General features: G+C 45.3%; 40 protein-coding genes and 1 pseudogene (1 of these 41 running past the window's edge). 15 read left to right on the top strand and 26 right to left on the bottom strand.

Annotated features, from left to right (window positions below; all coding sequences use genetic code 11):
* Positions 1–81, top strand: partial view of an acyltransferase family protein gene (locus ACJMM9_RS03620; RefSeq protein WP_405323939.1) — the end only. 981 nt of this gene lie to the left of the window's left edge; the window shows 81 of its 1,062 coding nt (coding positions 982–1,062); its start codon lies beyond the left edge, outside the window; it ends in the stop codon at positions 79–81.
* 6 nt (positions 82–87) lie between these two features.
* On the opposite strand, the gene ACJMM9_RS03615 is transcribed toward ACJMM9_RS03620, so the two are convergent.
* Entirely contained in the window at positions 88–912 is an 825-nt protein-coding gene (locus tag ACJMM9_RS03615) for a hypothetical protein (RefSeq protein WP_405323937.1), read from the bottom strand.
* Between the two features lie 94 nt (positions 913–1,006).
* On the opposite strand from ACJMM9_RS03615, the gene ACJMM9_RS03610 reads away from it, so the two are divergent.
* From ACJMM9_RS03610 to ACJMM9_RS03590, 5 genes are all read left to right on the top strand, one after another.
* Positions 1,007–1,750: a hypothetical protein gene (locus ACJMM9_RS03610; RefSeq protein WP_405323935.1), complete on the top strand. Its 744-nt coding sequence runs from the start codon at positions 1,007–1,009 to the stop codon at positions 1,748–1,750.
* 18 nt (positions 1,751–1,768) lie between these two features.
* Positions 1,769–2,035, top strand: a complete 267-nt coding sequence (locus ACJMM9_RS03605; protein WP_405323933.1) for a hypothetical protein — start codon at positions 1,769–1,771, stop codon at positions 2,033–2,035.
* Positions 2,022–2,342 (top strand): TfoX/Sxy family protein, encoded by a 321-nt coding sequence (locus ACJMM9_RS03600; protein ID WP_405323931.1) that lies wholly within the window; start codon positions 2,022–2,024, stop codon positions 2,340–2,342. Before ACJMM9_RS03605 ends, ACJMM9_RS03600 begins: the two co-directional genes overlap by 14 nt.
* Positions 2,343–2,636: 294 nt before the next feature.
* Positions 2,637–3,620: a MoxR family ATPase gene (locus ACJMM9_RS03595; RefSeq protein ID WP_088630132.1), complete on the top strand. Its 984-nt coding sequence runs from the start codon at positions 2,637–2,639 to the stop codon at positions 3,618–3,620.
* 6 nt (positions 3,621–3,626) lie between these two features.
* The gene (locus ACJMM9_RS03590; protein ID WP_405323929.1) at positions 3,627–3,887 is read left to right on the top strand and encodes a hypothetical protein; all 261 of its coding nucleotides are present in this window, start codon (positions 3,627–3,629) and stop codon (positions 3,885–3,887) included.
* Positions 3,888–4,144: 257 nt separating this feature from the next.
* Here the strand turns inward: ACJMM9_RS03590 and ACJMM9_RS03585 are convergent, their stop codons facing one another.
* A complete protein-coding gene (locus ACJMM9_RS03585) occupies positions 4,145–6,421 on the bottom strand; it encodes a histidine phosphatase family protein (RefSeq protein ID WP_405323927.1) in 2,277 nt (758 codons plus the stop codon).
* A gap of 235 nt (positions 6,422–6,656) precedes the next feature.
* Between ACJMM9_RS03585 and ACJMM9_RS03580 the strand changes: the two genes are divergently transcribed.
* A complete protein-coding gene (locus tag ACJMM9_RS03580) occupies positions 6,657–6,815 on the top strand; it encodes a hypothetical protein (protein WP_405323925.1) in 159 nt (52 codons plus the stop codon).
* A 108-nt stretch (positions 6,816–6,923) separates the two neighbouring features.
* Positions 6,924–8,864, top strand: coding sequence for a putative bifunctional diguanylate cyclase/phosphodiesterase (locus ACJMM9_RS03575; RefSeq protein ID WP_405323923.1), 1,941 nt, complete (start codon positions 6,924–6,926; stop codon positions 8,862–8,864).
* A gap of 134 nt (positions 8,865–8,998) precedes the next feature.
* On the opposite strand, the gene pgi is transcribed toward ACJMM9_RS03575, so the two are convergent.
* Positions 8,999–10,663 carry a glucose-6-phosphate isomerase gene (gene pgi, locus ACJMM9_RS03570; RefSeq protein WP_173465318.1) on the bottom strand — a complete coding sequence of 555 codons (1,665 nt, stop codon included), beginning with the start codon at positions 10,661–10,663 and terminating at the stop codon, positions 8,999–9,001.
* Positions 10,664–10,856: 193 nt separating this feature from the next.
* Between pgi and ACJMM9_RS03565 the strand changes: the two genes are divergently transcribed.
* Genes ACJMM9_RS03565 through ACJMM9_RS03550 form a run of 4 tightly spaced genes read left to right on the top strand, consistent with a single transcriptional unit; the run spans position 10,857 to position 15,322 of the window.
* Positions 10,857–11,555: an SIMPL domain-containing protein gene (locus tag ACJMM9_RS03565; RefSeq protein ID WP_088641006.1), complete on the top strand. Its 699-nt coding sequence runs from the start codon at positions 10,857–10,859 to the stop codon at positions 11,553–11,555.
* Between the two features lies 1 nt (position 11,556).
* Positions 11,557–12,126, top strand: a complete 570-nt coding sequence (locus ACJMM9_RS03560) for an HD domain-containing protein (protein ID WP_405323921.1) — start codon at positions 11,557–11,559, stop codon at positions 12,124–12,126.
* Positions 12,126–13,235: a GTP pyrophosphokinase family protein gene (locus ACJMM9_RS03555; protein ID WP_405323919.1), complete on the top strand. Its 1,110-nt coding sequence runs from the start codon at positions 12,126–12,128 to the stop codon at positions 13,233–13,235. Before ACJMM9_RS03560 ends, ACJMM9_RS03555 begins: the two co-directional genes overlap by 1 nt.
* 17 nt (positions 13,236–13,252) lie before the next feature.
* Positions 13,253–15,322 carry a GTP-binding protein gene (locus tag ACJMM9_RS03550; protein WP_405323917.1) on the top strand — a complete coding sequence of 690 codons (2,070 nt, stop codon included), beginning with the start codon at positions 13,253–13,255 and terminating at the stop codon, positions 15,320–15,322.
* 135 nt (positions 15,323–15,457) lie between these two features.
* Here ACJMM9_RS03550 and ACJMM9_RS03545 read toward each other — a convergent pair whose 3' ends face one another.
* The 8 genes from ACJMM9_RS03545 to ACJMM9_RS03510 form a co-directional block, all read right to left on the bottom strand.
* Entirely contained in the window at positions 15,458–16,363 is a 906-nt protein-coding gene (locus ACJMM9_RS03545) for a DUF58 domain-containing protein (protein ID WP_014545921.1), read from the bottom strand.
* 129 nt (positions 16,364–16,492) lie between these two features.
* A complete protein-coding gene (locus ACJMM9_RS03540) occupies positions 16,493–18,517 on the bottom strand; it encodes a TonB-dependent receptor (RefSeq protein ID WP_405323915.1) in 2,025 nt (674 codons plus the stop codon).
* Entirely contained in the window at positions 18,456–19,007 is a 552-nt protein-coding gene (locus tag ACJMM9_RS03535; RefSeq protein WP_405323913.1) for a hypothetical protein, read from the bottom strand. The genes ACJMM9_RS03540 and ACJMM9_RS03535 overlap by 62 nt, the downstream gene beginning before the upstream one ends.
* Before the next feature lie 25 nt (positions 19,008–19,032).
* Positions 19,033–19,344, bottom strand: a complete 312-nt coding sequence (locus ACJMM9_RS03530; RefSeq protein ID WP_405323911.1) for a hypothetical protein — start codon at positions 19,342–19,344, stop codon at positions 19,033–19,035.
* Between the two features lie 180 nt (positions 19,345–19,524).
* A complete protein-coding gene (locus ACJMM9_RS03525; protein ID WP_405323909.1) occupies positions 19,525–20,379 on the bottom strand; it encodes a metal ABC transporter permease in 855 nt (284 codons plus the stop codon).
* 64 nt (positions 20,380–20,443) lie between these two features.
* Positions 20,444–21,082, bottom strand: a complete 639-nt coding sequence (locus ACJMM9_RS03520; RefSeq protein WP_405323907.1) for a metal ABC transporter ATP-binding protein — start codon at positions 21,080–21,082, stop codon at positions 20,444–20,446.
* Between the two features lies 1 nt (position 21,083).
* Positions 21,084–22,172, bottom strand: coding sequence for a metal ABC transporter substrate-binding protein (locus ACJMM9_RS03515; RefSeq protein WP_405323905.1), 1,089 nt, complete (start codon positions 22,170–22,172; stop codon positions 21,084–21,086).
* Between the two features lie 656 nt (positions 22,173–22,828).
* Positions 22,829–23,206 carry an Hsp20/alpha crystallin family protein gene (locus ACJMM9_RS03510; RefSeq protein WP_405323903.1) on the bottom strand — a complete coding sequence of 126 codons (378 nt, stop codon included), beginning with the start codon at positions 23,204–23,206 and terminating at the stop codon, positions 22,829–22,831.
* Positions 23,207–23,586: 380 nt separating this feature from the next.
* Between ACJMM9_RS03510 and ACJMM9_RS03505 the strand changes: the two genes are divergently transcribed.
* Both ACJMM9_RS03505 and ACJMM9_RS03500 read left to right on the top strand, forming a co-directional pair.
* Positions 23,587–24,165, top strand: a complete 579-nt coding sequence (locus tag ACJMM9_RS03505; RefSeq protein WP_405323901.1) for a hypothetical protein — start codon at positions 23,587–23,589, stop codon at positions 24,163–24,165.
* Positions 24,166–25,026, top strand: coding sequence for a nucleotidyl transferase AbiEii/AbiGii toxin family protein (locus ACJMM9_RS03500; protein WP_405323899.1), 861 nt, complete (start codon positions 24,166–24,168; stop codon positions 25,024–25,026).
* A gap of 156 nt (positions 25,027–25,182) precedes the next feature.
* Here the strand turns inward: ACJMM9_RS03500 and ACJMM9_RS03495 are convergent.
* The 15 genes and pseudogenes from ACJMM9_RS03495 to ACJMM9_RS03425 all read right to left on the bottom strand — a co-directional run.
* Positions 25,183–25,794: pseudogene (locus tag ACJMM9_RS03495) on the bottom strand (BRO family protein); the annotation flags it as partial.
* Positions 25,795–25,959: 165 nt separating this feature from the next.
* Complete coding sequence (locus ACJMM9_RS03490; protein ID WP_405324022.1) at positions 25,960–27,879, bottom strand: hypothetical protein; 1,920 nt, start codon at positions 27,877–27,879, stop codon at positions 25,960–25,962.
* Between the two features lie 31 nt (positions 27,880–27,910).
* The gene (locus ACJMM9_RS03485; RefSeq protein ID WP_405323897.1) at positions 27,911–31,756 is read right to left on the bottom strand and encodes an NACHT domain-containing protein; all 3,846 of its coding nucleotides are present in this window, start codon (positions 31,754–31,756) and stop codon (positions 27,911–27,913) included.
* On the bottom strand, positions 31,753–32,535 hold the full coding sequence (locus tag ACJMM9_RS03480) for a hypothetical protein (RefSeq protein ID WP_405323895.1): 783 nt from the start codon (positions 32,533–32,535) through the stop codon (positions 31,753–31,755). The genes ACJMM9_RS03485 and ACJMM9_RS03480 overlap by 4 nt, the downstream gene beginning before the upstream one ends.
* 47 nt (positions 32,536–32,582) lie before the next feature.
* Positions 32,583–33,785 carry a potassium channel family protein gene (locus ACJMM9_RS03475; RefSeq protein WP_405323893.1) on the bottom strand — a complete coding sequence of 401 codons (1,203 nt, stop codon included), beginning with the start codon at positions 33,783–33,785 and terminating at the stop codon, positions 32,583–32,585.
* A 29-nt stretch (positions 33,786–33,814) separates the two neighbouring features.
* The gene (locus ACJMM9_RS03470) at positions 33,815–34,048 is read right to left on the bottom strand and encodes a hypothetical protein (RefSeq protein WP_405323891.1); all 234 of its coding nucleotides are present in this window, start codon (positions 34,046–34,048) and stop codon (positions 33,815–33,817) included.
* Positions 34,020–34,667, bottom strand: a complete 648-nt coding sequence (locus ACJMM9_RS03465) for a hypothetical protein (RefSeq protein WP_405323889.1) — start codon at positions 34,665–34,667, stop codon at positions 34,020–34,022. The genes ACJMM9_RS03470 and ACJMM9_RS03465 overlap by 29 nt, the downstream gene beginning before the upstream one ends.
* 4 nt (positions 34,668–34,671) lie before the next feature.
* The gene (locus ACJMM9_RS03460) at positions 34,672–35,898 is read right to left on the bottom strand and encodes a restriction endonuclease subunit S (RefSeq protein WP_405323887.1); all 1,227 of its coding nucleotides are present in this window, start codon (positions 35,896–35,898) and stop codon (positions 34,672–34,674) included.
* Positions 35,895–37,769: an N-6 DNA methylase gene (locus tag ACJMM9_RS03455; RefSeq protein WP_405323885.1), complete on the bottom strand. Its 1,875-nt coding sequence runs from the start codon at positions 37,767–37,769 to the stop codon at positions 35,895–35,897. The genes ACJMM9_RS03460 and ACJMM9_RS03455 overlap by 4 nt, the downstream gene beginning before the upstream one ends.
* Positions 37,762–39,258: an ATP-binding protein gene (locus ACJMM9_RS03450; protein WP_405324020.1), complete on the bottom strand. Its 1,497-nt coding sequence runs from the start codon at positions 39,256–39,258 to the stop codon at positions 37,762–37,764. Before ACJMM9_RS03450 ends, ACJMM9_RS03455 begins: the two co-directional genes overlap by 8 nt.
* A 37-nt stretch (positions 39,259–39,295) precedes the next feature.
* Positions 39,296–42,424, bottom strand: coding sequence for a type I restriction endonuclease subunit R (locus ACJMM9_RS03445; protein ID WP_405323883.1), 3,129 nt, complete (start codon positions 42,422–42,424; stop codon positions 39,296–39,298).
* Between the two features lie 118 nt (positions 42,425–42,542).
* Positions 42,543–43,244, bottom strand: coding sequence for a hypothetical protein (locus ACJMM9_RS03440; protein ID WP_405323881.1), 702 nt, complete (start codon positions 43,242–43,244; stop codon positions 42,543–42,545).
* Between the two features lie 71 nt (positions 43,245–43,315).
* Positions 43,316–45,451, bottom strand: coding sequence for an ATP-dependent RecD-like DNA helicase (locus tag ACJMM9_RS03435; protein ID WP_405323879.1), 2,136 nt, complete (start codon positions 45,449–45,451; stop codon positions 43,316–43,318).
* Between the two features lies 1 nt (position 45,452).
* A complete protein-coding gene (locus ACJMM9_RS03430) occupies positions 45,453–49,262 on the bottom strand; it encodes a UvrD-helicase domain-containing protein (protein WP_405323877.1) in 3,810 nt (1,269 codons plus the stop codon).
* 2 nt (positions 49,263–49,264) lie between these two features.
* Positions 49,265–52,900 carry an exodeoxyribonuclease V subunit gamma gene (locus ACJMM9_RS03425; RefSeq protein WP_405323875.1) on the bottom strand — a complete coding sequence of 1,212 codons (3,636 nt, stop codon included), beginning with the start codon at positions 52,898–52,900 and terminating at the stop codon, positions 49,265–49,267.
* A gap of 99 nt (positions 52,901–52,999) precedes the next feature.
* On the opposite strand from ACJMM9_RS03425, the gene ACJMM9_RS03420 reads away from it, so the two are divergent.
* Positions 53,000–57,499: a response regulator gene (locus ACJMM9_RS03420; protein WP_405323873.1), complete on the top strand. Its 4,500-nt coding sequence runs from the start codon at positions 53,000–53,002 to the stop codon at positions 57,497–57,499.
* Positions 57,500–57,671 lie beyond the last annotated feature (172 nt).

Genomic DNA, 57,671 nt, shown 5'->3' with positions numbered 1-57,671 from the left:
GCGCTGTGCTCGGTTATTGCCGTTGCGCTGCACGAACTTGTCGAAAAGCCGTGTGCGAGAATGCTGAAAAAGAAATTGTAAACGAGATTATCGGAGGGCTGTTTCAAGGACGAGGGCGAGCGCTGCTAGCGTAAGCCCGTGTTTTGGACGGTATCTTTTGCTGATGAAAAGGAATGCGTTTACGATAAATATTATTGAGAAGAATAGAACCCCTATGGCAATTATTTTTGCGGGCGTTCCTGAGCAACTGCGGAAAATCCCGTTGTATGTTCCCGTGATAAATGTGATGACTGCGTTCACGGCGAGAAACGATGCGATGCTGAGGGCTAATTTAAGATGGTTTAGCCAATAGTCTCGGACTATTTCTTTACGGGTGAGCTTGTAAAGAAACAAGATGGATGCTATAGGGACGTATTTGAGGTACGGCAGGACGTTCATTATTTTTAAATCGTGAAAACCTGCACTTTTGTTTGTGCTCATTGATCCCATAATTAGAGCAAAGAGAATAATACCAAAACCAATTGCCATTAAGAAGATGAATGAAATGAGTCCGTTTGTATCGGGCATGGGTTGTGTGTTGTTGTAGTTGTCTATTTCTTCTTGTGTGATTTCGTGATTCGATGGGTCGTCGCTTTCGGTATTTGCTTGCTCAGTGTCAGAAGTTGAAATTTGGGTGTCGCATTCGTCTTGGAGTTGTTCGGGGAATGGCGTGCAGGGCACGATATTTGATTCTGCGTCTGTTTCGTCTTCTTCGCCTTCGATTTCTGCGATGCGCGCTTTGACGATGTTTTGACGCTCTGGGGAATCGTCTTTTCTGATAATATCTAAAACTTCATAGAGTTCGTCAAGCGGCAGCTTGCAAATTTGTTCTTTGTAGTCTTTGAGATATTCTTCAGTGAATTTTGTTGCCATGTGGCATAATATACAACAAATTATGCAATTGGATGTTTTTTAAGGGGCGAAAATAATGTATTATTAGCAGTAAACGATTTGGAAGGAGATCTTTATGAAATTATTGAATCTTGCTTGTTTGTTTTTTAGCTCTGTGGCGATACTCGCCTGTAGTGAAGGTGGCGAGTCTAATCCGGTGTCCAATAATTCAAGAGAAAATTTTGTGGGTGTCAAGTTCCCGCTGGTCATGGATGAGGCAAATCAGAGATTTTCAGTCTATGAAGAGAGTCGTTATGATATTTGCAAAGTTGATGATGAAAAATACGAATTTGTGACGATGGTGGATACGCAACATATAGAAAGAGAATATGGTTTTAGAGGCGATACGCTTGTCATTTTCTATACCGATGAAGATGTTCGAACGTATGGTCAAATATTTATTGGTGGTAAAAATGGACAGATTAAGAACAAATGGAAAATGATAAACTGCGAGTATGTTCAAGAAAGTAATTCACTTGATTGCAGTGATACAAAAGAATTAAGCAGCAGGCAAAAAAATACAATTACATATTTTGAATTTACGCAGGATACCCTTTTTGCGTCAATGACCGATTTGAATGGTAAACCGCTAGACGTGTATGCCCCGACAGAAGATGAATATGACGATTATACGGGGTCTTCTTTTATGGAAGATATTTTTGATGTGATTATTACATCGCAATATGGAGTTTTCCCGTGGACGGCGTTCTGGAAAAGTGAAGATTTTGAAGCCCATGCGCAAAAAAAGAATGTTGTTATTAACAGTAAAGATAAAACGCATATTTCATTCGTGATTAATGGGCGGAACTTTGAGGTCTAGTTTACCAAGGCGAAGCGTTTGCAGTATGATCGTGGTAGTTATGTAGAAGTCGGTGTGACTTTGAAATCTGATAATAGCGTTTGCGTTTTGGACTATATGTCTGATTCCAAAATGACTCCGGAAATTTGCAAGGCTGAAAACGCTAATTTGATGGATCTTAGTTCTACCTATAATAGCAAGGACTCGCTTTTGTATTATGGTGCGGATAGCTACCATATTAGTAATGCTGGCGAATTTAGGGATTGCATCGTTAATTTGGTGAAGAATAAAAATGCCGAGCACTGAAAAATTCCGTGATTACGTCTTGGCGCAGTTCAAGGGGGAACTGCGCGTGACCACCCGCAAGATGATGGGCGAGTACATCCTTTACGCTGATGGGAAAATCTTCGGCGGCATTTACGATGACCGTTTGCTTGTGAAGCCTGTGGTTGCAGCAAAGGCGATGCTCCCAGATGCAAAATTGCAGCTGCCCTATGATGGCGCAAAGCCGATGCTGCGTGTCACCGCAGAACAAATTGCAGACAACGGTTTGCTCGTTCGTTTGCTTGATGCCATGCTCCCTGAACTACCCGCTGTGAAGAAGAAAAGGTAATTTGCGTTTGTCATCCCCGACTTGTTCTCTTTGACTACTTGCAGCTATGCTGCTTAGTAGTCATGATCCGCGTATGGGGAGGGGATCACCTTCTTGTAAGAAACTCCTGATGGACAGTTAGAAAACCTAGAAGGGGGTGCCCTCCCGAAACCCCGGAACTTGTCCGGGGCAAGCTCAGTCCGGGATGACAAAGGTGGCGGGGCATGACTAGACTAACGACTAAAGACTAATCTCGTTTGTTTTTTTTGAAAGATTTTAGTATCTTAAAGCATGAAAAACTTAGAGGTAAAATAAATGGATATTCAGGAACTTTCGGAAAAGGTGAAGCAGCAGAGTTCTTTTTGCATGAACTTGCTGCGTGAAGTTGAAGATACGGTGATTGGTCAGAAGGCAATGGTTGAAAGCATTCTGACGGGCATTTTGGCTGATGGCCACGTGCTTTTGGAAGGTCTTCCGGGCCTTGCCAAGACGACTGCGGTGAAGGCTTTTGCCGATGCTGTTTCACTCGACTTCAAGCGTATCCAGTTTACTCCTGATTTGCTGCCGGCAGACTTGCTCGGTACGACGATTTATAACGCCCGTGAAGCAAAGTTCGAAACGCGCAAGGGCCCGCTCTTTACGAATCTTGTGCTTGCTGATGAAATTAACCGTGCGCCGTCGAAGGTGCAGAGCGCCTTGCTCGAAGCGATGCAGGAACGCCACATCACTATTGGCGATGAGACGTTCAAGCTGGACGAGCCGTTCCTAGTGCTTGCCACGCAGAACCCGATTGAACAGGAAGGTACGTATCCGCTGCCGGAAGCTCAGGTGGACCGTTTTCTCTTGAAGGTGAAGGTGAGCTACCCGAACAAGGCTGACGAAATGAAGATTCTCGATGCTGTCTCGGGTGCAGGGCTCCGCCAGCCGAAGGCTGTTGCGACGAAGGATGATATCTTGAAGGCTCGCGAGCTCGTGAAGCAGGTTTATGTGGACGAACGCGTGCGTGAATACATCGTGAACTTGGTCTTGGCGACGCGCGATCCGGGTAGCATCAAGCGTAGCGACCTGGTGGGCTTTGTGGAAGTGGGCGCCTCTCCGCGTGCTTCTATTGGCTTGGCCCAGGCTTCGAAGGCTCATGCGTTTATCCAGGGCCGCGCTTACGTGACGCCGGAAGATGTGAAGGCTGTCGCTATGGAAGTGCTCCGTCACCGCGTGATTTTGAGCTACGAAGCCGAAGCTGAAGAAGTCACTGCCGAAACCGTCGTTCAGAAGATTTTGGATTCTGTTGAAGTGCCTTAAAGGCGAATGCCGCGGCAGAACGCTTGCGTTCTGACATGGCTGAGCCGCTGGGCAGTGCGCTTGAAAAGCGCAACTTCCGTAATCTTTAGTGCTCGTGAGCAAGATGCCGCGAAAGTCGCGGCCATCGAACTTGCGAGAGTCGCAGACCTTGTTAAAATGCACCCCGATGGGGGTGCTTTTTTATTTGGCGTGAAATGCAATAATGATGGCGCCGAAGAATATTATCAGGAAGGACAGAAAGAGAATAATTGTTTTGCGTTTCTCTGATTTCCAGTGTTGTTGTAGGTACTTAATAGCGATGTAGAGAATATAGAGAATGTCGATTCTAGGAATGTGCTTGAGTTTTGAGGCGTCTACTTTGTCGTACATATATCCCCAAATGCCTAGTAGGACAATTCCCAATAGAAAAAGGATTGCCATGCAAATGGCTGATTGAAGATCTGCTATGTTCTCGTTTGGCATGTTGCTTAATATACGAAAAAAGCCCCCGGGCGGGGGCTTGAAAGTACTTGTAATTTGAATTGCTAGTAGGTACGCAGGAATCCATCGTCCAGAGCGGTGACGGGGATGACTGTAGTGTTATTGTCGGGGTCCACGATGATGGCAACACCGGTCAGGTAGTTGATCCAGTAGTTGAAATTATTTTCGTGCTTGTGGAACTGCAATGTGTAGTTGCTGTCGTCATGGATTTTTTTGTGGCTGATGGCGATGACGAATGGCACGAGGAATTGGTCATGCGAGATGGCTAGGGTCATCTTGTGCATGTTGTCGTATGTGAAGTGTGTGCTGATAAACTCTTGTGTTCTTTCTTCGATATTGTATAATGCATCTTCGCATGCGGCTCTGTTTTCGCTATCGCTATTATTTTTCTTGTCGTATTCTTCGTAGGCGACTTTGGAGTATATGCTCCAGCCCCAGCTGTTTTGACCTTGACAATCTTTTTTTCTGTTTTCGTTTCGGATGTACCAGGATTCAAGAAGGTCCATGTTCTGTGCATGGTATTCGTTGGAGGTTGTGTTTTTCCATTCGTCTTCGCTTCCGGTTGTTTGGCCTTTATTTTCGGAAATGATTCGTGCGGTCTGTAGGGTGCGATAGACGTTTGTGTGCATGTAGAAGAAGTCGTCGATGTTGAGCTTTTTGAGCTTTTGGCCGACTTGTATGGATTGATTGATTCCGGTTTGGTTGAGGCTGCCGTTTGTTCCGGTGTTGTTTCTGTCGCGGGCGGCGTGGCGGAGGATGAATGTGACTTTTTCGTTGGGGCGGAGGCAGTAGAAAACGTCGTACATGGAGGAGAATGTGTCTGTTGTGGTGCGCAAGACGTTACAAGCGTTGCTCAGAATTTCGACGGGTTTTGCGTCTTTGCCGTCCTTTCCGTTTTTCAGCTCACCGACTTTCTTGTCACCGCAGAAGACATCGTAACCGTCGCCATCAGAGTTCTCTTCGACTCGGCACGACGTTCCGTCACTTCCGTCCTTACCGTCAGCTCCGTCCTTTCCGTTTTTCAGCTCACCGACTTTCTTGTCGCCGCAGAAGACTTCGAACCCGTCGATGTCCTTGTTTTCTTCGACTCTGCATGATGTTCCGTCGCTTCCGTTCTTACCGTCGGCGCCGTCCTTTCCGTTTTTCAGTTCACCGACCTTTTTATCACCGCAGTAGACGTCGTAGCCGTCGCCTTCAGAGTTTTCTACAACGCGGCACGACGTTCCGTCGCTTCCGTTCTTGCCGTCAGCGCCGTCCTTTCCGTTTTTCAGCTCGCCGACTTTCTTGTCACCGCAGAAGACCTCGAACCCGTCGATGTCCTTGTTTTCTTCGATGCGGCACGACGTTCCGTCACTTCCGTTCTTGCCGTCTTTGCCGTCCTTTCCGTTTTTCAGCTCGCCGACTTTTTTGTCACCACAGAAGACATCGTAACCGTCGCCTTCAGAATTCTCTTCAACACGGCAGGACGTTCCGTCGCTTCCGTCCTTGCCGTTTTTCAGCTCACCGACTTTCTTGTCGCCGCAGAAGACTTCGAACCCGTCGATGTCCTTGTTTTCTACAACGCGGCATGATGTTCCGTCGCTTCCGTTCTTGCCGTCTTTGCCGTCCTTGCCGTTTTTCAGTTCACCGACCTTTTTATCACCGCAGTAGACGTCGTAGCCGTCGCCTTCAGAGTTTTCTTCGACTCTGCATGACGTTCCGTCACTTCCGTTCTTGCCGTCAGCACCGTCCTTTCCGTTTTTGAGTTCAGCGACTTTCTTGTCTCCGCAGTAGACGTCGTAGCCGTCGCCTTCAGAGTTCTCTTCGACTCGGCACGATGTTCCGTCACTTCCGTTCTTGCCGTCAGCGCCGTCTTTGCCGTTTTTCAGTTCACCGACTTTTTTGTCGCCGCAGAAGACCTCGAACCCGTCGATATCCTTGTTCTCTTCAACGCGGCACGACGTACCGTCGCTTCCGTTCTTGCCGTCAGCGCCGTCCTTTCCGTTTTTGAGTTCACCGACTTTTTTGTCGCCGCAGAAGACTTCGAACCCGTCGATGTCCTTGTTTTCTTCGACTCTGCACGACGTACCATCGCTTCCGTTTTTACCGTCTTTGCCATTGGCACCTGATTTACCTTCTTTACCGTCCTTTCCGTCTTTGCCGTTCAGGACGACTCCTACGGAATCGCCTCCGCAGATGATCTTGAGGCCGCTGTTGTCGTCTAGCGGCTCTGTTTTGCAAGCCAGTGCCGACATATCTGATGCTTCTGTGACTTGGTCCAGACAGCCGTTGAGTGCGAAGATTGCGAAAATTGACGTTGCTAAGAGTAATTTGGATTTCATGCATTGCTCCCAAATAAATTTTTCGCGACAAATTTAAAAAATTTTGATTTTGCTACTGGACGTATATGGTCCGTTTTTTGTTGACGAATTGTCCAATTTGTGATTCTTTTGTATATTAAAGCGTATGAAACTTGTTTTGATTGCTTTCTCTTTGTTTGTCTTAGGTTGTGCGTGTGATAATCCTAGGGGTTGTCCTGCTGTAATCGGCGTTGGAAACAACCCGAATGAAGTGCAATTGAAAAAGGATGGTCGCGATGATCATACTGTGCAAGCGACGAAAATGCCTGCTCCGCCGACGGATCTTGGAACGCCCGATCCAGTAGACGTCAATGTCCAGAATCCGAATGAACCGATTCCGGTCGATGACGGGCTTGATTTTGATAAAGTGAAGTAAATCCCTAGCGTTTATTCCAATATATAACGCCTAAAAAGCGCGTTTTTTTCCCATTCGTGTGCACAGGATGGGGTTATACATTATATTTATAGCACTAGGGTATTTGCAATGATAAATTTTTGGGATTATGCCGATCATGTGTTCTTATTCCCGTCGCTCTTGGCGAGTGGCTTTTTGCTTGTTACGCTGGCAACGCTTGGTGAAAAGCAGAACCTGAAGAAAATACTTTTTTGGGGTGCAGTTTTTTCGCTGACCCCATTCATGATCTATGCTGATTTGATTTATCATGGGCTTTTGCAATTGCTTTCGTGTGCAATGGACAAAGTTCCATTGATGCTTGATGTGATCGTGGATTATTTGAGCCGCATTGTGCTGATTCCGCTTGCCATTTTGGTGTTTAGCAAAAGGCTGTCCATTCATTGGTCGCAATCGCTGTTTTTGCTTTCGGCATCTGTCGGTGTGGGCTACCTCGGAATGGTGGTGGGCAAGACTCAGATCGGCGCCGCTTTGGTGAACCTGGTTGCAATTTTCTTCTGGTGGAAACTCCTTTGGAACGAACTTTTGTTTGTCCGCAATACGCAGATTTTTACGCGTTTTGGATTCTTGGGTTTTGTCACGCTGTTTAGCCTGCTTGTGAACCTCGCCATGTATGTGTGTGTGCGCATGATCGAGGTGACGCCGGAGTTTTTGGATTACCTGGTGTTCGTGGCTTGGCTTTTCTGGCTTACGCTTACGATTGCGGTGAAGCTTATTTTCAGGACGGTGCGCCTAACGCAGCAGGCGGAAATTGCGCGTAACCACGATAAACTTACGGGCCTCCCGAATATTCTCCTGTTCACAAATTATGTGCAGGATTTGCTTTTTAGAAATCCGAAAAAACGTTATGCGTTTTTCGTTTTTGACCTGGATAACTTTAAGGCGTTTAATGAACGGTTTGGCTTTGAAGAGGGCGATAAGGCTTTGTGCTTTATGGCGGATACGCTTAAGTCGCTGTTTGGGGAACGCTATGTGACTCACGTGTCATGCGATACGTTCCGTGCGGTGGGCGATGCAGTCGGTGTGGATTCCAAGATAAGAGAAGCGCATGATAAAATCCGCGGATTCTCGACCCAGGGGGTGCTTGAAATCAAGGCGGGCGTGTATGTGCAGCGCGTAGAAAACGAAAATGTTGAGCGTTGCTTTATGCGTGCGCGCCTTGCAGAGGCAACGACCAAGGGCGTCTATGATGAATATGTCGCTTTTTATGCCGATGAGATGGGCGCCCGCGAGCGCTTGAAGATGTACCTGATAGCACACATTGACGAGGCTGTGAAAAATGAATACATCAAGGTGTATTACCAGCCCGTTGTGGATATCAATACGAATAAGCTTTGTGGTTTTGAGGCGCTTGCCCGTTGGGATGATCCGGAGCATGGCTTTTTGCCGCCAATAGAATTTATCGGCATCCTCGAGGATGCGCACTTGATCCAGAAACTCGACTTGTTCATGCTCAAGAAGGTTTGCGAACGGTATCGCAAGGAAACGAATTTGGGACACAAGTGCGTTCCGATTTCATTCAACCTCTCTCGCCTGGATTTTAAGCTGAGTGACATTTATAAGGAACTTACGCGGTTGACCAGGGAATACAACGTGCCGCATGAAATGATCCATATCGAGATTACGGAATCGGTGCTGGATGGCGACGAGGATGGCTTTATTCGTGAACAGGTGACGCGTTTTCAGAATGACGGTTTTGAAGTCTGGATGGATGACTTTGGTGCAGGATTCTCGTCATTGAATGTTCTGAAAGATTACGATTTTGACTTTTTGAAAATCGACATGATGTTCTTGCGGAACTTTACGGAAAAGTCCAAGGTGATTATTCGCGCCATTGTGGACATGGCAAAACAGTTGCATGTCGGTACGCTTTCAGAAGGGGTGGAGACAAAGGAACATCTGGATTTCCTGAAGGAAATAGGATGTGACCGCGTACAGGGCTACTATTATTCAAAGCCGCTCCCGTATGACGAGGTGATGGCGGTACTCAAGGAAAAGGGCGTGGAAGTGTAAGTTTCACGCGTTGTCGGGCGAATTGTTTGGTAAATGCCCGAAAGTTTGGATGCAAAAAAGCCGCAGCTTGAGTGCTGCGACTTTTTTCTAATTGTGTATGGCGACCCCGGCACGGTGGCCGGGGTGACAAGCTACTAAGCCTGGTGAGCCTTGAACCACTTGATCAGTCCGTTGGTGGAGCTGTCGTGGTGGAGTTCGGCGTCGGCCTTTGCAAGTTCCGGGAGGATCTTCTTGGCGAGCTGCTTACCGAGTTCAACACCCCACTGGTCGTAGCTGTTGATGTTCCAGATAACGCCCTGCGTGAAGATCTTGTGTTCGTACATGGCGATGAGAGCGCCAAGGCGTTCCGGGCTCACGTAGTCCATCATGATGGAGTTCGTCGGCTTGTTGCCTTCGAATACCTTGTGCGGAGCGAGGAATGCGATTTCTTCTTCGGACTTGCCGGCGGCGCGGAGTTCTTCCTGAGCCTGGGCGAGAGTCTTGCCGTTCATCAAAGCTTCCGGCTGAGCGAAGAAGTTGGAGAGCAACTTCTGGTGGTGATCGCCAATCTTGTTGTGGCTGTTGGCCGGGGCGATGAAGTCGCACGGAATCATCTTGGTGCCCTGGTGGATGAGCTGGTAGAAGGCGTGCTGGCCGTTCGTACCCGGTTCGCCCCAGAGGATCGGACCCGTCTGGTAGTTCACGCGCTTGGAGTCGCGGTCAACGGTCTTGCCGTTGGATTCCATGTCTGCCTGCTGGAAGTAGGCGGCGAGGCGGTGGAGGTACTGGTCGTACGGGAGCATGGCGTAGCTGGATGCGCCGAAGAAGTTGTTGTACCAAACGCCGATGAGGGCGAGGATGACCGGGAGGTTCTTGTCAGCCGGAGCGGTCTTGAAATGCTGATCCATTTCATAGGCACCTTGGTGGAGCTTCATGTAGTTTTCGAAGCCGATGCGGAGGCTGATGGAGAGGCCGATTGCAGACCACAGAGAATAGCGGCCGCCAACCCAGTTCCAGAATTCGAACATGTTTGCCGGGTCGATACCGAATTCGGTAACGGCTTCGGTGTTGGTGGAGAGAGCGACGAAGTGCTTTGCGATAGCGGACTTGTCGCCGTTGAAAGCCTTGAGGACGGCAGCCTTAGCGGTTTCGGCGTTCGTCATGGTTTCAAGAGTCGTGAACGTCTTGGAAGCAACGATGAAGAGCGTTTCTTCGATGTTCACCTTCTTGAGGGTTTCGGCCATGTGGGTGCCGTCGATGTTAGAAACAAAGTAGACTTCCGGAGAAGTTTCGCCTGCGATCGGCTTTTCTGCATACGGCTTGAGGGCTTCGGTGACCATCACCGGACCGAGGTCGGAACCGCCGATACCGATGTTTACAACGTACTTGATGGACTTGCCGCTCTGGCCTTTCCACTTGCCGCTACGGACGAGGTGGGTGAAGTCTTCCATGTGCTTGAGCACGGCGCGAACTTCAGGCATGACATCCTTGCCATCGACGCAGATCGGATCGTTGCCCTTGTAGCGGAGTGCGGTGTGGAGCACGGCGCGCTTTTCGGTGGTGTTAATCTTTTCGCCAGCAAAGTACTTGGCGCGCATGTCTTCGAAATTGGCGGACTTCAGGAGGTCCTGGAGCTTTGCCATGGTTTCGTCGGTGATGATGTTCTTGGAGTAGTCGAGGAAGAGTCCGCAGGCTTCGGCGCTGAACTTGTCGGCGCGAGTCGGGTCCTTCGCGAAGAGTTCCTTCATCTGCCAAGTCTTGGCGACTTCGGCATGGGCCTCGAGGGCCTTCCATTCCTTAGAATCAGTCAGTTTAGACATAGATTATCCTTTCCGCACACGCGGGTTTTTGTTACGAGTGCAAATTTAGAAATTAGACGAGAGACGAGAGGCGAGAGACGAGAGAAAAACAGTGAATGTTTGCGACTAATAACCATTGACCAGTGACTAGGATCTACTCAAGATTGTATATTAATCTTATAGCCGTGGGTGTTTTGCGGCAAAGGAGAAAAATATGTCTAGAGTTAAAGAATCGTTGGTGTTGGCAATTGCAATCCTCGGGCTTGGAGCATTTCTTTATTGCGCCATGATGCACACGAAAGATCGTGAACGAATCGTATCCGTAAAGGGACTATCGGAACGGGTGGTTAAGGCTGATTTTGTGATATGGCCGATTGTTTACAAGGAGCTTGGCAATGATCTTTCGGCAATCTACGAAACTGTACAAACTAAAAATGCAACGCTGGAAAAGTTCCTGCGAGACAATGGCATTGACGAATCTGAAATCAGCCGCTCTTCAACGGATATTGTAGATGCCCAGAGTGAACTTTACAACAATGATAGACGTGCTTTCCGTTATGTGGCGACAGTTGTGTTGACCGTTGCTTCTAAGGATGTCGATAAGGTTCGCAAGCTGATGGGCCGACAGGGTGAACTTTTAAAACAGGGAATTGCTTTTAGCGAAGGCGATTACCGCTATCGTAAAGTTTATAGTTTTAACGGCCTGAATGAAATTAAGCCTGAAATGATTGATGAAGCGAATAAGAACGCTCGCGTCACGGCCGAGAAATTCGCTTTGGATTCCGATAGCAAACTTGGGAAAATCAAGACGGCGACGCAAGGGCAGTTCTCTATTGAGGACCGCGATGAAAATACGCCGTATATCAAAAAAGTCCGCGTAGTGACTAGTGTCCAATATTTCTTGGAAGACTAATATGGATACATCTGTTCTTGACAAAGCCATTATTTTTGCGGTCAAGGCTCACGCCGGTACGGGTCGCCGAGGGAAGGGCTTCCCGTACATTGTCCATCCGATGGAGGCTGTGGAAATTGTTGCGACGATGACGGACGATCAGGAATTGATGGCGGCTGCGGCTTTGCACGATACCGTCGAAGATACGTCTGTTACGTTGGATGATATCCGCCGAGAGTTTGGCGACCGCGTGGCAAAACTTGTGGAAGAAGAATCGGACGTGTTCATGGAAGGCGTGAGCGAATCGGATTCTTGGCATTCCCGCAAGCAGGCGGCAATTGACCGCTTGGCACGAGCCAGTCGCGATGCAAAGATTGTGGCGATGGGCGATAAGCTGAGCAACGCAAGAATTATTTATCGTGATTTTGTCCAAAAAGGCGATGAACTCTGGAACATTTTCCACGTGACCGATATTAAGGAACATGAATGGCATTATCGCGGTTTGGCTGCATCGTTGAAAGAACTTGATGGCACTTTCGCCTATGCGGAATTTACGGATCTGATTGAAAAGATCTTTGGCGGGAGACGGTAATGGGCGAAGACTCTGTTGAAAAATATGGGTTGAATCCTACTGAAACGATAATTCTTGAAGAATATCGCGAAAAGATGCCGGTCTATGAACGGTTGAGAGATTTTGTATGTGACTTGCTCAAGAAAAAAGTAGCGGAAAATAATATCTATGTGACTGCCGTTGAAGCGCGAATCAAGGCCGAGGCAAGCCTTGCTGAAAAGCTTGAACGCAAAAATGGCAAGTATAAGTCCCTGACGGATCTGACGGACATTTTGGGTGCCCGCGTGATTGTGTTCTACAATGACGATGTTGAAAAAATTGCAGCACTTGTTGAGAGCTTGTTTGAAATCGACTGGAAAAATAGCGTTGACAAGCGCAAAATGCACGAACTCGATAGCTTTGGCTATAACTCGTTACATTTTATATGTACGATTCCAAAGTCCTTGCATGAAGATCCTGAATGCCCTGAAATGAATGAAATCCGTTTTGAAATCCAGATGCGAACGGCTTTGCAGCATGTGTGGGCAACATTGGATCACGATACGGGTTATAAGTCTGGCTTTGAGATTCCGCGTGAATATTTGCGCAACTTGAATCGCCTTGCAGGCATGTTGGAACTTGTCGATGAACAGTTCTGCAAAATCCGAACGGATATCAATAATTACAGGTATCACGTGCAGTCGCTTGTGCATTCGGGGCGCTTTGACGAAGTGGCGCTGAATGGTGACTCGTTTACGAATTACCTGAAGTTGCGACCGTTTGACAAGTTGAATCAGCGTATTGCGGCAATCAACCAAGCTGAAATTCACGAGTCTTCGCTGATGCCGTTTTTGAAGGCTCTGAAGTTCTTGCGTTTCAACACGCTTGCCGATGTGGATCGGCTTGTCAAGGAAAATTCCGAGGATGCGTATCACCTGGCGGCGTTCCAGCTTGCACATACGGACTTGGACATTATCAACTCGTCGCTTGGCGTGATTAGCCTGCTTGTGGTGTACATCTTGAAAAAAGGTGGCGGCGTGGCAGGAATCCGCACGATTCTGGACGATCTTTATGGAGAATCCGCAAGTCACGAATCCTGGGCGAAACGGCTCTATGACAGCGCATTGAAGCTCTCGTTCATGAACCAGTAAAATGTATCTTTGGGCTTATGAAACAGCCGATTCGAAATATTGCTATTCTGGCCCACGTTGATGCGGGCAAGACGACTCTTTCTGAGAGAATCCTTTTTGCAGCGGGTGAAATTCACCGCCCGGGGCGCGTAGAAGATGGCCTTGCCACGATGGACTACATGCCCGAAGAAAAGGAACGCGGCATCACGATTGAAAGTGGCGTGGCGCATTTCGAATGGAAAAATACATGGTTCAATTTTATTGATACGCCGGGGCATGTCGATTTCGGTGCCGAAGTCGATATGGCGCTTACGGCTGTGGAAGGCGCTGTGCTTGTGGTGAGTGCTGCAAGTGGCGTCGAGACGCAGACGCTTGCGTCGTTTCGCAAGTTGCGCGAATCGCGTGTACGTACGATTTTGTTTGTAAATAAGCTTGACAATCCCGATTATTCGCTGGACGAGACGCTCATTAACATTGAAGAAACGCTTGGAGTGCGCCCGGTGCTCATGTCTGTGCCGCAGTTTAAAAACGGCAAGATGTGTGCGATGCTTGATGTGCTGAGCCAGAGCCGCTTGGTGCATTCGGAATCGGGTATAGAAATTCTCGATGACGGCTGGGAATCGGATGCGGGGGCTACAGAAGAACGTACGCTTTTGAAAAAGTATTACGATGAAGCGGTGGAGTTTGCAAGCAACTTTGACGATGAAATTTTGTCGCTTGCGCTTGAGAATAAGCCGGTGCCGCCGAAGATGCTTTTGCGCGGACTCAAGGCGCTTGCGGCAAGCGATGAATATGTGATTTGCTATGCGGGTTCCGCGCTGGAGGGCTTTGGCATTCGGAGCCTCGTGACGGCGCTTTCGTTCTTTTTGCCGGAAGTCCCGACGTTTGACGAAAATGAGCTTGGGCAAGTTGTGCGCTTGAGGCATTTCCGTGGCGTGGGCGAGATTTCGCTGTTCCGCAGTCATGTAGATTTGTTGCGTCGCGATTGGCCGGCGGGTTTTGAATTTTCAAGGCTCAAGGCGAATATGCTTTTGCCTGTCGATGAAATCCGTGCGGGAGACATTTATGCGATGGTCTCGCCGTTTGAAACGGAACTTGGGCAGGTGATTTATCTGAATTCGGAATTAGGAATTCGGAATGAGGAATTGAATGCAGGGCGAGATGCGGCGGGGTTAATGCAGAGCGAGAATGCGGCTGGTACGTCATTGCGAGCCGAAGGCGAAGCAATCTATAATGCTGTGGGAACTGCCGCACAGAATGGGAATGTCGCGCCGTCGATCAGTGAAAATTATTTGCCGCTTTTGCAGACGCGTGTGGAATGTGTGCGCACGGAAGATTACGCCCACGTGGAGCGCAGCCTCTCGGTGCTTGCGCGAATGGATCCGAGTTTCCGCGTGCAAAAGGATGATGGCGGGTTCTGGTATTTGCATACTGTGGGCGAAGTGCAGCTCGATGTTTTGCTCGCTCGCCTTAAACGTGAATTTGGTTGCGAAGTACGCGCCGGCAGCCCCGAAGTGCGTTGGCAAGAACGCCTGTGCCGCGAAGTAGGGCCTGTAGAAAATACGTTCCAGATTGGACCGCATAAAATGTCCATCAGCATCTCGGCTTCTCCGCTAGAGGGCGATGCGCATGATATTCGCTTGTCTGCGGAATTTATGGAAAAGGCTCCGCTTGAAATTTTGGCGGGTGTTCGCTCGGCGCTTTTGGAATCGACTGAAGTCGGCGTGCTCGGCAAGGGGCCGCTTGTAGGTGTGCGTTTTGAAGTCCATCGCTTTGAATGGACAGAAGGGGCGCTCCCGCCGATGATTAAGAAGTGCTGCGCGGATGCGGTGGCGAAGCTCGTGAAGCCTGCGGATGTGCAATTGTATGAACCTGTGATGGAACTTTCGCTTGAATGCCCGGTGAATTTCGCAGGGCTTGTGACGGGCGATATCCAGGCGCGTGACGGCAAGGTGAAAGAAATCGAAGGCGATGGCAAAACGCACTTCTTGAAAGCCGATGTCCCGCTTCGGAAAATTTTCGGATACGCTACGGGCGTTCGTAGCATTAGCAAGGGCACTGCGCTTTACAGCATGAAATTGCTCGGGTATAGACCGGCAACGGTTTAAAATTTATTGCTAAAAAGGAAATTCCGTCCCCATACGCGGATCATGCTCACATAAGTGCTAAAGCACTAAGTGATCAAAGAGCTCGGAGGCCGGAATGACAAGTTCAACTGAGTCGTTCAAAATGTTGAATGTTCGTTATCTGCTGGCGGCGCGGGCGCGGCGGCGGAAGTGCTCGATGAGCGGGGCGACAGTTTCCTTGAAGTCGTCGTGCGTCTCGATACGGACAAAGTCAATCGACATGCGCTGGAAGAGTTCCTTGGTCGCTTTGCCTTGACGTTTGGCTTCGCGGGCGAATGCTTCGCGGAAGGCGGCATCGCCGGTATCGATCAAAAGCGTTTCACCGGTTTCGGGGTCTTCGAGTTCTACGAGACCTGCGGGCGGGAGTTCCATTTCGCGCGGGTCCACGACGGATACGGCGAGAACGTCATGGCGCTTGCGCAAAATCTTGAATGCGTTTTCGAAACCTTCATCCAAGAAGTCGCTCATCACAACTACAACTGCCTTGCGGTTCAAAATCTTGCCTGCATATTCCAAGGCGACCTGTGTATTGGTGCCGTGGTGCTGCGGCTTGAAGTAGAGAATTTCGCGGATGAGGCGAAGCACGTGCTTGCGGCCTTTCTCGGGCGGAATAAAAAGTTCGACTTGGTCGGTGTATATGAGGAGGCCGACCTTGTCGTTATTCTTGATGGCAGCGAATGCGAGGAGAGCCGTGAGCGTTGCCATGACTTCGCCCTTCATTTGCTTGCCGGAACCGAATTCGGAGCTGCTGGAAGCATCGACCATGAGGAGCATGGTCATTTCGCGTTCTTCGATGAACTTTTTGACGTAAGGTGTTCCGGTTCGGGCGGTCACGTTCCAGTCGATTGTGCGCACGTCATCGCCGGGCATGTATTCGCGGACTTCGCTGAATTCCATACCGTTTCCTTTGAAGGAGCTGTGGTAAGCTCCTGTCATCACGGTGTCGAGTGTGCCGCGCACAGAAAGTTCAATGCGGCTAACGGTCTTTAAAACTTCTTTATCAAGCAATTCTTTATCGGCCATCGTAAATCTTCTTTTTTACGCTAAAGAATATACAAATATCGCGCGGGAGAGACCATAAAAAAGCTTCTATGTAATGGGGAATGGCGACCCCGGCACTGTGGCCGGGGTGACAATGCGAAGGGATGCTTTTTAGAATTCGATTTTGGCGAGGATGCTTATATTACGGCCTTTTTCGGGCATGACGGATTTGAGGCGCGAAAGATGGTTGCGTACGTCGGCATTGAACAAGTTATCGCCACGGAGGACGATGCTGTAATTAGCAAGTGTGAGCGCCCAGTGGAATTCCAGGAGCGCTCCGAACGTGATGTAGCCGGGTGTGCGTTGTTCGTAACGGTCTAAGCGGTTTTGCGCGAGTGCGAATTCCGTGTTGATGCCTGCACGGACGTGCTGCCAGATGTAGGCCGTTTCGGCGTGAAAATGGAATGGCGGGATTTGTGGCATGTCGCTCCAGTTTTCGTTCTGGTAAAATCCGCAAACATAGCTTGCGCCTGCTTGGGCGTAGAAACCTTGCTCTGCGGAAGTCTCGATGGAAGCGCTTGCGCCCATGAGGAGAGCGTCATCGCCGCTGACCTGGTAGATCGGCAAAAGTTGGGACCAGTTGGTGTCGCCGGTAGCGCGTGGTGCAAGATGGTTCAGGAACCAGGTGATGTGCGTAGAGGCTCGCCAGTTGAAGTGCTCGCCGTAATCGCGAAATTCGAGTTCCGCTCCGTAACCGCTTTCGGCGTCGAGCTTGTGGTAGCCTCGTTCGTAAGTGTAGGCGGCGAGATGCGGCCCCTGGTTGTAAAGTTCTTCGATGGTCGGGGCGCGTGTGGTGCGGAATACGTCTAGTGTCAGGAATTTCCCGGGAGCGACGATCTGTGAAAATTCGGCTGCGAATGCCCATAGTGCAAAGTTGCGGTCTTCGATGGCGTCTTTGTCAGCAACGACGCTTTCACGTGGCCTGAAGAATGCTCCGCCAAGTCGTGCGGACAAGGTAATTTCTAGGCCGTTCCAACCATTTAAACTTGCAATGGAAAATAGCGATGCGGCGTAAGAATTTGTCGGAGGCGTAAAGACGTAACCGCCCATTTCGACAGAGCGGTTGTCGAGTTCACCGCCGAGGCGAATGCCGAAAAATGGACCACTATTGGCGATGAATTTTTCAATGCGCAAATTGGCTTGGTTGACCGCAAATTCTGCGCCAACATATTTCTTTGTCTCAAATTCCTTGTGGTGGTATTGATTGTAACGGAAGATGGCGTTGAGCGTGTCGGGGCTTGTTGCAGGAATGTACATTCCTTGCAAGGTGAGGTCGCGCTTGAAAAGCTCAATGTCTACGCCGTTGGGGTGCCCGCCGATGAATCCGCCAGGAATGCCGTAATCGGAATTGAACGAGCGGAACGATGCTCCGAATTTGAAACGGTCGAGACTGTAGGCGGCGCCGACCGCGAAACTTCGATTTTCGATTTCGGTATTTTTAAGTGTGCCCTTGGCGGTTTCCATGTCGCTCATGTTGCGTGCGGAAACTTCACCTTTGAGCGAGATTCCGAGAACGTTGGCGTTTGCGTTTATGACGGTTGCAAATCCGGGTTGCCCTGTTTCGGCGTAGTTCGCGATGTAGCCGTGGAAAAGTGAATCGTCAAACGGAATGTCTTGATGCTTGACGTGTATAACGCCACCGGCGGCGGCGAAAGATTGTGCGAGAATTTGTGGGCCGCGTGTGATACGTAATTTGTGGGCGGTTAAAACTTCGGATGCGACCGCATGATCGGGCGAGGTGGCGCTCATGTCTCCACAAAACGAACCGTCTTCGGTAAGCGTGACGTGACTGCCGGAAAGTCCTTTGATGACGGGGCGCGCGGCGGCAGGACCCATGGAGCGGATGGCGATGTCGGGTTCGTTTTTTATGGTTTCTGCAATGGTTGTGGAAACTTTGCGGTCAAGCTTTTCGCCTTTTAAATCTTCGTCTTCACGGAGACCGTCTAAAATGGTTTCGCTAGATTGTTCGGCAACAACTGTTGAATTGCCTAAGTCTTGGACAAATTCTTGGGCGTATGCAAAAGAAAGGAAGCCTCCGCAAAGGAGGCTCCCCATGGCAGCCCTAATAAGGCTTTTATTCATGATCATGCTCGTGTTCGTGATCGTGGTGATGTTCGTGTTCATCTTCGTCATCATCGTCATCGTCCTGGAACGGGCAATCTTCTGCCTTCAAGGCTTTGTCAACAATGATGCGGATTTCCGGAGTACGTGCGTCGGCATGGTCGTGGTGCTTGACTTTGAGCGTTAGCGTTGTTTCGCCTTCCTTGACGCCTTTCAGGTGGAAGCCCCAGCTGCCACAAGCTTCGATGTCGAGGATGGATTCGTCGCCAATGCTCCAGCCGAGAGTATGTTCGTCGTCCTTGGGGGCAGAAACTTCTTTCTTTTCGTCATCGAGGAACTTGACGGTCAAATGTTCGCTAAGGCAGTTTGCGTTGACGCGGAGCGTTTCAAGGCTCTTGTCTTCTTTGCCCTGGTAGACGCTGTAGGCGAGTTTCCAATCGGGCCAGTAGAGGTTCCAGCCTTCAGCTTCGAAGTGCTCATGCTGATCGGTGGAAGTGGAATTGCTGTCGCCGCAAGCGGCGAAGAATGCGCAGAGCGCGGCAAGAGAGAGGTGTTTGATTTTCATTTTTATCCTTTGTATGGGTGAAACTCTATCTGTACATTTTGGCATCTTTGATTATTGGAAAGCCGATGCCGTCTTCTATCTTTTCAAATTCAAACGTACCGATAATGGTGATGGGTGTACCTTGGGATGGAAATTCGCTTGGATATTTGCGGGGCTTGGCTAGTTCAAAAGCGAGTCCCTGTGAACAACAGGCGAGTGCGTCCTTGATGACGCAACCAAAAAAACGCTGCTCTGTTTCTTCGTCAAAGTAGGTCGAAAATGCGCCCTTCATTTTGATGCGCTTGCCGACGTATTTTTGAGGGTCAGTGACCATTTGGTAAACCATCGAGTAAACCATGGTGCTACTCATTCGCGTGAGGTCTATGTCGGCGTAGTTGGTAGATGTTTGGCCAAATGAAAACGCTGTGAATAGAAGTAAAAGTAGAATTGTTAATAATTTGTACAAAATAAAAACTCCGATGAAAAATTATGGATCCTTCCCCTATCGCTACACTTCGGGGCAGGATGACATCGTGCTTTACGTTCTCCTGTTGCGGATGAAACTTGCTATATAAAAGATGAAGAATGCGACGATATCGGCGGCGACAATCGTTGAACCAACGGGCGTTCCGGCGAGGATGGCAACGACAATCCCGGTGAGTGAACAGACGACGGAAATCACGGCCGCAGCAACAGTCACCGAGAAAAAGCTTTTGAAAAATCGCATGGCGGAAAGCGATGGAAAAACGACGAGTGCAGAAACGAGCAACGCTCCGACGAGATTCATGGCAAGGACTATGATTGCGGCGATAATGATTGCGATAAGAAGGTTGAATGCGTTGACGTTTACCCCTGTCGCACGTGCAAAGTTTTCATCAAACGTGATGGCGAAAATCTTGTGGTAAAAAAGAATGAATGTTACAAGGACGATTGCGGAAAGTCCGACACAAAGGTAAACGTCTGTCGGCTTGAGCGTAAGTATGGACATGGAGCCGAATAGCGTTGTGCAGACATCGCCTGCGACGTTTGCCGATGACGAGAAAATGTTCATCAGCAAATAGCCGATAGCGAGTGCCCCCGCCGAGACCATGGCGATGGCGGCATCGCCTTTAATTTGAATGCCCGAACGCGAGTCTTTGCTGCCACACAGGAGTAAAATCGCAACGACTACGGTTACGGGCAAAATGATGAGCATGTTGTTCGTGACTTTAAGAACCGCCGCGATTGCGAGCGCTCCGAACGCGACATGCGAAAGTCCATCGCCAATGTAGGAATAACGCTTGAGAACGAGCGTGACGCCCAAAAGCGAGGAACATAGTGAGATAAGTGTCCCGACAATAATTGCGTAACGTACAAAAGGAAAGTCTAGGTAGAAAAATAGTTTGTCTAGCATGGGCTAAATTGTCATGCCCGCCGGAGCCTGTGCTGAGCGCAGTCGAAGTAAGCGGGCATCTCCGTTATTGTGCTAATTCATTGAAATTGAGTATTCGGGTAGCGTTGCTGTGGGCGGCTTCAATGTCGTGCGTGACCATCACGATAGTCATGTTTTTATTTTCGTGAAGGTCTTTGATGATACTGTACATATTCCTTGAAGATTCTGGATCAAGCCCTGTGACGGGTTCGTCCAAAAGCAACAGGCGCTCGGCCGCGCACAATGCCCTGGCCAGGAGGACTCGCTGCTTTTGACCGCCAGAAAGCTCGCGGAAACTTTCTTTCCGCAGGTTCTCTGTCCGCGTGAGTTCTAAGCACTCGCTTGCGCGCTTGCGGAGGGCTTTCCCGTAAAATGGCAACAGCAGGCTTTTCCCTTGAAATGCCGATAGAACGATTTCTTCGACAGATGCCGGGAAATCTTTTTGCGCTATCGTGATTTGCGGCAAGTAGCCGATTTGGTTTCGCCTGAGGTTGTCGCACAGCTCGATCTTCCCGGATTTCGGACGCAAAACACCGGCGAGGCCGCGCAAGAACGTCGTCTTTCCGCAGCCGTTTCTGCCTATGATGCAGAGGTATTCGCCGGAATGAATCCCGTAATCAAAACTGTGAAGAATGTCTTTGTTGTTGTATCCCAGTGTTAATTTGTTGCACTTGAGCAGAAACATGTCAGTTCAAAGCCTTTTTCAAGTTTTCCAAGTTAGCTTTCATAAGCGATAAGTAATCGATACCTTCGTTTATTTGCTTTTCTGTGATAGACTGCATTGAATTGATGGAGAGAATTAGTGCGCTCTGGGATTTTTTACTTGCGGCGAGAACGGACTTTGCGATTTTACTGTTGCTGTTTTCAATCGTGAAAATTACAGGAAGCGATTCTGCGTCCATTTTTCCTGCGAGGAATGCGATTGTTTCAAAACTAGCCTCGCTTTCGGCGGAGCAGCCAACAAACGCGGCATAATACTTAATACCATAATCATCCACCAGATAGCGAAAAGGAAATCTGTCGCCGAAAAGAACGGTCTTGCGGGCGGCTCCGTTGACAACTTCACGGTATTCTGAATCGAGAGCCTGGATTTGCGCAACGTAAGCGTCCGTGTTCTGCTTGTAGATTGCGGCGTGGGCGGCGTCGAGCTTGGAAAGTTCTTCGGAGATTTTCTTGACAATCACCTCGGCATTTTTCAGCGAGAGCCAGACATGTTCATCGTTTTCAACTTCTTCATCGTGATGGTGGTGCTCGTGAGCCTCGGCATGTTCGTCATGATGTTCGTGCTCGTGTTCTTTGGCATGTTCGTCATGATGTTCATGCTCGTGTTCTTCAGCGTGTTCGTGGTGGTGTTCTTCTTCGGCTTGCATGCCTTCGACGATTTCCTCCGCTTTTACGCGGTCTCCGAGGACCTTCATCAAGTTAATTTCGGTGCGCCCCTTTTTCGGCGTTGCTTCGAGAGCCTTCTCAATCCATTCATCGGATTCTCCGCCAACATAAATGACCATGTCGGCATTTGCAATCTTTGCGATGTCCTGTGCGGTCGGCTTAAAACTGTGCAAATCGATGCCGTTCTTGATGAGCAAAGAGAGATCCACGGAACTGGTCTGGTCGCCGAGAATAGACTTGGTCCATGAAAATTCAGGATAGATGGTCGTGACGACGGAGAGCTTGTGCTCTTTAGCGATCTTGCTTTTAGGATTGTCGTTGCAGGCGACGAGAGCGAATAAGGCTGCGACGAGAATGGCGCAGGCCATGGAATAAAATTTTTTCATTTTTATCCTTTTATTTATGTTATTTTAATTTTGAAATTTTCAATGAAGGGAGAATGCCTAGAAAATTCTTATACAAGAATTATGGATCTTCCTGTCGGAAGATGACGGGGCACAATGGGCCTTTAAAGAAAATAAATTTTTAGTATGTACTGTTAATATGGTACTGATAAGGCGGAAGTCGCCTAGAATGGATAAAAATTAATTTAGCAGTAAAATCTTTTGTGAAACAAGCGTTGTCGGACGCAGAATGATAATCGCGAAACGAACCAGCCTAAAAAGAAAACAGCGGCAAATGATTTCAATCGGCGCTTCGACGAGTTCAAAGCAAAATTCCGAAATCAAGTCCAGACAGTGGTGGAGGTGATGACAGACGTGGCAATGTTCGCCGTGACAGTGATGCTCAACGTGACGCTCCGTGTAAAAGAGCGCCAAGGCGACCATCAGCCTGTCAAGTACGTGTAAATTCAATTTGAGAACCATTCGCAAATTGAAATATAGTACAAAAAGTAAATTTTGGCAATAGAAAAGGAGATGCCCGCTTTCGCGGGCATGACAAGTTGAAAAAATTCCCAGCATCGCTGCCGGGAATCTGTTGTTCTAAGGAGGAGGTATGAAAAAGGAGCTTGTGAAATTTTAGGCGTTAGCCCGATCGCTTTTTAGGCGATGGTAATTTTGCGGGCTGCAGCCTGAGCTTTCTTGGAGAGATCGAATTTCAGGATACCGTTTTCCAAGGAGACTTTAATGTTGTCGGTATCGATGTCGTCCGCCAAGCGGAAGCTACGTTCGTAAGTGAACTTTTCGTCCTTGCGTGCGCGGGTCGCCTTGACGGTCAAGATATTCTTTTCGACCTGGATGTCCATGTCTTCTTTCTTGACGCCCGGAAGCTCGACTTCGAGAGCAAAGCCGCCTTCGGTTTCGTAGTAGTCAGCCTTCGGCGTGTAGGTGCATTCGCACTTTGCGTTTGCGGCGTTCAAGCTGTCAATGAAGTTCTGGATACCATAGAAAGCGTTCGGAAGGATCTGTGTGTTCATCATAATTTTAACCTCTTTTTGTTGCGGGCTCGGCGTTCACCGTTGGCCCTTTTGTTTTACACCCTACCTTAAGCTAAAGCCGTGCCAACTTTTTCATTTTTGAGGGACTCGCAGAAAAAATTTTTTGTGGAATGTCGGAGAATGCTGTGAAAATCGCGAAATTTGATAAAAAATCGCGGTTTTTGCGGGATTACGAGGCCGGGAATGTGCGGAAAAATGTGCGAAAGAGGCTTGAAAATGCGCGAAAGTGGTCGCGGGCGGGGCGTGTATTTCAGAAAGTAACGCCCGGTGTTTCGCTAGTGAAACGGTTGGTGCGTCAAAATGAAATGTTAAAATTCTACGGCATATTTGTAAAATCGCCGTAATTTTATTATATTAAGAACATGCTCAAATACGACGGAAAAGAAATTGGCAATACCGAAGGCTTCATGGTTCGCGAGAACATGAGCGCCTATCAGTATCACCAGACCTTGCAAAAAGTCCAGTCCGGCGAACTGCTACGCCTGCGCCCCGGAGTGTTTGCAGAGCCTGCAGCGCTGGCAGATACGATGATAGACATAGATGTTCTTGTGCCTGGCGGCGTTCTGTGCATGTATTCTGCATGGGAGCATTACGAACTCACTACGCAAATTCCCTCCGCATTTTGCATTGCCATCCCGCGTAAGCGCAAACTCGTATTGCCTGAATTCCCTCCGGTAACGCTTTATTATTGGTCGGATCATCTGCTGGAATTCGGAATCACGATGACGGAAGTTCATGGTCACAAGGTGCGCGTCACTGATTTGGAACGCTCCGTCTGCGACGCTATCAAATATCGCAATAAAATTGGTTTGGATGTATGCGCCGAAATCCTCAAAGCGTATCTGCATCGCTCCGATAGGAACATCGCAAAACTCATAGAATATGCAAAAAAACTCCGTGTTGCTGCGACCCTGAAAACGTATTTGGAAATTGGGATTTAAATGGTTCAGGATGTTGCAAAATCAGTGCGCAATCGCCTACTGGAGCAAACGCGAAAAGTGCATGGGAACTACCAGCAGGTTCTCATACGCTTCTTTCATGAGCGCTTGATGTATTGCCTTGCAAAAAGTAAGTACAGATCCTCATTCTATTTGAAAGGCGGCTCTCTGCTGTTTGCTTTGAATCCTTTAATAGCACGCCCGACTTTGGATGTGGATTTGCTCGGCGTGGATTTTCCTTCAAAGCCAGAACTACTCCGCTCTATGTTTGCAGATATTTGTTCGCAGGCTTGTCCTGAAGACGGCATTACCTTTGACATTGATTCCATTCAAGTTGAAGACATAATGGACGATAAGGAATACCTCGGACTTCATGTGAAAATACAGGCAAATCTGGATTCAATTCGCCAGTGGGTTGCCATTGATATTGGATTCGGAGATTCAGTTGTTGGTGTAAATGAGATGTCGTACCCCACACTACTCGACAATTTGCCTAAAGCGAATATTTTTGTTTATTCAATCGAATCGGTTGTCGCGGAAAAATTTCATGCCATGATTGCGCGCGACGAAAGCAATAGTCGTATGAAGGATTTCTTTGATGTTTATCAGATTTTGACAAGTCACGAAATTGACAATCAGGTTCTTGAAGCGGCTATCAAAGCGACATTCCGCGCAAGGAAAACGAATTATACTTCCAATGCAAATCTTTTTTCTGCAAAATTTGCCCAAGACGAATCAAGACTTGCTCTCTGGAAAAATTTCTTACGCAAAATCAAATACACTGATTCATTGAATTTCGAAGCTGTAATGAATTTGATTCGTGATAGGCTAGGAATGTATTGGACAAAAGATATGCTGGAGTAAATATGAATTCAGATTTCCCTAACTTAAAAGCAACCGCTTTGATACAGAGGACATCCGCAAACTGCGTGAATACAATTCCTTGAGGCATTCCAAGATGTCGCACAACGAAATCTTGGAAGATATCCGGAAGGGAGCTGAATCCTTTACATTAACCCATTCTTTAACCTTTTTCATTAACCTTTCCGCCGTACGGTCTCCTTTGCTTGTTTTGGGCGTGGGAAGGTTTTCTGGCATTGTTCCGCCAAGTTCAGCAATCGTCTGGCGAACTTTCTTGCCTACGGCAAAATGCGCTTCGTTCGCCCTTGCAGAACTGGCAAGGAATTTATTTCGAATCATTACTTCGTCACGGATGGCCAATTGTTTTTCATCTTCCGAAAGTTGCACCATTGTATCCGAAATTTCTTTTTGACGAGTTTTAACAGCGAAATATGTTTGCCCAAGGGCTATTACTTCTTTACGGGGATCCCCATTCATTACAATCAGGTAACAAGCATAACGGGAAAGCTTGGTGTCGGGGATTTCTCGTTGAGTCCCTTTGGGGAGATTTATCATTTTGCCGACGTCGGCAAAATGATCCTCAATATTAAATCCACTATCTTTGCAAGCCGTTTTAGCTCTTTCTATGGAATCTTGAAAACGACGCCATTGTGCGTATTCTAATGCACTTTGCATTTCGCGAGCGTACCAGAATTCATTCCCGTTTTCATCTATATGCTTGATGCTTTCAAATGTCTGCTGGGAGTAAGTGGTGACTTCTTTTTTGGTCATAGGATCTCCTGTATTTTTTTTTGTTCTTTTTAGGAGCGCCCTTGCGATATGGCAAAGCCAAATAAAGCGAAAGCGCATCATTCCTTTCTACGGAATGACGCGCTGAAATGTAATGTACCTAATATCCCCAAAACTGGCAGGAGGGACAAGAAAATTTTACATAGCCTATAGCTTCAAGCAGAATTCTTCGTTTGTCTTGACAACTATCATTATGAGAATTTTCAAAGTTTCTATATATGCTCGCTGTAAATCTTGTTTTGTTCCACGGAAAGAACCATGCAGGAAAGCGTTTCTCAAATCCATCCCGTTTGAGAATTCTTTCTTGTTCATTACAAAATTGAAGTAATTGATTTCTTGACGAGAGAATAGAGTATCGCCAATATCAATTTCATCAGCTTTTTTCAAGTTCTCTAAAATTTCTTTTGTCTCTACAGTCTGATGTGCAAAACAGACGACTTCATTTTCATATAAGTCGCATAGAACATTACATCTAACAAGGTTTAAACCAAGACTTCCATCCTCTTTTAAACGTAAAGAGCCTCGTTCTATCAGCCAAATGATCCATCCCTGAGCAGCCTTTGTAAAGTCAGTTATGAAAAGATGTTCTTTAGCAATTATCTGTACTAAGGACATATAACCACTCCATGCAAAATTCATGCCGAACATCAAGTCAAACTTAAAGAGGAAACGCATTTCCTCTTTCAAATCTTTCCCTTTTGCATAGGCGTATTTCTGTTCTTGAAAACTTTTCAGTTCTCCAATGCCAACAGGTTTAGACGAAATGGACATCAGCTCCTTATCAATGCAACCATCTTCTCTATAGTATTTTAGTTGCTTAAGGAGGCTGTCAATTTCAACGAATAACAATTTTATCCGCTCATCCAAAGATACTGTTTTCGACGGCTTGTTAAATTCAAAATCTGAAATATTGAAATTCTCTTTCAAATATTCTTTGAAGAAATAATCAATCAAGTCTTCAACGCCTATTCCGTAATAGCCCAATTCATTCACATATTCCGATAAAACCTCATGATAAATCATCTGGCTATTTTTAAATCGAGTATTTATAGGATAATGCTTTATCCCTTCACTATTGCCAAGAAGATCGTCTATTATACTTTTCTTTCTTAACGCAAATTGACTGCGTAGTTCTAAATCAAAAAAATCTAGCAAGAATATAAAGTTGTTGAGTAGAGTCGGGAAATCGAGGTGCTCACGAATCCATTTCTTGCTATAGATGAAATAAGCATGGCGATCTTTTTCATTATAAGATTCTTCTTTATCTTCATCTGTCTCTTGAAAAACAGCCGTACAAGCATAGGGGACGTAACCATTCTCCTCAAAATACTTTTCCAAACTTTTCTCTTTAGCTTTTTTCGCCTTCAGTCGTAATTTATCATCTATGTCAAGACCTGGTATTATGGGAGCATTTTCTACCAGTTCTAAATAATCTGAATCCGCTTCAATTGCATCGTTAACATAATAATTAAGGATGCTTATTTTCTTTTCTTCAGTCAGAGCTTTTGGGAATGTAACATCTTCTCTTTCTCTAGAATCTTTCACCAAATAGTATTTGATGATTATTTCAGCAGCATCTTTATTGTTCATCATACAATTGGTTATTACCTGATTGTATTTTTTCACCCATTTCTTACAATTTAAAATATGAATCAATGAAACTAGCTTTTTATCGAGCAGATTTTGAACGCTAGAATCGGAAATTTTTTCCAATAAGCCGAATTTTTCCAACAATTCCAGCATATCTAACGGATAATAAGTCCATATCCCCTGGAAAATGTTTTCAATATCGCTTAAATCTAATCGCTGAAAATAAGATGAAACAAAACGAGATATCGTATCCGTTTCCCTTCTATACTCATTAAATTTTTCAGGAGTAACATTTGTAGGACATTCAACTGACTTTACAATTTGAACAATGTTTGATAATTCTATAACTTGATTTAAGTCATAATTATTTGATGCGTCAAAAGAATCCAAAATAGGTATTGCCTTTTGGAACATGAGGTTCTGATGCGGCACCGAGAGCTTATTAAATTTTATCCGTTCGAAGAAGTCGTTGAACATCACGCTTTTCTATCCTATAAAATGTAGCTACTTAGTACCTCAAATCCAAGCATTTCACATCAATGTTATTTTTGTATTCTTTAGGAATTGTCGCAACCAATGACTTCCTTAGATTCTCTGGATCTTTGTTATTAAAATTAAAGACCAAATATATTCCGTAATTAACATTTTTCTTGTTCAGATATTTACCTACTAATTGGTCTGGGATACCTGTTTTTATTTGAGCGTTACTGTCTTTTTTACACTCAATTTGAACTTCTGCGGAAATACCCATTTGGCATTGTAGATTTATATCAACTCTGTTATTTGCTTCATATTTTTCTTTGGTCGCTTTCGCAATCATTGAATATTTATCATTCCATTTTATAAGAATTAAGTCCCTGCAACTTTCCTCATTTTTAGAATTTATTTTATTTTGATAAAAAGCGTCTTTCTGATTATCTCTATTATCTTCTATTTCACGCTTAATAAAATCAAGTTTATCGCAAACATCTTTCCAAAAATCAAGTTCATCTTTATATGTTCGATTGAAAATGTATTCCTTTGCCTTTTCTATTGACATTTTTATTGCAGATTTTTCGCTCAATTCCAAAGTCAATTCATAAATCTGCATTTTTATACGATTTTCCCAATACTCACTCAAACCACCTTCGTTGAGTAAACGTTGCAATACATTCAAACCTTTTTCACCATTTATTCCCTGAAAAAAGCCGTACCTCAAGGTTCTTATGAGTGTTTGTTCCGAATCAATGATTCCATTACGTTCTTCCATAACGGTTTCATCTTTAAATATTTTTAGAACAGATCTCATAAAAAACAATATTTCATCTTCCGAAAAATACTCCAAATTATTCCCTAAAAAGGAATATATGTTTAAAACAAAATCCTTATCTGCTTTGGAATAATCTTTTTCTCTAAAAGCGATTAAACTTTGCAATCTTTTTTTCAAATTTGAATCGTCTATAACGATTTTTTTCAAATCATCTAAATCAAGTTGCTGTGCATACTCATCAAGAAATCGTTCTACCAAATATTTGTAACGTTCTGATTTATTCTGTGGTATAAAATTAAGTATTTGTTTGATTTTCTTTAATGTTTTCTTGCCACTGTTGTCTAATTTTACGTAATTCAGCAATACATTTTTTGATTCTTCATTTGCAATAATTGTGTTAACATAGTATTCGTAAAACTTTTTCAAAACCGCAATGGAGTTGTTCAAATCAGTCTTTTCATAATATTCTTCAAAAACAGAATGACGAATATTCGCTATTCTATTATTCATAATGGAGATGATGTAGAAATATTCACGAACATCATTATCCGTAATAGATGAATAAACATAATCACTGTTTAGAATGAGCATGGCTAAATAAATGTAATCGATGTTCCTACTTTGCATCGGAACATTTTCCGCCATATACTTTATAGTTGTTATATCATTACAGATTCTATTGGCATCTAGATTTTCTTTAAAAAGATCCTTTAGTATGTTGCAAAATTCGTTATAAGTTTTTTCTTTGATTCTTAAACTCGCTTCATCAAACTTGTCACTAAGATGATGCAAATAATAACCGGCACAGGCCTGCAAAATATTCATATTACTGCGTTTTTCATCACAGGACAACCCTGCTATATAAGACTCATTTTTATCTATTTCTTCATTGACTTTTTTTAAATAGTTGTCTTTTCCATTATACCTTCTGCTTTCACTAACTATTTTATCTATTTCGTTCAAAAATGATTGGACTGCATTTTTTAAATTGTGCCGTTTTGACCAATCCCAAAGAATGTCTTTCATTTCTTTTAGCTGGCTAGCATCAAAAATATTATAATCCTGCGTTATTTTACGGATGACATTGCTCTTAAAATATTCAGATTCGCCGTCTTGAAGAAATTGTTCAATAATATTGCAAATGGATTGTGGCTTTATTCTCTGAGCCGCATTCACCAAATTTATTTCTTTATCATAACATAGATTTATTTCAGACTCTTCATGTGGCGTTATCAATTTCAAATATTCTTCATATAATTTATTTCTTTTTTCATCGCTAAATTTAGTATCTAAGACTTTTTCCTCAGCATTCCAAAATATAAAGTTATGATTTATCTTTTCTGCATAATAAGCCAACTCCTCCCAAAATTTTCTTTCTGTTTCATCATTCAAAAGAATCAGAAAATATTTTTCCAACAAATCCTCATACATTTCATCTATATTAACTTCTTGTATAGATGTACATATTGGGAATAACTCATCCAAAACAATTTTCAACTTGTTATCTGGAGTTTTTAAAAGATACTCAAAGCGATGAGTATATACCGAATATGGCTTATAAGAACTAATATAAGAGCATATTTCTTCAGGTGAAATGTCTGTCGGATACAACCATCCTAAAATTTCATCTTTTAATTCATTGTTTACATCCTCAATTCGTCCATGCTTAATGTCCTCCAAAATTTGAAATAAAATTTCGGAATCATTTCGTAAAATTTCTATCAATGATACTTTAAAGTGTGATTCTAATTCATTTCGGCATACAACTTCTTTAGCAAAGTCACGCAATTCTTTTGACGGATTATCACTATGCACAAGAAGAATGTCGTTTAAAAAACGAATAAAATGATTCTTTTTATTCCAACAACTTTTATATAAAGGAATTAAATCTTTTTCGTCATTTTTCCAAGCTAAAGTGTCCGCTTTATTTCTATCACCATATTTCATAAAATATGGTTTACTTTCGGAATGTTTTTTTATCGCCAAAACTATTTTCAGTTTCTCTTCATCGGCAAATAAAGAGTTATCACCATATTGATATTGTAAATATGGATCTATTTCTATTAAATTATGGTCTTTCGAAAAGAAACACAACCAAGCATAAACACCTCGATATTCTGAAAAAACAATATTCTCACCATTTGTGAGTAATGCTTTCATTCTACTTATTGGCCATAATTCCTTTTTTATTTTTTCTTCATATAGATATTCTGCCGCCAGATATTCTGCAATCATTCTATGTGCAAAGGATCCTTCTTGCATCAATTTAGAATGTATTACTATAGTTAAATCATTAATGCTGTAGCCGGAATCTACCGAACTGATTTTTCTACAAATTTCTCCATTAAATTCCTTTATATTAGCAAACATATAATAATATGCGATATAGCCAGCGTTTCTTTTAAACAGATCTGGTTCTATCTGATTTATACCATTCGCCAAATTTTCTTCATTGTGTTCTTGAGAAAACTCTATGTAGTATCTAAATAATTCAGCTTTCGTCGTTATACAAATTGAAGGTTTTCTCTTATAAATCTCTACAAACATTTTTAAGATTTGAGGATTATCAAACAGCTCATTTTCTACAATTAAAGTTTTGAAAGAATCTGCGTTTTCGTTCACTCCAAAAAATCTTAATAATTCAATTCTTTTTTGTTCATCTAAAGGTTTAACTGTAAATACTCGCACATCATTTTGCAAATAATTTTTTAACGCATCCTCATCAGTATTTCCAAGCCAATCCATTTCTCGGCATGCAATAGTGATTTTTACTTTTTTATCAAGTTGTTTTAATTTTAAAGCAATTCGTTTAAGTATTCCTGTTTTATTATCTCTTTGTGCATTTCTAAACTCATCTAATCCATCTAACAAAAGATATTGAGTACTATCATCAATGTCAGGATTTAAGTCAAAATCTTGAAAAGTTCGCCTTGTCGTATTTGATGAATTCTTATTTTCAAATAATTTCAGTAAAGATGATTTGCCGGAACCTGGCGCTCCTAGAATAACGGCAATTTTCGACTCTTTTATTGCAGAATCAATATCGTATATTTTTGCAGAGGAGTCTTCATCTTTTAAAAGATCTAATTCAATATAATCACTCATAAAACAACCTCCTCAAGTTCGGCATCTAATTCGGCCTTAGAACCTTTATAGTTGTGCATGCATTTGTAAAGCCATATATATTTATTGTAAACAGGTCTATCTTTTTCTTCTTGGTGTTTTCTTAGTTGATCTTGAATTATTTTTTCAACAATTGATCGTTCTTCACCTTCTAAATCAGAATAAACGTCTAAAAAATAAACATCTTGTCCATTTGGCGTTAACGTCTTTTTGAATAAATCTTTAAAGGGTTGTTGACGACCGACGTCTTGATACATTGCGTTCATTCGATTAAAGAAATTGCTATTTGTTCCTATGATAGGCCAGTTTATTCCTTTTGATTCTAATTCATAAGCAAAAGATAATCCATTACTGATATAATTCCTATCACTTTCTTTCTTTAATCGACTCGTTCCAACAACAATCGCCCCTCTTATCACATATTTCTTTTCTAAAATAAATTCTAGTTGCTTTCGTTTTATATCATCAAAACAAGCTTTCACATTTTCAAAATTCCATTGTTCTCTATTCGGATTCAGTTCCAATACAATTCCATCCGAAATAACGGTCGTTCTATACCACCCTTCTTTTTGCTTAAAGAGCTCTTGAAAATAATCCAGTAAGAAAGCTAATTCATCGTAATTTTCTACATCTTTCAGTTTATCTTTGAATCCTAAAATATCAATCCATATAAATATTGTTTCTTTCTTAGAAAAAGCCTTCTCATCAAAAGTCGATGTTATTCCCGAAGGATTGAAAACCTGTTCTGCAAAAATGCTCATAATCGTATCTCTATATTTAGAAGAATACTAGTTTTAAAATCTAAAAATCAGTTTTTGAATCTATCGTTATGAAAATCAAGATATGTTCTAGTCAGAGCCACCAGGAACGCGCCTCCAAGTAAAATACCGAGAAGGCCTTCAATTGTACTTACCACTCGGACTAGAGGATCACTAGAAATAAAGTCTCCGTACCCGATAGTAGTAAAAGAAACTAAAGAATAATATAGAGCTTCTCCGCAACTTAATGGAGCAGGTTCACTTCGACTCGAAAAAGTAGCGTAGAACATTCTTCCCTCATAAAGCCATGTACAAGAACCAATAATCACAAAAAGAACGATCAAAACAATCCATGGATTTAAAAAAAAGTTGAGAATCAGATGAAAATACGCCTTACTTTTTTTATTGTCATGAAACAATTTCTTAGTTGTTATTGCGGCAGAATCTTTTAACGAAATTCCAACGGGAAATGATTTCAAAAATTCGAATGTTTTTTGAAATATGATTTCTCGTGAATCATCAGTCATCATTCTTGCTGTTTTTGCGTTAAAACGAGTTTTAGGCAAGGTGTTCCATTTATAGTCATATATATCGCGCTTATTCAAATCAAATGTTTTATCTACATTTATGTCAGTTCTACATGTCCTTTTTTTTTCAAAAAAAACATTATCGTTTATTCTTACGGCTTCTATTTGTGAGCAACATAATCTTAAATCTTTTATTTTCACATCATGAAAAGAAATTGTACCAATCGATGATTCATAAATATCAAATTTTTCACATAATTTAATATCCGAACAAAAAATTTCATCAACAGCAGAATTTCTAATACTTATAGATTCGATATTTTTTATGTTTGAACTTATTTCTATTTTCCCAAAAACAATAACATTATCAAAGCTGATGGATGCGTGAGAGCATTCATTATCCTTAGAAAGGAAATTTATAAAAAGATTTCCAAAGACAACAGTATTGCGTAAGAGAATAGGATCAAAGTCATTGATTTCTATGGTTGAATCCCATAGATACTTTAAATATAAATTCAAGACACAATCTTGAAAAACACATGGATTAGTTGGAGAACCCTTGATTCCATCAAAATTACTCTCTACAAGACTAGATTCAAGCTTCCCCCCGTTTATTTGAGGAGAGACTTGTTGCAAGCCTATATTTTCATAATTTTCTTTGTTTTTAAAGAATTCATATATTGAACTTCTATCATTAAGATTACTTTCTCTCAAGTTATCAATCATAAATTCTATTTTTTATCGTGAAATTCTACTCAAGATTCTTTTTTACATTTATTTTCTGCTAGTTGATATTGCCATTTCAAATAAAAAAGAGCTATTTGAAATAAGCACATCATAACATATGTTATTAAAGCAAATATATATCCAGGAACCTCCGTAATAACTTTATTCCATATCATCACAAATATGGCACTCGCAAATAAAAAATCACCAACAATTGTTGCCGCAAAAACAAAATCAATCAAAGATTTTTTTTCGTTTTCCATTTACTAATCCTCCTTTTTGAACTTCTTTTTTTACGCGTTCCCATTCATTTTTTAATGTTTTTCGCATTACATTTTTTATTTTTTTTATTTTCACTTCAATTGTCTTTTTTTCATATAAGCCAAAAGGCAAGAATTTTGCATCTTCCAATATATGAATTAATTCTTTATCATTTTCATCTTGATCATTTAACTTCATTACAACGGAGTCTATACATTTAATAAAATTAGAATTATTCCTATCATTTTTTACATTTCTTCCCATTGATTGATAAGCTCTAATTCTTTCTTTTACTTCTCGGTACTCTATGTCATCCTCCATTGATATATTTTCGGGATCATCATGTTCAAGAAAAAAATTATCTTCATAATTTTCTTCCCATTCTTCGGCATCTTTTTCCACATAAACCGTGAGAAATATATAAGAAATAATATTTGAAAAATCATTTCTTAATGTACCGATCCACTTTATTCTTTCGTTTGTTATTGTATTAACATATTGCTGCATTTTCACATTTTTTCTATTGTAAATTAAAGAAATTATTGATAAAAGCATTGCACAAATAGATAAAGCCGTTGCATATTTATTTTCTGAAAGAACACCTATTAATTGGTCAATCATTTTTTCATACCTCGATTTCGTTGTTCATTAGTTTGGGGAGTAGGCGGTCGCGGGCTTCCTTGGACGCATTAACTGCATCACTTAACAAGCGTATTTGTTTAAAAACAGTTTGTGTCAATTCAGAATATTTCGCAACCATCGTTCGAGAGGGTATAACAATTTTTTTGTCATTCAGCCTTCCCTGACTTATCTTCGGTTGCGCGACACCAGTAACAATATCCTTTATTTTCATATGCTTACAAAGCATATAAAGAAACTCCGTTGAATAACCATTAGCACCTTGAAATATATGCGCATGATTATTCACCCAAAATTTTCCCCATACATATTGTAACATTGGGGTTTCATCACTTGTAATTACGGTTCCATCTTCCCCAAACAACAGATATACCCCATCAAAGATAAATTTCTCAACACAATCCATTAATGATGCAGCGCCATAATATGGATAAATCTTTTCTTGTTGGTCTCTTTCTTTAGAAGAAAGAGGTTTCCGTTTGCTGTCATAACAAGTTGAGATTTCCGTTATACTACCATAATGCCAGCCTTCGGGAAGGCCGTTTTCGATTTTGGTGGTTTCGTGGCCGGGGTAGCGGAGGTCGATGAACCATTGTTTGTAGAGGCGCTGGGCGGCTTCTTCGAGGAGTTTTATTTGCTTCTGGTTGTTTTCAATCAGGTCGTCGTATGCTGAAAGAATTCCACCTAACTTTTGTTGTATTTTGATATCAGGAAGTTCAATCGCCAAGTTACGAATAGTCGGCATATTTACATGTGCAACGGTCGCTCCATTAGCTGTTCCTGTTAAGCCATATTGTTGTTTAGGTGCCAATAGATAATATGTCAAAAAACTTGGATCTACCTTTTGCTTGTTCGGTCGCAATAAAACAGTTCTTTGACCTAGACAAACCTTTTCTCCTTTTCTGATTAAGGCTACATTTCCTGCGGGTGCTTCACGAGCAAAAATCAAATCATCTTCTTGTGGAACGGCTCTGAAATTTCGTTGATTATAAACATCTTCCGATACTCGGTGCATGTCACTATATACCAATCGTCCTTTACCAACATTCGGCGTTCGCACTAGGGGATAGCCAACACCTTCATCATTTGCAGTAGAATGCGGACAATCAACAATAAATTCGCATACCTCCGACAGAATTGTTTTAGATCCTTCGCTTTGCTCAGGATGACACACTCTCTCGTCTTTCGTCTCTCGTCTTTCGTCTAATCTCACAGTCCCATCTCCTTCATGTTCTTCGAGATGGTTTTCATGAGGGCGTTACTTTCGTCCTGGAGTTTCAGGAGTTCCTGATGGATTTCGGTCATGCGTTCGGCAAAGTCTACGCCGTCATCTTCTACGGGGGCAACACCAACATAGGCACCGGGAGTTAGGCTGTAGTTCTTCTCGGCGATTTCGGCACGGGAGGCAATCTTGCAGAGTCCAAGAATGTCCTTGTACTTGCCGTCACCAAACTTTTCGTAGAGCCAGTCGGCTTCCTTGGCGACTCCGATGATTTCGTCAAGCTCCGCAAGGCGGGCATCCCATTCTTCCTGGGTCTTCTTCTTGCTTTTCTTGTCGGTGGCTTCTACGGCAGTTTTCGCCTGTGCACGGAGCGTTTCGCGATGTTCCTTGAGTTCTGCAAAAGTATTTGCAATCTTTGTGGATTTGCGGAGAATCTTTTCGAGCTGCTTATCTTCGGTGGAATCAGCGTAGGCAAGCAATGATAAACGGTATTCTGCAAGCAGTTCCGTATATTTCTGCGTTTCGCCACGATAGAGCCAAACGATGGCATTCAGGTTCTTGAGTTGCCATTCGTTCCATTCATTCAAAGTGCGGTCAACAACGGTGTAATAGTTGCGAGCATCGATGAACAAAACTTTGTCTTGAATCTTTTTGTGTTTACCCTTATCAAAGAACCAAAGGGTACACGGCAGGCTCTTGGTGTAAAAGAAGTTGTTGCCCACGCTCACCATGCAATCTACATGGCCCGTAGCCACCAGCTTTTCGCGGATGTCTTTGTCCTTGCCTTGGCTATCTGTTGCAGAAGCAGCCATCACAAAGCCTGCACGGCCCGTTTCGTTCAAGTAGCTGTAGAAATAAGAAATCCACAGGTAGTTTCCGTTGCCTATTTCTTTGTCCTTATTTACCGCAGGGAGACCGAAGGGCAAGCGACCTGCATTTTGGCAACTTTCCGCTTTCACCTTATCCACGTTAAAAGGCGGGTTTGCCATCACGTAATCACATTCGCCTGCAAGATTGTGTGCGTCGTGATAGAAAGAGTTCGCCTCATCGCCGGACTTTACTACACCGGTAAGGCCATGCACCGCCATGTTCATCTGGCAAAGCTGTGCATTGTACTCCACCTTTTCTTGACCGTAAAAAGTCATGGCTTCGTTGCTTTCCATGCCGGCGGCGTTCACAAAGTCGCCTGTCTGCACGAACATTCCGCCCGAGCCGCAAGCGGGGTCCAGCAGCACACCATGCGTGGGTTCCAACACATTCACAATCATCTTCACCAAGGACTTTGGCGTAAAGAAAACGCCATCGTCGCTCGCGATGTTCTTGGCAAACTTGCTGAGGAAGTATTCGTAAATGCGGCCCATCACGTCACCGCCTACATCGTCCAATGCGTTGTTGTTGAACGTGCGCAAAAGTTCGGCGAGCAGTTCGTCCTTGAAGTCGGTATAGGTCTTGGGGAGAACACCCTTGAGCTTTTCACTCTGGGCTTCGACAAGTTCCATGGCGTTGTTCACGACTTCGCCAAGGCTGTTGAGCGGCTGGCCGTGCTCGTTCTTGAGTTTTGCCGATGCAATATTTGCGGGCAAGTTCACCAAGTAATCAAATTGCGCTTCTTTCGGGAGGAACAATGCACTCTTCGAAACAAAATCGCTCGGCTCTACAGGGAGAACGCGGCCACCCCTGCTGGGGCGCTTTTTCAAAATTTCGGCTTCGACTCTCTTGAAGCGGCCATAAGCATAACGAAGGAACAAAAGTCCTAAAACAGGCATGCAATACTGATTCGATGTCAACTTGGAATCGGCACGGAGCAAATCGGCAGATTCCCACAAATCGGCTTCAAGTTTCTTTAAACTCTTGTTATCCATTTTGGTCCTTGCTAGTTTCTTGATTGAGCATGTATTTCCCTTTGCCATTTCCTTGCACGGGCTTTATAACGCCCAAACTAAACATTTTCTTTATAATTCCGATTGCGGCAGTTTTGCTAACCTTAAGGGAATTGGCAACATACTTGGCTCCAAAGACCTGTTGCAACCCAACTTCGGTAATCATTGCCTTCATGTGCCTTTTCATCGTTATATTGTACGTTGAAGCGTCTACCATTTTTTCAAAGTTAAGTTTTTGCAGGCCAAAGTCAACTTTTTTCGGAGAAAAGTCACTCTTTTTAGGATTAAAGTCAACCTTTTCCGGAGCAAAGTCAACTTTTTTTAAAACATAACCCGAATTTCGAATAATGGCTTTCAAAATAAAGGAGTCCTGTTTGTATTCCGGCTTGGGCAGCCCCTGCGCTTCCATTTCCCGGCACATACGGTCCACACCTTCGCCAAAATCCTTCACGTACTTGTAATCTTTCAAGTATTCCGCGATATGGGAATTGCGTGCAAAATGTGAATTACGAATCTTGTTGATTTTCACCTGACTTGGCAAATTCCCCGGAGATTCCACCACCAAATGGTCATCGAACATCTTGATTTGGATTTCGGTTCCGCGAATGGAATAATCCCTATGGGTTACCGCATTTACGACCAGTTCCGTACGCACAAATTCCGGATATTCTAGTTCGGTGGTAAAGATTCCGCCCGCAGTCAAATAGGTACGTTCCTTGATCTGCGTTTGGATGTAGGCGACCGCCTGGCGAATCTGCTCAAGAATGCGACCTTCAAAAGTCACATCCTTGATAACGTTCATCTCGGCACCGAATTTTTCTTCTGTACCTTCGTAACGGATAAACCTGACTCGGGCCCTCGGGAAAAACGACTGGGGTTTCTTGCCGAACAGCAAAATGGCTGCAACGCTGATTTGCAATTTTCCCTCTTTCTCCTTTGCGAAGTTCTTGTTCTGCAGCAAATACTCTCGTGGGGATTTAGAATATCCGATTAAGCTCAAATATTCTTTGAGATAAGATTCCTCTATATCTTCGTAGCAGGAGTCTGGAACAAGAAAATCTTCAAAGGAACGCAACCCTTTGTCGAGGGTCAGCGTCAAACGGTCATCGTAAGAAAGGAGCTTAGACTTGTCGCCCACACGCATATAAACGTCATGCGCCTGGTTTTCATGAACAAAGGGGCTTGCCTCTATGTGGAATACCAGCACATGGTTCGGCTTGCCTTTGGCATCAACGCATTCAACAAGTTCATGAGCAAACGGAACCGTCGGCGAACAAAAATCCATCGGAACACGTAAAAGTTCATTGACTTCTTTTTCTCGATGATCAACACCTTCAATGCGACGAGTCTTATCCGAAATGCCAACGACAATAATTCCACCATCAGCGTTCGCAAAAGCACACACATGGTTAGAGAAGTCCTTCGGAGCGATGTTGACGCTCTTTCGGTCAAAGGTCTGGGATTCTTCCATGGCTAGAATATCTTCTATACGCACTGGTCCTCCAGATTTACGCTACTCTGTAATGGGTGTAAACGTATTCGTAAACGCGGGCGCGATACATGTTGATGGCCACATCGTCGTAACTTTCGGGCAATTCTTGCCAGAGCGTGTCGCGGATGAGGGTATCCACAGCGGCCTTGGTTTCTTGCTTGTCGGTCCAATGGTCGAGACTTTCGATTTTAGCTTTTACCTTTTCAAGCAATTCTACGGCGACCGATTTCAACTTTTTGATGTCCTGTTTGCTCAAGTCGTCCTTGAAAAGCAAATCGTACATAGAGAGTTCTTCATCGTTTTTGAAACCCTCACGGACAAAACGCTGTTGCTCGGTATCCATAGACGAAGCCAAATCCATCAAGTCCATAAAGGTTTTTTCGATGGTCGCCCTATCCTGTTCGCTATTATATGCGTTGATGATTTCTTGGTAACGCTCGTAGAAATTGATTCTGCCGGAGTTAGTTGCCAATAGCAAGGAAAGCCGCTCTTTTACCAGTTCTTCTAAATCGCGGAGCAAGAGGTTCTTGCGTTTTGCCTTGGCAAATTCGCGACGGAGCAATTCAAAATCAATTTTGCTGATATCGAATTGTTTTGAAGACTTATTTGCGTCGTTCGTGTCCATTTCAATGTATTCATTCACAATCTGGTTCAGCTGAACCATCAAATCCACGTTGGTTACGTGGCGACGTTTAGCCTTCAGATTGCGAGCGACTGCATCTATTGCGTTTATCTTGTCGCGGTTCTCGGTTGTGATGTCTTCGCGATTCGTGTATTTCACCAGACGCGAAAGTTCGGCAGCGTATGTGGAGAATGTCTTCTTGTTCTCAGCCGAAGAACAGACTGCATTTGCGGTGTCCTGGATTGCGGCGATTTTCTCAAAATTCTTGGATTCAATAATCTTTGAAAGCGTCGCTCCGACTCCGCTTAAGAACGCTTCCGTTTTCGCAATAATTTCGATAATGCGATTCAGCAATTCTGACTTGTCGATTGTCGGGTCGGTGTGACCGCCGCTCACATTGTTCGTGTAATCCGCAAGAGCCTTACGCAATGCCTTGACAATGCCTGCATAATCCACAATTAAGCCATTGCTTTTGCCTTCGTTCACGCGGTTCGCGCGAGCAATCGTTTGCATAAGCGTGTGAGCTTTTAACAGTTTATCCAGGTAAAGGCAACTGAGGCTTTTGACATCGAAACCAGTGAGCCACATGGCACAGACAAATACGACGCGAAATTTGTTTTTGGAGTCCTTGAATTCCTTGTCCAGTTCCCGCTTTTCCATTTTGGTGCGGTGAGGCGTAATGTCCAAGCCCCACTTGGCAAAAGTCTGTTGCTCGTTCTGCTCCTGGCTCACAACAACCGCCATTTCCGTTTCACGCATCCACTGGATTTTGCGTTCCAGTTCCTGGGCTTCTTGCTGGGTTGCTGTTTTCAACTGCTTTTCAAGAGCTGCAATTTCTTCGGCCCAGTATTCCTGTACGTAGTTGTACATACGGACGCAAGTCACCTTGTTGAGGCAAACGAACATCGCCTTGCCACTCGTCCAAAGATCGGAATAGTGGTGTGCAAAATCTTTTGCCACCAAACGCAAGCGCGGTTCTGCCGTAAGCAGGTGGTATTCCTTGGCAAAATCCTTTTCAAGCTTTTCTTGCTGTTCCGGGTCAAGGTCCGCTGCTTCAATCGCATTGAGAATCTTATCCGTAATTTCGGGATTCTTGAGTTCCTTGATTTTGTCGGCGCGGTTTTCGTAATAGAGCGGAACGGTTGCTCCATCTTCTACGGCACGCTTGAAGTCGTAAATGGAAATGTAGCCACCAAAAGTTCTTTCGGTGATGTTGTCATCTTTTAAAAGCGGAGTGCCCGTAAAGCCGATTCGCGATGCCGTCGGGAGCAAGGCGCACATATTATCCGCAAACACTCCGTTCTGGCTGCGGTGAGCTTCGTCGGACATCACCAAAATATCGTGGTCCGGATAAATTGGAGCCAAATCTTTCTTGTTGAATTTTTGAATCAGCGTGAAAATGAAACTCGGGTTGCCTTTGAGTTTTGTAACAAGGTCCTTTCCACTTGTAGCGATGAACTTGGATGCTTTTACCTTGCCAAGCATTCCGCAATTTTCAAACGTATCGCTAATCTGCTTGTTCAATTCGTCACGGTCCGTGAGAATGACGATTGTGGGCGAACCTTTAGCACAGCGACGAATCTTCTGCGACAGGAAAAGCATGGAGTAACTCTTGCCGCTCCCCTGCGTATGCCAGAAAACGCCCAACTTGCCATTGCGAAGCTTGCGGTCTTCGTAAGCCTTGAACGCTTCGTTTACGCCAAGATACTGGTGGTTGCGAGCGAGAATTTTGACCGTATTTCCGTCGGAATGATCATAAAGAATAAAGTTCGATAAAAGATCAAGGAACGTTTCTTTTTTGCAAATTCCGCGAAGCATCGTCTGAAGCGCGACGGATCCCGCATCCGATTCCTTGAGACGTTTCCATTCGTGGAAAAAATCATACTTGCTGCCAAGCGTTCCTACTTTAGCCTCTACTCCATTAGAAAGCATCAAAAATGCATTGTAATAGAAAAGCTGCGGAATTGTCGAGAGATAGTCCGTGTAATTATCGTCGTATGCGTTTTGCACGGCGACATCGTTTCGCTTGAGTTCCACAAATAAAAGCGGGATGCCATTTACAAAGCCGACAATATCGGTACGGCGGCGATAAATTTCGCCGTGAATTTTCATTTCCTTGACTGCGAGAAAATCATTGTTCTCGGGATTCGAAAAATCGATGACAAGAGCCTTTTTAACATCCGAAGTGCCATCGGGTTTCTTGTAAGAGACCGGAATGCCATCGCGAATAAAGCCGTACTTTTCTTCGTTGATCTGGAGTAGCGAAGAAGTGCTAAGCGTTGTCGTAAACTTTTGAATGGCTTCGTCAATTTGCACGGACGTAATCCACGGATTCAACTTTTGAAGTGCTTCGCGAAAATACCGTTGCAACAAAACTTCTCTGTAAGTGGTTCGCCCTAATGTTCCACTTTCGCCAAGAATTTCTTGATTATATGCGAATACAACACGCCAACCCAACTCGTTTTGGAGCAAGTCGCCGGCGCTTTCCTGAACAAGGATGTTTTCGCTGTATTCGTAGGACATAAACAAAGAACCTTTTTTTAGGTAAATATAAACAAAAAATTCGCCCGCGTAATTGCGGGCGATGAGCTATAAACATTTGTGTATGGCGGCCCCGGAATAAATCCGGGGTGACTCTTTATTACTTCTTCTTTGCGGTGCTCTTTTTCGGGGCGGTGAAGTAGTTTTTCATGAACTGTTCAAATTCTTCGTCTTCGATTTTGTGCATCACAGAGAGTTTATCGAAAATCCAGCAGAGCTGTTCGTCAGTTTGGATGGCGACGTAGCCGTCTTTGCGGAAGACTTTGAGTTTCAGGAGGCCGCTGTCCCAACGGTTTGAAAGCTTGAAGTCTTCGAGTAAGCGAGACTGTTCCTTGCAAATTGCAAGTTTGTCTGCAAAAGAATAAATCGGGGCGTAGATGTTCGGGTTGCAGAGGTGCAAAAGTCCGTTACGGGCGTTTGCGGGGTTCTTGGCGAACTTCTTGGAGGCAAAGTCTTCGAGCTGTTCCTTGATTTCGGCGACGGTCTTGCCGCGTGTGGCTGCCGGGAGGGTGGAGAACTGGTTCAGGATGCCTTGCAAAAAGCTCAAGTCCCAATTCTTGGAGGATGTGCCGGTGCCTGCTTTCCAGAGACCAGCATTGCCCTTGCCGGTGTTTGCGATGGCGTAGAGGGCGAGTGCCTGCGGGGCGAATTCGCCGTTGGCCGGTGCTGCGGGGATGGCTTCGACGGTTTCACCGAGGAAATTCTCTGCGAGGAACTGGTCGAATGCGTCGTAGATTTCTTCTTTGCCCGGGACTTTGAAACGCGGGGCGCCATTTGCTTTGAGTTCTTTGATTGTTGTCATTTTTCTTCCTTTATTTTTTTCTTACTTAAATATACACAGAAATGTGGGCGCGGGTACAAGGAATTGTAAAACTATAGCGAAATTCCTGTGTCGCGCTCGCTGACGGTGGTAACGGCGGCTTTGAAAGTGTCGTCGCCTGCGATGATGGTGACGCTTTCCTTGGCGCGGGTGATGCCCGTGTATATGATTTGGTTGGTAAGGAGGGGGTGGCCGATTTTGGTCGGCAGGAACATGGTGACGTGTTTGTACTCGGAGCCTTGCGACTTGTGGATGGTGATGGCGAACGCGGTGGTGATGGAATCTTCGGGGAGGACCGAGAGCGGGTAGAAGACAAAGTCGTCGCGGGTTCTTTCGCTGCCCTGGGGTGGCGCCTTTTTGAGCATGAGGCAGGGGGTGTTGCCGTCAAAGACGACGATTCCCGTGTCGCCGTTGTAGAGCTTGAACATTTCCTGATTGCGCGTGATGATAAGGAGTTGTCCAGGGAAATAACCGGAGTCATCCCATTGGATGGTTTCGCCTTGCGTTTTCTTTTGGGCGCGCCAGAGGCTCTTGATTTTGGAACAAACTTTTTTGTTGATGGTTTCGATACCTCGGAGTCCACGACGTTCGGCACAGAGGATTCGCTTTGTCAGCGAAAGTTGCCAGATTTCATTGCGTCGTGCAGTTTCGCTGTGGTTGGGATCGTCCAATTCTGTGCCGGTGCGTTGCGGATTGATCTTTTCGGCGAGTTCAGGGAGTTTTGCAAAATCGCGGGACCATTCGGCAATGAACGATTCGATGCGTTTGTCTTCTTCTTTTTTGGTGAGCGGGGTGTTGTCGGTTTCTAGTTTTCTGTAGAAAACTTTATCCTTGAAGGTCGCTGCGTTTTTGTTTGCGAGGTCGCCAGATGCGTCGGGGATGCGCGCACTCCCAATTTCGTTGGAATCGTGCGCAAATTTGTGCGGAACGAACTTGTTGTTGTCCTTGGTTTCGGCGACTTCCTTAATTTCGGCGGCGAGTTTGCCGATGTTTGAACGATCGTCAAATCGGTTGGATTCGTTGAGCTTGACGGAAAAATCCTTGCCGGATTGCACTTTCAAGATTTCACCGAGAACGGCGCCGGAATCAACAGACGGGAGCTGGAACGGGTCACCGAGAATGAAGATGCGAGCGCCTTCGGGAATGGCTTCGAGAAGCGCTGCGAACATTTCGATGTCGATCATGCTCGCTTCGTCAATGACGAAGATGGAATTCTTGGGGAATTGCTCTTCGTGATTGTACATGAATCCGCCCTTGCTTTTGGAGAATCGGAGCAGACGGTGGATGGTGCTGCTTTCGAGTTCGTTCAGCTTGCGGAAAATGCGCTCGTTTTCATTTTTTTGTTCGTCACGGATTCTGGCGAGGCCGTCGATAAGGCTTTCGCGCATACGGTCGGCGGCTTTGCCGCTCGGGGCGGCGAGATAGATGTTCCAGTTGAGCATTTCGCTGTGGCTTGCGAGTAGATTCCACAGAATGTAAAGAACGACGGTGGTTTTGCCGGTGCCCGGGCCGCCTGTGATAACGAGGTTTTCGGATTGCCCGCGAATGATGGCTTCAGCTTGGCGCTTCTTGATGGTGAATGGCTTGTCGCCGAAAGGCTTGCAGATGTTTGCGATTTTTTCGGTACACAGAGCTATTTCTTCATCGGTCGGTTTGCGACCATCTTTGAATAAAATATTCGCTGCTTTTTTAATCACGCATTTGGCGTCGAAATGCTTGGTGAAATAAAGGTGCGTTCCGTTCTGGCGCTTGGCGAGAATGAACGGCTTGCTTAACGAATCTTCGGCAGATGCTGTGTCGGTCTCGCGGCTTTCCATGATCGTAGAAAAGTCGCTTGTCAAGATGTCTTGAATGCCGTGTGCGATGATACTTGCAAAATCGCTTGCGGTTGCAAAAGCGTTTTCGTCGATATCTTCTTCGGCGGTGCTGATGCGGAGCATCACGAGGCCGTTCCATTTGCGAGTCCACATGTCCGTGAACTGTTCTGCATTCAGCAGAACGCGCGTGTTGCCGTCGTCAAGGAGCGACATGCAGAGCGTCAGGAATTTCTGCGTGTGGAGCGAAATGTCGTTCTTGATTTCAAAAAGCAAGTGGAGCAAGTGCTTGTCAAGCGGGACGAGGCCGCGCATTTCGATAAGCGCGTCAATGAAATCGTCAATTGATTCTGTGGCGAGTATTTTATGGTCCATTTTAATTTTCCTCCTTAACGATGGAGGGCTTGCTCATAAGGTCTTTCACTTTTTGATAGGCGCTTTCGAGATCGAAGAAGCTTTTCCAAGTTTGTGCGTAAATGCCCTTGGGGGTACCGCCTTCGGTGCCGCGAATGAACGCGTAATAGATGCCGCCGAAGTGCTTTTCGAAAATTTCAGATTCGCTCAAGTTTTCGGAGGTGCCTTCGCCGTAGAACTGCTTAAGCCATTGAATCAAGCAGTAGCTGTAAAGTACGCGTTGGATAGAGTAATCGTTATCGACTTTTTCCTTGATCGCTTCGGGCGTGTAATTATTGTTCTCGAGCATGTCCGATTTCCAGTCGAGAATGGAATAGTACTTTTGACCGTTTATGGTGCGGATGAAAAGCAAGTCGATGAAGCCTTTGCAGAAACGCTTGAGAATGTCGCTGTCGGCGCATTTTTCGCCGCTTGCATTATTTTCAGAGTTTGCGCGATTCTCGTTATTGGAGTTCGCCAGAATCTCGTCGGTGGCGTTCTGGTTGAACTGTACTTCGGGCTTGTGGTCGCTTAGCGGAATGTCGATCAGCGCGAAGGTCTGCGGCGCATCTTGTGTTGCATTCCCCGCGCTTTGTTTTGCGCGTTGCACTGAACTGCCCGCGATCTCCGGCAATCTTGCGTTCAGCGTATTCCATGTGTAGCGCGTGGCAATGTCAATCCAGGAGTCTCGATGATTCCAGATAGGGAGCGATTCGCGCTTGAATTCTTCTTCGATGATGTTTCTCGTTTGCGGATTCACGAGAGCGTCTTCGAGCGTCTTGTTTTCTAAACCGAACTCTTGGAACTTGGTGCATTCGAAAATGCGGTGTAGCGCGTTACCGGCATGCGAACCGCGTGGGAACTTGTGTGCGCTCTCGTTCAAATGCGTTTGGTAATCAAGCGAAGCATCCGCTGCGATGGTGCAATTAACGGCGGCGGTATCGATGTCACGAATCTGGACCGTTGGCGTACGCGCTGTTGCGATTTCTTCGCCTTCGCGATTCGTGCGGTTGCCATCATCTGCGTCTACAGGCGAATCCGCTTTTCCGGAAAGCGAACTGTACGAATACTGCATAATGCTTGCGTCGGCGAGTTTGCTTTGCAAACTTGCCATGGCACATTTTTGCTGGATGAGGTTGTCCCGAATTTCATCGGTGCTCAAGACTTTCCCGATTTCGGAATTTTCATTGAGCGGCTTTAAAATGCGCTCCTTGACGGTTTCGCTTAGCTGTTGCGGATTCCAGTTTTCCGCTTTCGGTAAAATTGACGTCAGTTCCGATGCATTCTCGATGAGACCATTGATGGAACTTTCAAGGAATGCGTATTCCGGCTTGACGCCTTTGGTGTTTTTCCATTTCTCGTAACGCGGCAACATGAGAATCGAAGAGGCTCGCGTGAAATCAACGTAGAAGAGTCGCTTCCATTCTTCGAGTTCTTCGCGCTCGCGCGTGGTCTTGGCATGTTCACTGAAGCCGAGGCGGATTTCGTCGTTGTCGTGATAAAGGAACGGGCCTGTTGCGGGGCGCTTGCCCTTGAATCCTGCGACAGAAATCACGACAGGAAATTCGAGACCTTTCGAGGCGTGAATCGTCATGACTTGCACAGCGTCGTAATCGCTGCTTTTTTCGACGAGGTTACCGTCTTCATCATCTGCGTTTTCGCTGTAGCTTGCAAGTGCTTCCAAGTGGCGCACGAGATCTTCAATGGAACAGTTGTGATTGTAAAGGTACTCGATGGCGTAATTGCCGATTTGACGGAGCCTTGCCAAATTTTGCAATCTCGAAATTTCGGTCAAGCGTTCTTCGACTTGCGTATCGCTGTAGATGCGTTCGAGCATTTCTGCGTAACGGCGCTTTTGCGCCAGTTCCGTCCATGCGTTTAATTTTTGGCGCACGGGATTGTTCGGGTCGTCGAACGCTTTGCTTTCGGCATAGTGGATGTCCTGGCGGGTAATCCTGAAAAAGTCCGTGATGAGCGCTTCGCTTAAAAGGCGCCTGTTCCATGCAGAAAAATCAGGTGCGTTAATCGCCTTGAAAATGGCGATCCATTCGGCGCATTCGCGGCAACTGAAAAGATTGCTGTCTTTGTAACGGCTGAACGGAACGCCGGCAGAGCGCATGGCGTCTTCGATGGCGTCCATTTCACCACGGCTGCGGGCGAGTACAGCAAAGTCCTTGAAGGTCACGTTCCGGTATTGCGTGCAGTCGTCTTTCTTGAAAACTTGCAAAGCTGTTTTTTTGCCATCGACGAAAGTACACCAGTCGATGATTTTTTGAACGGCGGCACGAGCGAAATCGACTTCGTTGATGTCTTGATCGCTAACCCAGATGGGAGCGACTTCATTGCCTCCAATTTTAGGCGGAGCCTTGACTTGCTTTTCGTTTTGCGGCGGGAGCGATGGCTCGAAATCGACGAGCTTTGTGGCCCCTTCGTTCGGAGTAAAAAAGTCTCCCTTGAAAAGTTCGTTACAGCCGTTGATGATTCCCGTGGTGGATCTGAAATTTGTCTGTAGCGACATGCCGTTGTTGATTTCGTGAATGGCTTTTTGATAGACGTTCACGTCGGCACTTTGGAAACTGTAAATTGATTGCTTTGGGTCGCCCACGACAAAAATCTTGTCGAAAATGGCACTGAAAATATCCCATTGCAATTGGTTTGTGTCCTGGAATTCGTCAATGATGGCGTACGTGTATTGCGCACGGAGTCTACTCTTGAGCAAGGAATCGCCTTTGCTCGTGTCAAGCGCTGCGCGGTGCACCGAGAGAATCATGTCGTTAAACGACTGGCATTTCTTTTCGGTCTTGTACTTTTGCCATTCGTCGAAAACAGTTGCTGCTTGCGGAATCAAGAAGTTGTTGAGCAAAACGCTATTGATGGAGGGGAGTAATTCTTTTAACGATTTGAATGTCAAAAAAGCTTCGTAAGCGTCGGACGGCCAAGTTGTCCGAACGAAATCGCTGTCCCTGAACGAAACGCCAGAAAAAAGCGTCTTGTCTTTTTCCCAAAGCTTGAGCGCACTTAAAAAATCGCTGATGCAGTTTTTTGAAGTCTTGCTGAATTTCTCGGCCGAATGTTTTTCGAGAGTCGAAAAAGCGTCTCGGAAAATGGCGACGTCGAGAATGTCGTCAAATGTTTTTGCAACGGCAATGGTGCGAATGTCTTCATCGCTTAAAGCAGTATCGCCGAAAGTAATTTGCTCCGGCTTGTCGAGAGGTATGATTTCACGATCGCCTTCGCTACCGCGATAGACATTGACGATATTTTCGAGACCCGTTGCAACTTTGTTGGCGATGGACTGTGCAGAATCGGTCTTGAGCAAAAACTGGAAATCGCTATTGTCGCTCCATTTGTCGCGAATGAACTGTTCGACGAGATCGTGAACTTCGCTATCGTCAATCATCGACATGTCAAACGGTCTGCCTGCATCATAGGCGTATTCCTTGAGCGCCTTTTGGCAGAACGAATGGATTGTGAAAATGGCGGCGTTGTCTACATCTTGGTAAGCCTTGGAAAATAGCGCAAGTGTTGCGTCATCGAGTTCTTTTTCTTCCTCGTTTGTTTTGTCGAGCTTGCGGCTAATAAGGACTTCGTCGATTTTTTTGCGGATGCGGTCTTTGAGTTCGCCGGCGGCCTTTTCGGTGTACGTGACGATGAGAATTTTCTTGAGCGGTGTGCCAAGGCTGATAAGCTTTGCGACCATCAATTGGATGGTGTACGTTTTGCCTGTGCCTGCCGAGGCTTCAATGAAAAGGCTTTTGGAAGGGTCGAATTTTTGGAGACTGAAATTTTCCATAATTAAACCTTCCTTCTTTTTACGTTTTCGCTAACTGTAATTTGCATGAGGCTGCGCATTTTCTTTATCGCATCGTTCCATTCGTTTGTGAAGTTATTGGCTTCAAAACCGACATCGGTGATGGGGTCGAAAAGCGATTTCTTGTCGAAATATTTCCAGCAGTCTAAAAGCTTGTCCTTGAACGCGCGAATGTTTGTAATGCCTTGCGTGTCGAGCAAGTTCGCGGGAATAGCCTTGGAATAAGGGCGCTCCGTTTCGGTGCCGAATGCCGCAGTGTAGATTTCTTGCAAAGTCTCTGTTGCCTTTTGAGGTGTCATGGAAACCGTCGCTGTCGCCGGTTCTGCAGTGGCGTCGGTGTTGTAAATGGAAATCTTTACGGTCTGTTCTGCATCGAGAGTGCTTGCTCTTTGTGCGATGATGGCTAGCGCCTTGACGTAAGGGGATAAGAACTTGTCCAGAGTCGTCTTGCTGTAAGACGAAGAGACCGAAATCATCTCGGAAATCTTGTCGAGATTTTCGCTATTGCACCAGTCGAGCGTTCCCGAAAGTGTCCACTTGCTATCAGCGCTGCGGTCGATTTGAATGTCCTGGATTTTTGCTTGATAGCTCCAGGATTCCTTGATTTGCGAAACGAGATTTTCTCCCATTTTTGCAAGAATCAAGTTCTTTTGCGATTCCATTTCGGCAAGAAGTTTTTCGCCGAAGATGCCGTCGGGCATGTTGCCCTTGAGTGCGGATTCCTTCTTGAATTTTTCAAGCTCTTCGGACTTGTGCGAAAGTTCTGCGGCTACCATCATCTTGAAAAGTTCGCTCTTTTGCAGAGGCTCGAAATGAATTGGCTCGAACAGCTCCTTTTCCGGATCGTCGGATTCGGAGGCGGCGAGCATCTGGCTGATGCGGAATTCGAACGGGTCTTTCAAAAAATCGCTGAGCATGTACAGCGGAACGCGTTCGGGCAATTTTACAGCGATGTTTTCGTCGGCGTTTTGCATCGCGCCAGTTGCGGGATTTACATGGGCAAATCCGTCCTGCATCATGTTCAAGAATGCGCGCTTGTTGCGGAGGCTCTTTTGCGAGAAAAGTTCCGTAAAGTCGCGAGTCTCATCGAGCGAAATTTTGTTCTCGGGCCACGCTTCGGAAAGCCCTATTTTTTCGGCGGGTGCGCCATTCTTATCGCAATTAATAGCGTTGACCAAAAACTTTCGGATGTCGTTCACGACGGAGGTCGGGTAAAGTTCGGCGTCCTTGCGGATGTCCTGATTCACGTAGCTCACGTGGAAACTTTCGCTTGTGCTCATGAGCTGGCAGAGGAATGCGTAACGGCGTTTGGCGATAGGCGAATCGTCGCCCGGCCACGGGCGGCAAGACTTGCGGAGGTCTAGCGTGTTGTGCTGTTTTGCGCCTGGGAAGTTCATGGAATCGCCACCGATAAAGAACAAGTGCTTTACAGGAATAATGCGGTTCGGGATGAAGTTCATGAACGTGACGCCGTTGACAAAGAGCGTTCCGCAACTGTAAGCAGATGACTGTGCGGCGGTGAGGAGAGTCTGCTTGACGACCTTCCACGAGATGCTTTCGAGGCCGGCGTCCATTTGGTTGCGGAGACCTTCGATGGCCTGCATCACGTTATTGACGATAATCGTTTCACTGGCGAAGCCGTCGGGCGCGCCAGACATTGTGATCCATTCGCTGATAAAATCACTGAGCTTGTCGAGGTCGGCGACTTGTCCGGCCTTTCCGAAATCCATCCACATCTTGAGCGATTCGATGCATTCCACGAACTTGCAAAGCGAGCGGTTGTCGCTTGTCGCCATGTCGGCATACGGCATGAGCGTTTCGCTCGAATTTCCGTGTGAAAATACAACGGGATTCTTCGTCATTTTCGCAAGCAGCAAACGGCGAACGCCGCCGAGCCAGTCTTCTTTTTTGTGCTCGCGGTCGCGATAGACGTTCGTCTCTTCGATCCAGCTTTCCCAATTGTTCACGTCGTCTTCGCTGATGTGGCGCGTCTGCTGTACGACCGGATTGCGCAAAAGCGCAAAGAACGTTGGGCGTGTAATGGTTCCCTGTTCGAGAATCGAGAACAAGTTGTCCAGTACGTTTTCGGTCTGTGAACTTCTGGCGGGTGAATCGACAATGGCGAACGGGATGTGCAAAAATCCGTCCTTGTCGTTTTCGCTGGCGTACTTTTTCTTTTCGGGAGTCTGGTCGAAAATCGTCTTGATGGCGGTGCGGTAATCGTCCAATGCGGGCGATACGACGAGAATGTCGCTCACGCGAGCGCCTTCTTGCATGAGTTTGCAGATGCTTGTGTGGAGCGCTTCGATTTCGCGAATCTTGGTCGGCGCTGCGGTCACATCGAGGCTAAAGTCTTTTGATTTGCAATCGCTTGCGGTAAAGTCCGGCAATGTGTTGATGCGGTTTGCAATTGCGTACTGCACCTTGTGCAAAAGCGTATCGTGCGGGAGATCGCTTGCATCGCTTGTGCTGAAGTCGAAATCGTAATTGGCTGCTTGGCACCAGAGCTTGATGTTGTCGCGGCCGGAACGTCCCCAGTTGCAGAGCAGCGTGTTTTCGGATTCCGCTTCTGCGCTTGTGTATTCGGGGATGTCATCGACATCGTTACTTTCGCCCGCATCCGAAATCCCAACGGACATTTTTTCGCGGACCTTGTCGATGTCCCCATTTTTGTCGCTCCACTGTCCACTGCGTGAAATCCAGTTTCGGTGAATCGTTGCGTTTTGCCTGTGAACAGTTGAAGTGTCTTCCCAGAATTCCATACAGGGATTCTGGATGTAGGCGTAAACGTCGTGCGTCTCGGCGTACTTCTGCAAAATTACGCGGTAAAACTGGCCCATGCCTCCGAGGCCAAAAATGAATAGCGGCGTGTTGCCTGTGTGTTCCGTGTGGAATTGAACATTGCCATTTTTGTCGTGGCATGCAATGTAGAGGTACGGGATCGTCATGTATTCCGTGCGTTCGATACCCTTGCGCTTTGCTTCGTTTTCGAAAACTTCGGAAAGCAGCGAAAGCTTCCCGTCGTGGGCGTGGAAAATGGCGGAGTACAGCTTGCGCTGCCAGGCTTCACGCTTTGCAATGTCGTGGTTTGCTATTCCAAAAAAGTCATCCAATTGCCCTTGCTTCCACTTGTCGAGAATGCCCGGTGCAGACTTTCCGTCGGTGCCGCGAATGAAATCGCTCGGCCTGCTTGTCTCGTATTCCAAGAACAGCGAAGCCATCTTGCTTGCAAAGTCAAAAAGGTGCGTCTCGTCGAGCGCTCCGTCGATCACCAGGTAACGTGTGACTTCATCGTCCATCAGCATGTAGTTCGGCGTACCGTTTGTCTCCTTGACGAGGTGCGCGAGAATCACGTTCCGGAGCATGTCGGAATTCAGCTTTTGCTTGTGCGGGTCATCGCCGATGAGAATTTCCATGAGGAAACGGTCGATCATCATCGAATTGAACCCGACGAGCGACTTCTTTTTCTGTACCCATTTTAGCCTGAACCACTGTTCCAGTTTCGGGTCCGGGAACAGGACTGCCGGGGCTTCAAACGGGTTTGTCCATGCCTTGGATACCGCCTCGATCAGTTCATCGGCGAGGTTTTCTAGGTTCAGCGCAAATTTCAGGTAAAGCATGGCTACAATATATTAATCTGTGACACGAATCGCATGTTTTTGATGGATTCATTTTAATTTTGGGGATTTTTCATATATTTTGATGGAGACGGGGCAAGCATGATAAAAAAAGATATAAACCAACAATCTTGGATCGAAAAAAGTAACGCAATTATTGAATCGATTGCGGATGAATTTGATTGTGTTTGCTATGTGGACTTGTCTAAAAGTCCTGAAGAAGATGATGTTGAAATCTTTCATGCCAGCCAGTTTCTCGTGGCTCGTGTTCCTGCGCTTCGCGGGGAACGGAATCTCCATAAGCGTTTTGTGCTTATATGCGAAAATTTTATTTGTGAAGATGACCGTGATATTTTTTATAAAAGCACTCGCCGCGAAACAATTCTTCAAAATCTTGAAAAGAATTCTCAATATGTGGTTCCGTTCAGGTGCGAATTTGAAGGCGCCGAAATTTATTTTCAGATGAACTTTTTTGCGGATCGTGATGAATCTGGTAAACTCAAGGGATTCGTCATGAGGCTTCGCAATGTGGACCGTGATATCCGTTCCAAGCAACGTTACGAACTTGAACGCCATCTTAACGAAAGCATCGTTATGAAATTTGGTGAACGGGTGGAATCTGTATTTGTCTTTAATCCGGTACGGAAAACTTTTAGGACGCTTTACTGTAAAGACGAACTCAAGGGGTTGTTCCCGGCCGAAGGAAAGCTGGATGGCGCAGGCGGCCTTGTCGCTATAAATGTGATTCACCCTGCGGATAGAGCAAGAATATTGCAGGGTCTTAATATGGAAAATATTCTCCACCGGCTTTCTCGCGAGCATAGTTTCCGCTTTTTATTCCGTGATATTGCGCTCGGGTATGCGCGTTGGTACGAAGTACGCGTAATGCGCTTTGATATTGGCGAAGAAAATGAGTTTCTGGTAGGCTTTGTCAACAAGAACGATGAAGTTATCAATAAAAAAATTAACGAAAAAGTCAGTGAAGAATTTGCAAATATTGACCTTATCAACCTGGAAGAGGATATCATACAGGTTATTCGCAGGTCAAAGTATTACAATGGCGTAAAAGAAAAGGATATTATTCCTTTTGAAGTCGGCTTCAAGAACGCGTCAGCATTTGTTCATGAGGAATTCAGGGAACAGTGGAATGAGTTTGGAAGTATTGAAAACTTGAAACGTATTTTTGCGACTACAGATAGCCGGGAAATTGTTTTCAAGCATTTGACGGGTGACGGCTCGTATTTTTGGTGCCGCAACGTGTTTCGTGTCCTGGATAGGATTGACGGTGTCCCGGTAACGCTTGTCATGACGGCCACGGTTGTGGATAGGGACCAGTCCGAAAAGCTCAGCTTGAACGAAAAGCTCGTGCAGCAGAAAAAGGAACTTGAACGAAACCTTTCGATCATTGATGTCTTGGCGTCTGAATATTCGTCGGTTATGTATGTCAATCTTTTGACCGAGGAAATGATCCCGTATTCGATGAATGAAATTTCAAGACCTTATTACGAAATAATGAAGAAGAACGGCATTAAATATATTGATGCCTATTTGCGTTTTGTAAATGAACGGGTCTATGATGCGGATAAGGAGAAGATGCTTGAGGCTGGCAATGTCAGCAATATCAAGGCTTACCTCAAGAACAACAAAACATACGTGACCCTTTTCCGTTCGGAATCGTCGGGACATATGCGCTACAGTGAAATGAAGTTTGTGAAGGTCGGCGCAGACAACGAGGAACCGAAAGCAATAATTGTGGCCTTTGCAAACCGCGATGATGAAGTGAGTGCTCGATTTGTCCATGATAAGATCATGGCCGAGTACGAGGCGATTCTCCTTTGTGATCTGTCGAATGATTCTGCGCGTGAAATTTTGCCGTCGAGGCATGTTGATTTTGGCAACGAGCAACAGCGCAATACATGCTCCTATCGCGCTAGCCGAATGGTGCAGATTGTCGATAGCGAATACAAGGAAGAATGGATGCGCCTTGCAAGCCCGCAATATATCCAGCGGCTCCTTGCACATGACGATCGCCGAGAGCTGCTTTTTAAAGCATCGATTTTCAATAATCCGTGGGTGAGTTTTGTCATGCAGGTCGTGGAACGCCGCAATGGCGTTGCGACTCTCGTGATTATGACATTTGCAGCGGTGGACAAGAAACGTGCCGAAAAAATCCAGCTGAACAAGAAGATAGCAGAGCAGAAAGAGGAGCTGGAACGCAATATTTCCATCATCGAGGCGCTTTCCGCAGAATACACGTCCGTTTATTATATCGATCTTGATTCCGAACAGATAACGCCTTATTCCATGAACAAGGCGACTGCAAATTCGTTTGGTGAAACATTTAAGCAAAATGTTAAATATTCCTTGGCGTACTCCGTGTATGTCGATAAGTTTGTGAGCGGAATCTACAAGAACCGAATGCTCCAGGCGGGTTCCATTAAGAATATCCGGGAACAGCTTGCCAATCGCAAAAGCTTTAACACGATGTACGTGAACTTCCTCAATCGCTATTGCGAGATGAAGTTTGTGAAAGTCGGCGATTCCGATCACCCCCAATATGTGGCGCTTGGCTTTGCAGATAAGGATGATATTCTTCGCAAGGAAATCCAGCAGCAGTCTGTAATCCAGGGTCTTGCCGAGGACTTTGACTTGGTCTGTTATGTCGATACAGTTTCCATGCACGAAAATGTTTATCGCTGTACGGATGTTTTCCCGCGGATCATCAGGAATTGGCGAGAAATTCTGGGATTCAATAAACGGTTGAATGTCATCAAGGATCAGTTTGTTTGTGAAGAAGATCGGGACCAGTTCTACGCATCGACGCGCCGTGAAATCATTCTTGAAAATTTGAAGAACAAGAATGCCTATTATGTGAATTTCAAGGCTAATGTCTTTGACCATGTTGAATACTGGCAGATAAAGTTTGTGTTGACGGCGACGAATCCTGTGCAGATTGTCGCTGGCTTCCATAGCGTTGACGAGGAAACCCGTAAGCAGAAAAAGGACAAGGAGGCTTTGGAACAGGCTCTTCGGATGGCTAATTCTGCAAGCCGCGCAAAGACTACATTCCTCAACAACATGAGCCATGATATCCGTACGCCGATGAATGCCATTATTGGTTTTACGGGTCTTGCTGCGAAGCATATTGACAATAAGGAACAGGTTGCAGATTATCTTGCGAAAATTGAGCAGTCTTCGGAGCATTTGCTGTCGCTTATCAATGATGTCCTGGATATGAGCCGCATTGAATCGGGCAAGATGAATATTATGGATCGTCCAGAACGCCTTGCGGATATAATCCATACGCTCAAGGGAATTGTTCTTTCGGATGTTCGCGCTCGGCAGCAACAGTTCTTTATTGAACTTGAAAACATTAGCAACGAAATGATCATGTGCGATAAGCTGCGCTTGAATCAGGTGTTGCTGAATGTCGTCTCCAATGCCATCAAGTATACGCCTCAAAAAGGTGTCATCTCAATGAATGTCAAGGAGGTTCCTGCTGAACCGGGTTATGGAATTTACGAGTTCCTTGTGAAGGATAATGGTATCGGCATGAGTGAAAATTTCCTGAAGCAGATTTTTGCGCCGTTTACCCGTGTGAATTCTTCGACGGTAAGCGGTATTCAGGGAACAGGCCTTGGCATGTCCATCACGAAAAATATTGTCGATATGATGGGCGGTACGATCCGCATTTTGAGCAAGGAAAATGTTGGCACCGAAGTCATTATGACTTTTAAATTTAAGCTTTGCGATGAACCCAATAGAATTGCTGCTTGCAAAAAGTTCAGGGGCTTGCATTGCCTGATCGTAAACGATCGGCCGAGTGTCTGTAGAACGGTTGATACCGCCGTGAAGCTTGAAGAGTTGTGGTATGACTTGTGCTCCTCTGAAGATGAGGCCCTGGCTTATATAGAAAAATCGAGAGCCTTGAACGATGAATACCGTCTGTTCCTGATTGAATGGAATGTGCCGGGAATGAGGTGCGTTCAAATTGCGCGTAAGATTCGCAAGCTTGTGGATTCTAGAATTCCGATTGTCGTGCTTACTTCGTATGACTGGCTGGATATTGAAAAAGAAGCGCTTGAAGCGGGTGTGACATCTTTCTTTGCTAAGCCGTTGTTTCCGTCGGATTTGCAACAAATGCTTGAACGGTTCTGCGGAAATGTACCGGGGAATGTTGCTGAGTCGGAACAGTTGATTTCGTTGGCCAAATCGTTTGATTTTACTGGCCGCAAGGTGATGGTTGTCGAGGATAATGTGCTCAATCGGGAAATTGCTACGGAAATCTTGGAAGACCGCGGTGTAGAAGTCACTGCGGTGGAACGTGGCGACCTGGCTGTTGAAAAATTGCGTTTCTCGACAAATAAGTATGACGCTGTCCTGATGGATATTCAGATGCCTGGTATTGATGGTTACGAGGCGACCCGCCAGATCCGCAAGCTGAAAAATAACGATGTCGCAAATGTGCCGATTATTGCGATGACGGCAAATGCGTTTGATGAGGATAAACGTGCCGCGATGGAAGCGGGCATGAACGACCATGTGGCAAAACCCGTGGACGTCAATGCCCTCTGCACCACCCTCGCGAAATTCTTTAAATAAGCTTTTAGTGCTGTTCTAAAAAATTTTTATTGATTTTTTTTTTGTTAATTGCGAGAAAAAATGAAAAAAGTGAAAACCTTATATTTCGTCGAGAGAATAAAGCGTCGGCCAAGGATGGGGAGGGTGCAGGGAGGGGCCCGTGCGGCCTTCGCAACTCCGAGCTGGGGCCCCG

It is taken from the genome of Fibrobacter sp. (genome assembly GCF_045112255.1).
GTDB lineage: Bacteria > Fibrobacterota > Fibrobacteria > Fibrobacterales > Fibrobacteraceae > Fibrobacter.
This window is presented reverse-complemented; position numbering and strand designations above follow the sequence as displayed.

Excerpts from the sequence above, each read along its gene's own strand:
- ACJMM9_RS03465 (WP_405323889.1), bottom strand. The coding sequence starts at position 34,667 with ATGATTGACCAATTAATAGGTGTTCTTTCAGAAAATAAATATGCAACG.
- ACJMM9_RS03425 (WP_405323875.1), bottom strand. The coding sequence starts at position 52,900 with ATGCTTTACCTGAAATTTGCGCTGAACCTAGAAAACCTCGCCGATGAA.
- ACJMM9_RS03485 (WP_405323897.1), bottom strand. The coding sequence starts at position 31,756 with ATGAGTGATTATATTGAATTAGATCTTTTAAAAGATGAAGACTCCTCT.
- ACJMM9_RS03540 (WP_405323915.1), bottom strand. The coding sequence starts at position 18,517 with ATGATGACGAAGATGAACACGAACATCACCACGATCACGAACACGAGC.
- ACJMM9_RS03520 (WP_405323907.1), bottom strand. The coding sequence starts at position 21,082 with ATGTTTCTGCTCAAGTGCAACAAATTAACACTGGGATACAACAACAAA.
- ACJMM9_RS03445 (WP_405323883.1), bottom strand. The coding sequence starts at position 42,424 with ATGTCCTACGAATACAGCGAAAACATCCTTGTTCAGGAAAGCGCCGGC.
- ACJMM9_RS03610 (WP_405323935.1), top strand. The coding sequence starts at position 1,007 with ATGAAATTATTGAATCTTGCTTGTTTGTTTTTTAGCTCTGTGGCGATA.
- ACJMM9_RS03450 (WP_405324020.1), bottom strand. The coding sequence starts at position 39,258 with ATGGAAGAATCCCAGACCTTTGACCGAAAGAGCGTCAACATCGCTCCG.
- ACJMM9_RS03585 (WP_405323927.1), bottom strand. The coding sequence starts at position 6,421 with ATGAAATCCAAATTACTCTTAGCAACGTCAATTTTCGCAATCTTCGCA.
- ACJMM9_RS03490 (WP_405324022.1), bottom strand. The coding sequence starts at position 27,879 with ATGTTCAACGACTTCTTCGAACGGATAAAATTTAATAAGCTCTCGGTG.
- ACJMM9_RS03565 (WP_088641006.1), top strand. The coding sequence starts at position 10,857 with ATGTCTAGAGTTAAAGAATCGTTGGTGTTGGCAATTGCAATCCTCGGG.
- ACJMM9_RS03505 (WP_405323901.1), top strand. The coding sequence starts at position 23,587 with ATGCTCAAATACGACGGAAAAGAAATTGGCAATACCGAAGGCTTCATG.
- ACJMM9_RS03435 (WP_405323879.1), bottom strand. The coding sequence starts at position 45,451 with ATGGACCATAAAATACTCGCCACAGAATCAATTGACGATTTCATTGAC.
- ACJMM9_RS03525 (WP_405323909.1), bottom strand. The coding sequence starts at position 20,379 with ATGCTAGACAAACTATTTTTCTACCTAGACTTTCCTTTTGTACGTTAC.
- ACJMM9_RS03430 (WP_405323877.1), bottom strand. The coding sequence starts at position 49,262 with ATGGAAAATTTCAGTCTCCAAAAATTCGACCCTTCCAAAAGCCTTTTC.
- ACJMM9_RS03420 (WP_405323873.1), top strand. The coding sequence starts at position 53,000 with ATGATAAAAAAAGATATAAACCAACAATCTTGGATCGAAAAAAGTAAC.
- ACJMM9_RS03550 (WP_405323917.1), top strand. The coding sequence starts at position 13,253 with ATGAAACAGCCGATTCGAAATATTGCTATTCTGGCCCACGTTGATGCG.
- ACJMM9_RS03530 (WP_405323911.1), bottom strand. The coding sequence starts at position 19,344 with ATGGTTTACTCGATGGTTTACCAAATGGTCACTGACCCTCAAAAATAC.
- ACJMM9_RS03615 (WP_405323937.1), bottom strand. The coding sequence starts at position 912 with ATGGCAACAAAATTCACTGAAGAATATCTCAAAGACTACAAAGAACAA.
- ACJMM9_RS03440 (WP_405323881.1), bottom strand. The coding sequence starts at position 43,244 with ATGACAACAATCAAAGAACTCAAAGCAAATGGCGCCCCGCGTTTCAAA.
- ACJMM9_RS03560 (WP_405323921.1), top strand. The coding sequence starts at position 11,557 with ATGGATACATCTGTTCTTGACAAAGCCATTATTTTTGCGGTCAAGGCT.
- ACJMM9_RS03535 (WP_405323913.1), bottom strand. The coding sequence starts at position 19,007 with ATGAAAATCAAACACCTCTCTCTTGCCGCGCTCTGCGCATTCTTCGCC.
- ACJMM9_RS03575 (WP_405323923.1), top strand. The coding sequence starts at position 6,924 with ATGATAAATTTTTGGGATTATGCCGATCATGTGTTCTTATTCCCGTCG.
- ACJMM9_RS03455 (WP_405323885.1), bottom strand. The coding sequence starts at position 37,769 with ATGGATAACAAGAGTTTAAAGAAACTTGAAGCCGATTTGTGGGAATCT.
- ACJMM9_RS03545 (WP_014545921.1), bottom strand. The coding sequence starts at position 16,363 with ATGGCCGATAAAGAATTGCTTGATAAAGAAGTTTTAAAGACCGTTAGC.
- ACJMM9_RS03475 (WP_405323893.1), bottom strand. The coding sequence starts at position 33,785 with ATGATTGATAACTTGAGAGAAAGTAATCTTAATGATAGAAGTTCAATA.
- ACJMM9_RS03500 (WP_405323899.1), top strand. The coding sequence starts at position 24,166 with ATGGTTCAGGATGTTGCAAAATCAGTGCGCAATCGCCTACTGGAGCAA.
- pgi (WP_173465318.1), bottom strand. The coding sequence starts at position 10,663 with ATGTCTAAACTGACTGATTCTAAGGAATGGAAGGCCCTCGAGGCCCAT.
- ACJMM9_RS03600 (WP_405323931.1), top strand. The coding sequence starts at position 2,022 with ATGCCGAGCACTGAAAAATTCCGTGATTACGTCTTGGCGCAGTTCAAG.
- ACJMM9_RS03480 (WP_405323895.1), bottom strand. The coding sequence starts at position 32,535 with ATGAGCATTTTTGCAGAACAGGTTTTCAATCCTTCGGGAATAACATCG.
- ACJMM9_RS03470 (WP_405323891.1), bottom strand. The coding sequence starts at position 34,048 with ATGGAAAACGAAAAAAAATCTTTGATTGATTTTGTTTTTGCGGCAACA.
- ACJMM9_RS03595 (WP_088630132.1), top strand. The coding sequence starts at position 2,637 with ATGGATATTCAGGAACTTTCGGAAAAGGTGAAGCAGCAGAGTTCTTTT.
- ACJMM9_RS03510 (WP_405323903.1), bottom strand. The coding sequence starts at position 23,206 with ATGATGAACACACAGATCCTTCCGAACGCTTTCTATGGTATCCAGAAC.
- ACJMM9_RS03515 (WP_405323905.1), bottom strand. The coding sequence starts at position 22,172 with ATGAAAAAATTTTATTCCATGGCCTGCGCCATTCTCGTCGCAGCCTTA.
- ACJMM9_RS03555 (WP_405323919.1), top strand. The coding sequence starts at position 12,126 with ATGGGCGAAGACTCTGTTGAAAAATATGGGTTGAATCCTACTGAAACG.
- ACJMM9_RS03590 (WP_405323929.1), top strand. The coding sequence starts at position 3,627 with ATGCCGCGGCAGAACGCTTGCGTTCTGACATGGCTGAGCCGCTGGGCA.